37 protein-coding genes (1 of these 37 only partly in view) are annotated in these 57,671 nt (G+C 35.5%); 15 read left to right on the top strand and 22 right to left on the bottom strand.

What is annotated here, in order from left to right:
- The 3 genes from LV89_RS11395 to LV89_RS11385 all read right to left on the bottom strand — a co-directional run.
- Positions 1–36 carry the 5' portion of an NUDIX domain-containing protein gene (locus LV89_RS11395; RefSeq protein WP_109743024.1) on the bottom strand. 846 nt of this gene lie to the left of the window's left edge, so the window shows 36 of its 882 coding nt (coding positions 1–36); it begins with the start codon at positions 34–36; its stop codon lies off the left edge, out of view.
- A 175-nt stretch (positions 37–211) separates the two neighbouring features.
- Complete coding sequence (locus LV89_RS11390) at positions 212–913, bottom strand: NUDIX hydrolase (protein ID WP_109743023.1); 702 nt, start codon at positions 911–913, stop codon at positions 212–214.
- A gap of 194 nt (positions 914–1,107) precedes the next feature.
- Positions 1,108–1,686, bottom strand: coding sequence for a hypothetical protein (locus tag LV89_RS11385; protein WP_146199146.1), 579 nt, complete (start codon positions 1,684–1,686; stop codon positions 1,108–1,110).
- A gap of 282 nt (positions 1,687–1,968) precedes the next feature.
- Between LV89_RS11385 and LV89_RS11380 the strand changes: the two genes are divergently transcribed.
- Positions 1,969–2,616 carry a response regulator gene (locus tag LV89_RS11380; protein WP_109743021.1) on the top strand — a complete coding sequence of 216 codons (648 nt, stop codon included), beginning with the start codon at positions 1,969–1,971 and terminating at the stop codon, positions 2,614–2,616.
- Positions 2,617–2,730: 114 nt separating this feature from the next.
- Positions 2,731–3,174 (top strand): LytR/AlgR family response regulator transcription factor, encoded by a 444-nt coding sequence (locus tag LV89_RS11375; RefSeq protein WP_109743020.1) that lies wholly within the window; start codon positions 2,731–2,733, stop codon positions 3,172–3,174.
- A gap of 587 nt (positions 3,175–3,761) precedes the next feature.
- Here LV89_RS11375 and LV89_RS11370 read toward each other — a convergent pair.
- The gene (locus LV89_RS11370; RefSeq protein WP_109743019.1) at positions 3,762–5,147 is read right to left on the bottom strand and encodes a BamA/TamA family outer membrane protein; all 1,386 of its coding nucleotides are present in this window, start codon (positions 5,145–5,147) and stop codon (positions 3,762–3,764) included.
- Positions 5,148–5,525: 378 nt separating this feature from the next.
- Between LV89_RS11370 and LV89_RS11365 the strand changes: the two genes are divergently transcribed.
- On the top strand, positions 5,526–6,857 hold the full coding sequence (locus LV89_RS11365) for an MFS transporter (RefSeq protein WP_109743018.1): 1,332 nt from the start codon (positions 5,526–5,528) through the stop codon (positions 6,855–6,857).
- Positions 6,858–7,148: 291 nt separating this feature from the next.
- On the opposite strand, the gene LV89_RS11360 is transcribed toward LV89_RS11365, so the two are convergent.
- From LV89_RS11360 to LV89_RS11350, 3 genes are all read right to left on the bottom strand, one after another.
- Positions 7,149–8,297 (bottom strand): hypothetical protein, encoded by a 1,149-nt coding sequence (locus LV89_RS11360; protein ID WP_146199145.1) that lies wholly within the window; start codon positions 8,295–8,297, stop codon positions 7,149–7,151.
- Positions 8,298–8,368: 71 nt separating this feature from the next.
- Entirely contained in the window at positions 8,369–10,009 is a 1,641-nt protein-coding gene (locus LV89_RS11355; RefSeq protein ID WP_109743016.1) for a RagB/SusD family nutrient uptake outer membrane protein, read from the bottom strand.
- 32 nt (positions 10,010–10,041) lie between these two features.
- Positions 10,042–13,299 (bottom strand): SusC/RagA family TonB-linked outer membrane protein, encoded by a 3,258-nt coding sequence (locus tag LV89_RS11350; RefSeq protein ID WP_158279570.1) that lies wholly within the window; start codon positions 13,297–13,299, stop codon positions 10,042–10,044.
- A 1,020-nt stretch (positions 13,300–14,319) separates the two neighbouring features.
- On the opposite strand from LV89_RS11350, the gene LV89_RS11345 reads away from it, so the two are divergent.
- Entirely contained in the window at positions 14,320–17,919 is a 3,600-nt protein-coding gene (locus LV89_RS11345) for a VCBS repeat-containing protein (protein ID WP_109743014.1), read from the top strand.
- Between the two features lie 205 nt (positions 17,920–18,124).
- On the opposite strand, the gene LV89_RS11340 is transcribed toward LV89_RS11345, so the two are convergent.
- Entirely contained in the window at positions 18,125–19,789 is a 1,665-nt protein-coding gene (locus LV89_RS11340; RefSeq protein WP_109743013.1) for an AMP-binding protein, read from the bottom strand.
- Positions 19,790–20,310: 521 nt separating this feature from the next.
- Complete coding sequence (locus LV89_RS11335) at positions 20,311–21,078, bottom strand: biotin--[acetyl-CoA-carboxylase] ligase (RefSeq protein WP_109743012.1); 768 nt, start codon at positions 21,076–21,078, stop codon at positions 20,311–20,313.
- Positions 21,079–21,278: 200 nt separating this feature from the next.
- Between LV89_RS11335 and rsfS the strand changes: the two genes are divergently transcribed.
- From rsfS to LV89_RS11320, 3 genes are all read left to right on the top strand, one after another.
- A complete protein-coding gene (gene rsfS / locus LV89_RS11330; RefSeq protein ID WP_109743011.1) occupies positions 21,279–21,659 on the top strand; it encodes a ribosome silencing factor in 381 nt (126 codons plus the stop codon).
- Between the two features lie 263 nt (positions 21,660–21,922).
- Positions 21,923–23,959, top strand: coding sequence for an ATP-dependent zinc metalloprotease FtsH (gene ftsH / locus LV89_RS11325; RefSeq protein WP_109743010.1), 2,037 nt, complete (start codon positions 21,923–21,925; stop codon positions 23,957–23,959).
- A gap of 653 nt (positions 23,960–24,612) precedes the next feature.
- The gene (locus tag LV89_RS11320; RefSeq protein WP_158279569.1) at positions 24,613–29,895 is read left to right on the top strand and encodes an Ig-like domain-containing protein; all 5,283 of its coding nucleotides are present in this window, start codon (positions 24,613–24,615) and stop codon (positions 29,893–29,895) included.
- A 58-nt stretch (positions 29,896–29,953) separates the two neighbouring features.
- Here LV89_RS11320 and queG read toward each other — a convergent pair whose 3' ends face one another.
- Both queG and LV89_RS11310 read right to left on the bottom strand, forming a co-directional pair.
- On the bottom strand, positions 29,954–30,880 hold the full coding sequence (gene queG / locus LV89_RS11315) for a tRNA epoxyqueuosine(34) reductase QueG (RefSeq protein WP_109743008.1): 927 nt from the start codon (positions 30,878–30,880) through the stop codon (positions 29,954–29,956).
- Positions 30,881–31,087: 207 nt separating this feature from the next.
- Positions 31,088–31,546 (bottom strand): GyrI-like domain-containing protein, encoded by a 459-nt coding sequence (locus LV89_RS11310; protein WP_109743007.1) that lies wholly within the window; start codon positions 31,544–31,546, stop codon positions 31,088–31,090.
- Positions 31,547–32,402: 856 nt separating this feature from the next.
- On the opposite strand from LV89_RS11310, the gene LV89_RS11305 reads away from it, so the two are divergent.
- The 5 genes from LV89_RS11305 (at position 32,403) to LV89_RS11285 (ending at position 38,938) form a co-directional block, all read left to right on the top strand.
- Positions 32,403–33,833 carry a circularly permuted type 2 ATP-grasp protein gene (locus LV89_RS11305; protein ID WP_109743006.1) on the top strand — a complete coding sequence of 477 codons (1,431 nt, stop codon included), beginning with the start codon at positions 32,403–32,405 and terminating at the stop codon, positions 33,831–33,833.
- Between the two features lie 40 nt (positions 33,834–33,873).
- Positions 33,874–34,104 carry a hypothetical protein gene (locus LV89_RS11300; RefSeq protein ID WP_109743005.1) on the top strand — a complete coding sequence of 77 codons (231 nt, stop codon included), beginning with the start codon at positions 33,874–33,876 and terminating at the stop codon, positions 34,102–34,104.
- Complete coding sequence (locus LV89_RS11295; RefSeq protein WP_109743004.1) at positions 34,085–34,504, top strand: putative toxin-antitoxin system toxin component, PIN family; 420 nt, start codon at positions 34,085–34,087, stop codon at positions 34,502–34,504. Before LV89_RS11300 ends, LV89_RS11295 begins: the two co-directional genes overlap by 20 nt.
- 85 nt (positions 34,505–34,589) lie before the next feature.
- Positions 34,590–35,627, top strand: coding sequence for a phenylalanine--tRNA ligase subunit alpha (gene pheS, locus LV89_RS11290; protein WP_109743003.1), 1,038 nt, complete (start codon positions 34,590–34,592; stop codon positions 35,625–35,627).
- A gap of 341 nt (positions 35,628–35,968) precedes the next feature.
- Positions 35,969–38,938 (top strand): glycosyltransferase family 117 protein, encoded by a 2,970-nt coding sequence (locus LV89_RS11285; protein WP_109743002.1) that lies wholly within the window; start codon positions 35,969–35,971, stop codon positions 38,936–38,938.
- Between the two features lie 108 nt (positions 38,939–39,046).
- On the opposite strand, the gene LV89_RS11280 is transcribed toward LV89_RS11285, so the two are convergent.
- Positions 39,047–40,771 (bottom strand): VRR-NUC domain-containing protein, encoded by a 1,725-nt coding sequence (locus tag LV89_RS11280; protein WP_109743001.1) that lies wholly within the window; start codon positions 40,769–40,771, stop codon positions 39,047–39,049.
- Between the two features lie 190 nt (positions 40,772–40,961).
- Positions 40,962–41,132, bottom strand: a complete 171-nt coding sequence (locus LV89_RS25175; protein WP_158279568.1) for a hypothetical protein — start codon at positions 41,130–41,132, stop codon at positions 40,962–40,964.
- 199 nt (positions 41,133–41,331) lie between these two features.
- Between LV89_RS25175 and LV89_RS11275 the strand changes: the two genes are divergently transcribed.
- A complete protein-coding gene (locus LV89_RS11275; protein ID WP_109743000.1) occupies positions 41,332–42,300 on the top strand; it encodes a DUF2157 domain-containing protein in 969 nt (322 codons plus the stop codon).
- Between the two features lie 54 nt (positions 42,301–42,354).
- On the opposite strand, the gene LV89_RS11270 is transcribed toward LV89_RS11275, so the two are convergent.
- From LV89_RS11270 to LV89_RS11250, 5 genes are all read right to left on the bottom strand, one after another.
- A complete protein-coding gene (locus tag LV89_RS11270) occupies positions 42,355–44,877 on the bottom strand; it encodes a bifunctional UDP-N-acetylmuramoyl-tripeptide:D-alanyl-D-alanine ligase/alanine racemase (protein ID WP_109742999.1) in 2,523 nt (840 codons plus the stop codon).
- 525 nt (positions 44,878–45,402) lie between these two features.
- The gene (locus LV89_RS11265; RefSeq protein WP_109742998.1) at positions 45,403–46,590 is read right to left on the bottom strand and encodes a phosphoglycerate kinase; all 1,188 of its coding nucleotides are present in this window, start codon (positions 46,588–46,590) and stop codon (positions 45,403–45,405) included.
- Positions 46,591–46,855: 265 nt separating this feature from the next.
- A complete protein-coding gene (locus LV89_RS11260) occupies positions 46,856–48,055 on the bottom strand; it encodes a hypothetical protein (RefSeq protein ID WP_109742997.1) in 1,200 nt (399 codons plus the stop codon).
- Positions 48,056–48,172: 117 nt separating this feature from the next.
- Positions 48,173–49,570 (bottom strand): hypothetical protein, encoded by a 1,398-nt coding sequence (locus LV89_RS11255; RefSeq protein WP_109742996.1) that lies wholly within the window; start codon positions 49,568–49,570, stop codon positions 48,173–48,175.
- A 104-nt stretch (positions 49,571–49,674) separates the two neighbouring features.
- Positions 49,675–51,414, bottom strand: a complete 1,740-nt coding sequence (locus LV89_RS11250) for a hypothetical protein (protein WP_146199144.1) — start codon at positions 51,412–51,414, stop codon at positions 49,675–49,677.
- 215 nt (positions 51,415–51,629) lie between these two features.
- On the opposite strand from LV89_RS11250, the gene LV89_RS11245 reads away from it, so the two are divergent.
- The gene (locus LV89_RS11245; RefSeq protein ID WP_109742994.1) at positions 51,630–52,010 is read left to right on the top strand and encodes a ribosome-binding factor A; all 381 of its coding nucleotides are present in this window, start codon (positions 51,630–51,632) and stop codon (positions 52,008–52,010) included.
- Positions 52,011–52,159: 149 nt separating this feature from the next.
- On the opposite strand, the gene LV89_RS11240 is transcribed toward LV89_RS11245, so the two are convergent.
- From LV89_RS11240 to LV89_RS11225, 4 genes are read right to left on the bottom strand one after another with little or no spacing between them, the layout of a single operon-like run.
- Positions 52,160–52,885, bottom strand: coding sequence for a sugar phosphate nucleotidyltransferase (locus LV89_RS11240; protein ID WP_109742993.1), 726 nt, complete (start codon positions 52,883–52,885; stop codon positions 52,160–52,162).
- A gap of 13 nt (positions 52,886–52,898) precedes the next feature.
- Entirely contained in the window at positions 52,899–54,035 is a 1,137-nt protein-coding gene (locus LV89_RS11235) for a LegC family aminotransferase (RefSeq protein ID WP_109742992.1), read from the bottom strand.
- Positions 54,035–55,015 carry an NAD-dependent epimerase/dehydratase family protein gene (locus tag LV89_RS11230; RefSeq protein WP_109742991.1) on the bottom strand — a complete coding sequence of 327 codons (981 nt, stop codon included), beginning with the start codon at positions 55,013–55,015 and terminating at the stop codon, positions 54,035–54,037. The genes LV89_RS11235 and LV89_RS11230 overlap by 1 nt, the downstream gene beginning before the upstream one ends.
- Positions 55,016–55,019: 4 nt before the next feature.
- Positions 55,020–56,180, bottom strand: a complete 1,161-nt coding sequence (locus LV89_RS11225) for a glycosyltransferase (protein ID WP_109742990.1) — start codon at positions 56,178–56,180, stop codon at positions 55,020–55,022.
- A 224-nt stretch (positions 56,181–56,404) separates the two neighbouring features.
- Here LV89_RS11225 and LV89_RS11220 point away from each other — a divergent pair, with 224 nt between their 5' ends.
- On the top strand, positions 56,405–57,619 hold the full coding sequence (locus LV89_RS11220) for an ABC transporter permease (RefSeq protein WP_109742989.1): 1,215 nt from the start codon (positions 56,405–56,407) through the stop codon (positions 57,617–57,619).
- Positions 57,620–57,671: the final 52 nt, after the last annotated feature.

Raw genomic sequence — 57,671 nt, 5'->3', positions numbered from 1 at the left:
CCCAACAATAACGCCTATTTCTTGTATGTTTTTCATGATTTTTTCTCAGGTTTTAGTTTTTAGGTGTTTGGTTTTAGGGGGTCTATTTGTGACGAGACTACGAACCTCTAAAATCTACCTACATTATTTTTAAAGTTTTAGTTGATTGGTTTTGGAGAGATTAATTTGCAATTGTACACTAACCCCTAAATCCTGACCCCCAACACCTATTCTACACCAATTCCAAATAAATTCCTTCTTTCATCAAAACGTCATATCGTTCTCTATCGAATTCGTAATATGATGCGGCTTTGTGAGCTACGTTTTGTTGTTTTTCGGGTAATTGTTTTAGAATTTGCATGGATAATAATTTCTTTCTAAAATTCCGACGGTCGAGCGATTTTCCTAAAATAGCTTCGTACAATTGTTGCAATTGTGGAATGGTAAATTTGGCATTCATCAACTCAAAACCAATAGGCTGATACCTGATTTTTCCTCTGATTCTATCAATAGCCGTTGTTAAAATAAGATTATGGTCGAAGGCTAAATTTCCAACTTCCAAAATATCTTTCCACTCAATCTGCAATTCATCGTTCCCTGCAATCAATTCAAAATCTGCCGTTTTAACAAGTCCCATATACGCTACTGAAATTACTCGTTCACGTGGGTCACGGGAGGGCGAGCCAAACGTAAAAAGTTGCTCCAAGTACACACCCGAAATATTTCCTTCTTTCTGTAAAACACGTTCGGCACAACTTTCTAAAGATTCATTTTCATCAACAAAAGCCCCGGGCAATGCCCACATTTTAGCAAAAGGCTCACTTTTCCGTTGAATCAGCATCACTTTGAGGTTTTGTCCGTCAAAACCAAAAATAATACAGTCCACCGTAACGGCTGGGTGAGGGTATTGATATTTATAAAATTGCTCTTTCATTTTTTTGTTTCAAAGTGTAATTATTACGCAAAGATTAATAATTAAAATTTTACTTCCAAATTTTAAAGTGTAAATTTTACACAATGAAATTTTGGACATAAAAAAACTGTCATCGTGCAATGACAGTTTTTGAGGTAGGACAGGTTTCCAACCTGTCAAAAATAACATAAACAGATTAGAAATCTGTTATACATTTATTGCAACATTTTATCTCCGCTTTTAGCAAAAATAATCTTCAAACCCGGGTCTTTTGCAGTGCTTACGTTTTGAAGTAACAGTTCGTTTTGAGCATCTGGTAATTTCCACGTACTCATTTTAGAAATACCTTTTCCTTGTCCGTATTTTTTGTCAAAATAACCTTTAAATTCGTTCATAAGGCTATCAACTGCCGTTTGTCTTTCGATATAAACATCAATAGAAATAGCTCCAACCTTATTTTCAGCGTCTTTTATGTAAGCAATATCTGCAAAATTTAGGTCGGTATCATCAAAATATTCGGTAAAACCTTTTCCATTTTCTGGTTGGGTTTCGGCAGGAAGTGTTGTTTCTTGGATAGTTTCAATATTATCTCCAATACTTACGCCACGTGCCATGCCAGCGTCAGATTTTAGAATTGCCTGAAAGATTGGGCTATAATTTTCAAGAGAACTCACTTTTGCTGTTGTATCAGCAGTGGCTGTTGTGTCAGTTTCAGCGTTTTGCTTTTTATCCTGACAAGATATTTGGGCGAAAGTCAGTAAAATGAAACAGAAGTAAACGTAATATTTTTTCACGAATTGTTGAGTTAAGTTTAAAATTGGGAACAACAAGAGGTTGTCTAAGAGTCAATAAGTCTGTAAGGAATAGGTCGGAAGGAGAAATATAATTGGATAAAATTTCTTACGACTTATGAATGACGAATTTCGGACACACTCTTTGTGTTGACAAAGGTACAAAAAAATATACAACACCAATTCCTGCTAAAAATCATCAAATATCACCCAATCATGTGATACCGTTAGATAAATATTTATTGTAATATTGTAGGTGAATATTTAAAAGCCCTGTTTCAATCCATGACTTCTGAAGCAATAAGAATAGTAGTGTACGAAGATAATCCAGACTTACGGGAAAGCCTTTCCGTTTTATTAAGAGGTTCTATGGGATTTGAGTTGATAGGAGCTTTTGTAAACTGCGAAAAGGTAGCAGAACAAATGGAAGCGTTGCGACCAGATGTGGTGTTGATGGACATTGATATGCCCGTTGCTAATGGCATAAAAGGCTTGAAAATTATCAAAAAAATAGCTCCAGAAGTAAATGTTTTGATGTTTACGGTATTTGAAGATAATGAAAATATTTTTGAGGCAATATGTTCAGGTGCAGTTGGTTATCTCTTGAAAAGAACACCACCTGTTAGACTTTTAGAAGCCATTAATGATGCTTATAATGGAGGAGCTCCGATGACATCAAGCGTTGCACGAAAAGTTTTACAAATGTTGCCACCTCAGCAAAGAACAGCAGATAATGTTTCCTATAAATTGACAGAGCGAGAAACTGAAATATTGAACTTGTTAGTGAAGGGAAATAGTTATAAAATGATTGCCGACAAATGTGGAATTAGCATGGATACCGTGCGTACCCATATCAAAAAAATATATGATAAGTTGCACGTTCATTCTCAAACAGAGGCGGTAGCGAAGGCAATTCATGAGAATATAGTTTAGCAAATATCATATCATCATGTGATTGATTAGTAAAATTTTACCTGCCAACTTTGCATCACTTACTAACCACATGATAGAGACAATATTATTTATGGAACTAAACTTAAAACTATCATGGTAACAACATTAACAAACGCAACCTCTTTTGCAGTTGCAAATTTCAAAAGAGAATTTAATAATTTTGGGACTGAAACTCGTTTATTAAAAGAACCAAGTATTTCATTACCTATCTCTTGTAAAAAAACGATTTCAGTAGCTTGGAAAGATATTAGCCATCTTGAAGCAATTAGCAATTACACCATGTTTTATTTTAATAATGGAAAAAAATTGCTTGTTTCACGTACAATGAAAGATTTTTTAGCTAAATTAGATGCCGAATTATTCGTGAGAGTTCACAAATCTTTTGCAATTAATTTGAACTATTTAATACAATTCGACGTTAAAGAAGAAATGTTTGTGCAACTGAAAGATGGTAAAAAGATTTCGGTTTCACGAAGAAAGAAAAAAGCTTTTTTAGAAAAAACTAAGAATTACTTAGGAACTTCACAAGTTTTTTAATTAAATTGCGTTGTAAAAGAACAACAATAATAAACAAGAAATTAGTGGTTAGGTATTTAGGAAACGGGGGCAATCTCTATTGCCCCATGTTTTTAAGACCAACCAATCAAAATATTTAAGATAATAGGTGTAGAACTATTAATTTGCACAGGGGGATGTTTTTAACGTTCCCTTTTGTCTTTTATAAGGGTCAAGAAAAGTTTATGAGTTGAGGGTTTATGAGTTTATGAGTTGAGGGTTTATGAGTTTATGATTTGAGGGTTTATAAGTTTATGAATTGAGGGTTTATAAGTTTATGAGTTGAGGGTTTATGAGTTTATGAGTTGAGGGTTTATGAGTTTATGAGTTGAGGGTTTATGAGTTGAGGGTTTATGAGTTTATGAGTGTGAGGGTTTATGAGTGTGAGGGTTTATGAGTTTATGAGTGAAAGGTTTGATAAAAAGATATTTTTTATTGATTTTTGGGAACTTAATTTGCAGAAACCGCCTTTTTTACGACCTACGACCTACGACCTACGACCTACGACCTACGACCTACGACCTACGACCTACGACCTACGACCTACGACCTACGACCTACGACCCACTTTAAAATTCTCTTCCAATTCCAAATACAAAATTTCTTTCTTTTTTGTCGTTTAGTACGTAGCTAAAACGAATTACCATATTATAATAGGTTACGAAATCCAGTCCGAAGCCACCACCATAAATTAACCTATTGGCTAATTTGCTTTTATTTTCGGTAGCAAAGTTGTTTTGAACATAGCCATAATCCATAAAAATATTGGGGTAAATCCCAATAGGAATGGTGTTGAATTGTTTGATTTTAAGAAATTTGAGATGAATTTTACTATTGATTAATTGAAATTTTAAATTATTTCTTGCCAACAAAAAGGAACTGCCATCTACAACATATAACTCATAACCTCTTACTAAATCTCCAAAATAGCCTAAGCCCCGAGTATTGATAAAAGGTTGACGCTCAGGGAAGGACACTTTCCCTTTTAAATACAATCCATAGTAAATTTTCTTAGAAATAGGTTTGTACAAAGAATAAGCGGCAGTAAGTTCTAATTGGTTGATGTCATCATTTGGGAGAAGTCCAGATTTGTTTAAAAGTAATTCATAGCGATTGCCCCGAAGTGGATAAGCGACATTATCCCGAAAATCATAATTAAAGTAATAACTCAGTTGGAAATATCTTTGAGTTGTTCGATTATCTAAAAAATAATTTGGGTTCAAGTTACTGATAGTATCCGCAATGGAATTGTTATTATAGCGTAATTCTAAGGTATGAGTATCATAAAATCCGTATCTTTTGCGGAGGTAAATGGCGGCTGATAGGCGTTTCCGAAGGATTTCTTCAAAATTTTTAAAATAATAAAGTGTATCGTTTAAACTTTTGAAAGCTAAATTTTTATTGGCAATATAAGTAACACTAAAACCAGCTCCCGTTTTTTGAGCCTTATTTATATAGGGAATTCGATAACCCAATTCAAGACGTTGTGTAAAACCTGTTTCGAGTCGGAGGTTTATGCGTTCGGCTCTTCCTCTAAAATTTCCATGTAGCAGGTCAATACCATAAGTTGTTCGGCTCAAACTTGCTCCTCTTTGCCACCATTCGGCATAATTTCTATCAACAATTTGAAAAACAGGGTATCCCAAAATATACCATTGCTCCATGAGTTTGATGTCGATACTTATTTGATTTTTAGCAACTTCAACCGTTTTTAATTCTACGGAATTGAAGAGGTTTGTATTGTTAAGTTTTCGACGAGTCAGGTCTAACTTTTTATCAATTTCACTTTTGAGGATAGTATCGCCTGTTCCAAAATCCAATTCTCTCAGAATGATACTTTCTTTTGTTTTTTGATTGCCCGAAATATTTATTTGCTTGATAATAAGTACGCTATCAGCTTTTGGAAGCGGATTGTTATCTAATAAAAAAGAAAAGAGAAAGGCGAAAAGTAGCATACTTCAAAGATAATAATTTCGTCTTTAAGGTTTGATAGTTGGTTTTAGATAAATGTTTTTAAGAAGAAAAATTAAAGTTAATCTTCTTAAAAGACAATAAAATGAGTAATATTGTGTGATAGCTATTAAATTTAGAAGATAGGTGAAATCGTGAAAGATTAGCCATTTTCTTGAACCTGTTTAAACTTTTCGTTTTGAATGGGAATTGAATTGATTTTATGATTGTGTTTTAAAAATTTGTGACATATAGCATCGCTACATTGAATAAATTTTTAAAGCACAGGCTTCAAATGAAACGATTTACAACGAAAGGAATAAGTTTAAACAGGTTCTTTTATAGATTCTATCAATTTTAACCATTTTTATTATACAGAACTTATGTTAAAACCCCGCTTAACTTTTTCCCAAATTATTAATATGAATGTTGGCTTTTTCGGCATTCAATATAGTTTCGGACTCCAGCAAAGTGCAGTTAACCCCATTTATGATTTTTTAGGAGCTAACCCTGATGATATTCCATTCTTGAATTTGGCAGGTCCAATGACTGGACTTTTAGTACAACCAATAATTGGAGCATTGTCTGATAAAACGTGGTCGCCTCGCTTTGGACGTAGAAAACCCTTCTTTTTAGTAGGTGCTTTAATGTGTAGTTTGGCATTGTTTATTTACCCGTTTAGTAGTTCTTTGTGGATGGCTGCGGGTTTATTATGGATTTTGGACGTTGGTAATAATACTGCTATGGAGCCATATCGTGCTTTTATTGCGGATAAATTGGATGCTTCACAACAGCCAACGGGTTTTCAGGCTCAGAGTTTTTTTACGGGTTTAGGACAAACGCTTTCCAATCTTTCATTGTATATTTTCCCATTAATTTTTATTGGAAAAACAGGAGCTTTACCTACATGGGTGTATGCGTCGTTTTTCTTAGGGGCAGTTTGTTCGATTGGCTCAATTTGGTGGAGTACAAAAACTACCCCTGAGATACCACCAAGCGAAGAAGAGTTAGCCGAAATGAAAGCCTCTCCACTCAATGTATTTTCACCATTTACGGATATTTTTACTGCCATCAGAGATATGCCAAAAGTGATGTGGCAATTGGCTTTGGTATATTTATTTCAATGGTATGCGTTGTTTTGTTATTGGCAAAATTCCTCAAAAAGTATTGCTTTGACAGTTTTTCATGCTACCCCCAAAGATAATCCAGATTTATACAGTGAAGCCGTAAGTTGGACTGGTTTAGTAAATGGTTGGTACAATATTGTGATGTTTTTGGTTGCTTTTAGTTTGGTTTATTTTGCCAAAAAATATTCTCCAAAATTGGTACACGCTTTCTGTTTATTGTTGGCAGGTTTGGGTTTTGTAGCCTTTTCGATAATTGAGAATAAATATTTGCTTTTCCCTGCTATTACAGGGTTTGGGATTGGTTGGGCAAGTATGATGGGGATTCCTTATTTGATGGTAGTTTCTTCAATTCCAAAAGAAAGGTATGGCGTTTATATGGGAATTATCAATATGATGATTGTTGTGCCAATGTTGATTCAGACGTTAACATTTGGTTTTATTTTAAAGAATTTTTTAGGCAATGACCCAAGTAAGGCGGTAACATTTGCAGGAGTTTTATTATTAATTGCCGCAGGAGCAACTTTATTAATGAAATCTGGTAAAATTGCTGATGACCAAGAAGTTGTCATGAGTGGGGGAGGGCATTAGTGAGTTTTGGTGGGTATGAGTAAGTACAAGGACGATTTAAGAATTACGATTTACGATTATCATAAGCTTGATTATCAATGGTTTGTGGGATTTTAAAATAGTATTTTATTTTGTGCCATTACTTAGTTTTCGTTATGAAAAGAATATCGAAATAAGGCGTTTAAAAAATATCCCCTCATAAGTTTTTATCACTTATGAGGGGATATTTTTTAAAATACAGATAGGAAATACATCCTACCTGTATGAAGTGTATAAGGCAAATTATACACACTTGTTTGGCGGTTAGAGATTCTACTTTTTAATAAACATTACATCGTCAAAATATAACGTTTCTGTTTTGTCAGGTCCTTTAAGTCTCCACCCAAATTGTTTTAGGGTAGTACCTGGGTACCAAAAATCTAAGTCTGCTAAAGCAATTTTGTAGTAATTCCAAACTTTGGGAGCAACGTCAATTTTGTTTTTATCCAAATAGTTTCCAAAACCAACTTTTGAAGCATCAGACTGAATCCAGAATGAAATGGCGTTTTCACCACCTTTGATAGCGAATGTCAGATATTTATAGTCAGCCGAATATTCTACTGAAGGCCACCAGTTACTAAATGCCGCCATGTGCCAATTGCCCGCTGCAAAAGTTTTAACAAGTGATTTTTTCCCTGCATAAGCTTGGTCTGAATTAACAATGAGAGGGTCGCCCCAAGAGTTATTGCCAAAATCTTTCCCAAAATCTTCTGTGAATATTTGTAATGCAACATCAGCATTGACAAACTCCAATCCTCTCGTAGTTACAACACCACTCGAATTGGTAATATCTAAAGTAGTTTGGCTAATATTGGTCGAAGGAAATCTTAATACGATGGTTTCATTTCCGACTTTATCCTTCGTTTTTGAGATAATTTTTACAGCAGTAGTCGTTTTAGAAAAAACTACACTGGTAACGTCTGAAAAGTTTTTGCCTGTTAAAGTGATGTCACCTCTGTCACTACCGAAAGTTATTTTATCCGTAGAATATACCGCAGGTTTAGCAATCACTTTAAAGTTGAAAACCGCTTCACCATGAGAAGTAACCAATCTAAGTTTATTGTCAGCAGTTGAGTCTGTTGGAACTCCTCCAGGTAATGTAATAATCAAATGGGTATCGGTATTATAAGTCGGATTAAAAGCACTGTTGTATCCATTGAAATAGGCATTGACAACGCCACCGATATTCTGCCCATTGATAACCAATAATTTATAAGGTTCTGCCCCTACGATACTACTGTCTTTATATCGTGCGATGGTATCCAATAAATAAACTTTTGTGATACTTGGCGTACCCGTAGAAAATTTAGGAATACCTGTTTCGTCTTCAATACAAGATGAAAGCATAGTAACACTCACCAAAGTAACCAGAAGCATTAGGGCGGTAAGTTTACTAAATATAAAATCTATTGTTTTTTTCATTTTTGTAATTGTTTAATGAGTATGTGCCATTTCTGACACAACCTCATATCATTTTTTAAGATTCTTGATACTTAAAACTTATATGGAACGGGTGGTTTTAATAAGTTTGGAGCTTGTGCCGTTTCGGTATCAGGGATTGGTAAATAGAATGTTGATGGAATTAATTTGAACGTACTTGGCGTACGACTGATGAAGGTATATTCACGTTTTTTAGTGGCAGTACCTGTTCCCGCTTTAATTCTGATAGCATAATTACCTCTTATTTGTTTGCCGATAATGTCAATAACTTTTTGGGGATTGTAGTAATAAAGTCTTACCAAATCATACCAAGAGTCACCTTCAACGGCAAATTCGTAGCGTCTTTCGTGCAATAAATCATCAATATTAAATTTAGTTACCGATGCTAAACCTGCTCTTGTACGAATGGCATTATAATATTGTAATGCTTCAGGGTCAGACGTTGATGCGTTATTTCCTAAAATGGCTTCGGCATAAATCAAATAGACGTCTGCCAAACGTTGCATATAACTGTTGTTTGGAGCAGCTTGTTGTTGTCCGAGTCCGCCATTGTCGTCTGGAGTTCCTACAATGTATTTTTTGAAATGGGCAAAGTTCTCCCAACTGTCATCCGAAGGAATTGGCTCTCTCCATCCACCTTTTGCTTTAATTAATTCAGGATAATGATAACCTGGAAGCATAAAAGTAGCTTTTACACGAATAGAGTCAGACGGATTAGCGTTAACAAGATAGTCATAAGATGCACCGTTGCCACCTCCCCAACCATCAGAGAAACCCGTTAATTGGCTATTGGCTGCAAATTGAGATTGGAATTGATTACCAGAACCATATCCGCCATTGCTAACCCATTGTAAACCAAATAGTTGTTCTGGGTTATTGTTGTTTGCCGTTAGGAATAAGTCTGAATAATTTTGCATTAATTGGAAAGGTCCATTTTTGATAACGTCTCTTGCATAATATTTGGCACTATCTAAATACATTTGGCTTCTTTGTCCATTGCTTGACCCAAGTCCAGCACGTGTTAGATAAAACTTGGCTAACATTCCTTTGGCAGAATATGAATTTAAACGTCCAGACCCCGCAGAACTTGAAGTTGGAAGTAATCTAACTGCTGCCTGCATATCACGAATGGCAAATTCCCAAACGGTTTCAATGGTATTACGAGTTAAGGTTGTGTCTGAACCTTGTTTTAAATTATCTGTAATAATGGGTACTGCTCCCCAGTTTTGTACTAAATACGAATACGCCACACCACGCATATAACGAGCTTCACCGATTGCTCTTCTTTTTGCCACGTCCGAAACCCCTGCTTTTGAATACGTATTTACGTTATACATCAACACGTTTGACTGTGCGATAATGGTAAAAAACGAGTTCCAAGAATCTCTTAAATCACTGTTGGTATTGGAAACATTGAACTGATAAAACTGTTGCCAGTTACCATTGTACGGACTAATCATGTTACCCGCACGTCCATCTCCGAAAGACAATAATGCTTGTCCGTTTGAGCCAAACCAAACTTTATTGTAAAGTGCGGCAGTACCTGCTAATAATTCGGCATCAGTATTAAAGAAATTGGGTGCTGTTAAGCTTCCTCGTGGAGGCGTATCTAAGAATTCTTCAGAACAACTTGCCAATCCAACTAATGCAGTTAGGGTGACAAATAAGAATTTTATGAAGTTATATTTTTTCATTTTATAAATATTTTTAAATGGATTTTGTACTATTAAAAATCGAATGACGCTGAGAAAGTGTACATTCTTGATGATGGATAACGACCATTATCAAAGCCGGGAACGCCCGCTGAAGTACCAACTTCTGGGTCGTAACCGCTATATTTTGTAATAGTGAAAGCATTTTGCACACCGCCCGAAACTCTCAAACCGTTCAGTGGTAAATACTTGTTCAAAAACGCTTTTGGCACATTATAAGTCAATTGAATATTTTTTACTCGCAAATAAGAACCGTCTTCAACAAATTGGTCGGTAGCACGTCCATTGTTTCCGTAGCTTGAATAAGCAATTCTCGGAACGGTTGTTCCCGGATTTAAGAGCGTCAAGGTTTCCGTTAAAGTATTGCTACTTGGTACGGCAAAATTGATAGCTTCTTTGTATGCACCGTGAATGAAGTTTCTGAAAGCACTATTATCAAATCTCATTTGGTTGAAAATCTGATTCCCGTAAACTCCTTGCATAAAAATTGATAAGTCAAAACCTTTGTAAGAGAAATTATTAGTAATACCAAAAGTGAATTTTGGCCAAGGATTCCCGATAAATGTTCTGTCTTTATCATCAATTACTTGAACATTTTTACCTAAAACGGGGTCAAAATATTCTGTTTTATCAATATTTACATATTTCACGTCTCCAACCCAAGCTTGTCCCGGAGCTATTTGTACGTTTGTTGGCAAAGCCGCCGTAGTTAAATCTTTATAGTTTTGAATTAAACCATCTGCTTTATATCCGTAAAATTGGAAAAGAGGTTGCCCCACAATTGAACGAGAAATAACTCTACTAAACCAAGGGAAACGGTCAATAATTGCTCTGTCGGTATTTAATTTCAATAATTTATTTCTATCCAACGAAATATTGAATCCACTTTTCCAAGTTAAAGAACCTGCATTTTTACCTTGAATTGGCGTAGTATTGATTGAGAAACCAAACCCTCTGTTTTCCATATCGCCAATATTAACTACGGGAGCTCCAATACCACCTTGTCCAGACGTACCCGCATAAGCTGGTAAAGGAAGGTCTGTAATCAAGTCGGAAGTTCTTCTTAAATACGCATCAAATACAATTTGGATACGGTCTTTCAAAGCGTGTAAATCAAAACCGATGTTATAAGTCTGCGTGTTTTCCCATTTGATGTCAGGGTTCGGGAATTTACCTGCTAAAAATCCTTGTCCCGACTGTGTAGCGGCGGTGCTTAAAGGAGCATACGTGTTTTTGCCCCAATATTGATTACCAGTCGTTCCCATTTCAACTCTCAATTTTAAGTCATTGATAGCCGTAATATCCTGCATAAAAGGCTCTTTGGTAACTCTCCAAGCAGCAGAAACAGACGGAAAATAACCCCATTTATTATTAGGTCCAAAATATGACGAAGCATCGGCTCGGTAAGTAGCTTGGAAAATATATTTATCGTCATAAACATAACCTACACGTGTGAAATACGATTCTTGCGAGTTATCGTCTCTTGTACTTCCGCTCAATGACGTTTTAGGGTCGCCCAAACTTAATTCTGATAAAGCATTATTGGTAAAACCTGTAACTCTACCCGACAATTGCTCATAAAAACCATACTGAGCTTCATGCCCTACGGTAATATTTACATCATGTTTTTGTAAGAATTTCTTTGAGTAATTTAAGCGTTGGTTGGTACTCCAATAATAATTATTACCAGCGTATCTTTCAGAAGTAGAAATTGGATTTCTCGCTCCAGCCGTCAAAGCATTTGCTCCGAAAGTATAAGAAGGACGGAAAATTGCTCTTGTATCATTCCCAAAATTACCGTTAAATTCTCCATGAAATGTAAAATTTTTCAAGAACGTAAGGTCGGCGTAAATAGTACCGAATGAAGTTATACGTTTGAAATCATTGGTATTGGTGTAAGCCAATGCCACAGGGTTTGTAATTTGAGCAGAATAGTTGGTTGAGCCACTTCCAGGAAGTGGCACATCTTGTGGCCCTCCGAAAGAACCGTCTGGATTATATACTGGTGCATTTGGTGATTGTTGAATGGCGGTACTAATGATATTGTCTTCGTTGATTGAAAGCTTTTCTGCCGTTCCAGAAACAGAAAGATTTGTTCCGATTTTCAGATAATTACGTAGTTTACTTTCTACGTTTACTCTGAACGATTTTCTGTCAAATCCTGAATTGGGTGCAATTCCTTCCTGATTCATCAATTCAGCCGAGATATAATAAGTCGTTTTTTCATTACCACCACTAATTGAAAGTTGTTGCTTTTTCATGGCAGCCGTTTTGAATAATGCCGCTTGCCAATTTGTTCCTTCTCCCAAAATAGAAGGGTCTGCAAATTGTGCATTATAGCCCGAACCAACTGCTTTTGCCCACGCATTACTGTAAGTTGCGTATTCTCTCAAATTCATCATCGGTAACTGATTAGGCAAACCTTGTAAGTTATACATCGACGTGAAATTTACTTTGGCATCACCTGCTTTCCCTTTTTTGGTTGTTACTACAATTACGCCATTGGCTGCTTTTGAGCCATAAATTGACTGTGCCGAAGGACCACTCAAAACGTTCATCGACTCAATATCATCAGGGTTTATGCTTGAAAGTACGTTTGACTGTCCGTCAGAGCCAACTCCTTGTGTTGGAGCATCTTGCGGAACGATTTGTACCCCATCAATTACATACATCGGTTGTGTATTTCCGTTGATAGTTGAAAGTCCACGAATATAAATAGCGGCTGCACCACCGGGTTTTCCAGAATTGCTGGCTACATATACGTTAGGGGCTCTTCCTTGCAAGGCTTGGTCGAGTGTGGTATTGACCGTTCTTTTTAATTCGGTTTCGCCAATATTTGTTTGAGCTCCCGAAAGTAAACGTTTGCTTGAAGAACCGTATCCAACGACTACAACTTCATCTAATGACGACGCATTTTCTTGCAATAAAACATTTACCTTGTTTCGTCCTGCAACTTTTACTTCTTGTGAAACATATCCCACCGACGAAACCAATAAGGTAGCATTGCTTGAGGCTTCAATTGAATATTCTCCAGCCGAGTTAGCAGTTGTTCCGCTCGATGTTCCTTTAATCATAACGTTAGCTCCCGGAATAGGCTGATTGTCTTGCCCTGAAATGATTTTTCCAGCTATTTTCTGAGTTGCTCCTGCCGTTTTTTGAGCCGATGTTTCAATAATTTGAAACAGAAATAACAGGCAAATCAATGAAAATGTCATCCATTTGCTTGGTGCTACTTGGGGTGGCAAACCTTTTTTTAGAAGAAGTTTTTGCATAGTAATTGTTAAAATTGATTGTTGGGTTTTAACTAACATTTATTCAAAATGACAGTTTTAAATGTGGTCTATTCGGAAATGATTTGTGTGTTTAAAAAGGTTTAAAGGTTAAAATTGCAAAGTGTATTTGCCAATAAAATGATGAGTGTAATAATATAAGTTAAGTGTTTTGAGTATATTAATAAAGTTCAAAATTAAATGTAATTTATACCATTTGCATCAGCGTTTACCCTTGATTCAAAAACTCAGGGTTTACCCTTAGTTTTATTATTTTTTTATGAGTTAACATTGGCGTTTGGTATGAGGAATAGACTAAGCTGAGAATGTTTTTATTCTTTGAATAAGTGAATTTGAATCAGTAATAAAAATTAAACTGTGAGGGGAAACAGAGAGCTTATGGAGTAAGTATTCTCAATGAATTAAACAGAAAAACAGGTATTTAACCGTAAGAGTATGAAAATTAAATTTTGTTTTTTTGGTAGTAATAGGTGATGAAAATGATTTTTTTTGCATTTGAAATGGATATTTTAGAGAGTTTTTGTGGAAAATAAGTGAAAATTAAACTGGTTTATTTTGATTTTGCAAAAATGTACAAGACCGTGTTTCTTGAAAATGCTATGAAGATATTTTTTGAAAAATAAGTAACATTTTATCGTTTAAAGTGTTACTGTAATATAATTGAAAATGTAATTTTATCTTATTCCTGTCAAATAATTAAAGACAATTCTATGTAAGAAAATACTTTCAAACAGGTTAGTTCATCATAGAATTTGAGTTATTTTTTGAGAAAATTGAAATTTGTCGCCCCAACACACATTATTAACTAAGTTATATTTTCTGTTTTTGCCTCTTAATTGAAAATTTCATTTTTTAAATGAAAAAAAGCAGATAAATCAATGTTTTTTATCGCAAAATCACACCGAGATTAATCATAGTTTGTTCTAAAAGATATATTGCAAATTAGGCTATTATTTACTTTGACAATCACCCATAATAGTTTTCTTAAAATCTAAAAATCTGATGATTCATAAATTACTCATCGTGTTTTTTTTTGTCAGTTTTCTTTGTTCTTGTAGCAATAAAAACGACGAAACGCTTTTTACTAAACTTCCTGCTGATAGCACGGGTATAACCTTCGTAAACCGTATTGTTGAAACCAATGCACGTAACGTTTTTAATTTCGAATATGTGTATAATGGCGGAGGGGTTGCACTCGGAGATTTTAATAATGATAAATTGGTTGATGTTTATTTCACTGGAAATCAAGTAGAAAATAAATTGTATTTGAACAAAGGGGTAACCCCAAAATCATCATTAAGATTTGAAGACGTAACTCAAAAAAGTAAAGCAACAGGAGAGGGACGTTGGTGTGCTGGGGCAACTGTTGTGGATATTAACAATGATGATTTGTTAGATATTTATGTGTCAGCTACGGTGAATAATACGTCTGACCGCTTGGAAAATATGATGTATGTAAACCAAGGTGTAGATAAAAACGGTATTCCGATTTTTAAGGAGATGGCAAAAGAATATGGAATTGCTGATACCTCTCATACTACAAATGCTGCCTTTTTTGACTATGATAATGACGGAGATTTAGACCTTTTTTTATTGGTAAATGAAATGGAAAAAGTACGTTTTCCAAACAAATACGTAGATAAAATAGTAGATGGGAGTTCTAAACGGACTGACAGATTATATGAAAATGATGGAACAAATGCCAAACCACATTTTACCAATGTCTCAAAACAAGCAGGGATTTTAATTGAAGGCTATGGTTTGGGCGTAAATATTACGGATATTAACCGAGATGGCTGGAAGGATATTTATGTTACCAATGATTTTTTGTCGGATGACATTATGTACATTAATAATGGGAACGGAAACGGTTCGTCGCCACGATTTACTGACCACGCCGCCGAATATTTTAAACATACTTCCTATTCTGCCATGGGTAATGATGTGGAAGATTTGAATAATGATGGATTGATGGATATGGTGGCATTGGATATGGTTCCTGCGGACAATTATCGAAAAAAAATGATACTTCCTGCCAACAATTATTCTAATTATCAAAACAGTGAAAAATTCCATTATAATCATCAATATCCAAGAAATACACTTCAGGTAAATCAAGGAATTAATCCGAAAACGGGTCAACCCATATTTAGTGAAATGGGTTTGTTGGCAGGCATTGCCGAAACAGACTGGAGTTGGTGTCCGATGGTAACAGATTTTGACAATGATGGTTTGCGAGATATTATTATTTCAAATGGCTTTCCCAAAGACGTTACCGACCATGATTATTTGGCTTATGGGTTTCAACAAGCTGTACAAAGACGAGCTACTTTAGAACAGCTTTTGGGAATGTTGCCTTCGGTGAAAATACCAAACTATGCGTTTAAAAATATGACTACCAATACAGGAGCATCACCTCAATTTGAGGATGTTTCAAAATCATGGGGAATCAATACACCCAGTTTCTCGAATGGTTCAGCCTACGCAGATTTGGATAATGATGGCGACTTAGATTATGTCGTCAATAATATCAATGACTCTGCTTTTGTTTACCGCAATAATACCATTCAATTGAAACCCGAAGAAAGTCATTTTTTAAGAATAAAATGTAAAGGATTAGCCAATAATATCAACGGAATTGGGGCTTGGATTGATGTTTCGTACAATCATGGAGAGAAACAAGTTTATGAAAATACTCCGTACAGAGGGTATCTTTCAACGATAGAAAACGTGGCTCATTTTGGTTTAGGAAAAACTGCAATAATAGATGAAATAAAAGTGACTTGGCAAAGTGGGAAAGTAAGTATTTTGAAAAATGTGAAAGCTAATCAAACTCTGATTATTGATGAAAATACGGCAATTGATGCTCTTGAAATAGAAAAAAATAATCAGCAATTGGCTTTATTCCAAGATGTTACTGATGATTTAGGTTTTGAGTTTACACATCAAGAAAATGATGCGATTGATTTTAATATTCAAAAATTATTACCCCACAAACTCTCTCAGTATGGCCCTGCAATAGCCGTTGGCGATGTAAATAATGATGGTTTAGAGGACGTTTTTATTGGTGGAGCAACTAATCATAAAGGTACATTTTTAGTACAAAATAAAGCAGGGAAATTCACGAAAAAAGACTTGATTAAGGGAGAAACCGATGCCACGAAGTTTTCGGAAGATATGGGCGTTGTACTCTTTGATGCAGACCACGACAATGACCTCGATTTGTATGTTGTAAGTGGTAGTAACGAAGCCCCTGTTGGACTTTTTATGTATCAAGACCGTCTGTATGAAAATGACGGAAAAGGGAATTTTACCGAGAATATAAAAGCTTTACCACCTTTTCTAAAAAGCGGTTCTTGTGTAAAAGCTGTTGATTATGACCACGATGGTGACCTCGACCTTTTTGTGGGTGGACGTATGGAAGTGAACACCTATCCGAAGCCTGTGAGTAGTTATATTTTAAGGAATGATTCTAAAAATGGGGTCCATTTTACAGATGTTACGGCTCAATTTGCTCCAGAATTACAGAATATTGGCTTGGTTTGTGATGCTCTCTGGACGGATTATGACAATGACGGTTGGCAAGATTTAATGTTAGTAGGAGAGTGGATGCCTATTACAATCCTGAAAAATAATCAAGGTAAATCGCTGGAACGTATTGATAATAAGGAATTTGGTTCTCAAATTGGTTTTTGGAATAGCATTGCGTCTGGAGATTTTGATAATGACGGTGATACCGATTATGTAGCTGGCAATTTAGGTATCAATACAATGAACAAGGTTTCTGATGAATTTCCCTTATCTGTTTATGGAAAAGATTTTAATGCCGATGGTTTGTATGATGCCATTCCGACGGTATTTTTTCCTGATAAAGACAAAAATCGTTACGAAGTTCCCTTTCATACTCGTGATGATTTGATAAAACAAATGACCATTTTACGGGAAAATTTTGATAATTATGATAAATATGCCAAAGCCGATATTAAAGGAGTTGTATCAGAAAATGACTTGAAAGATGCTTTGATATTAAAAGCTAATGTTGTTAAAACCAGTTATATAGAGAATTTAGGAGAAGGCAAATTTAAAATAACACCTTTACCCATTCAAGCACAAATTGCTCCGATTTTTGGAATGTTAATGGAAGATTTTAATGCCGATGGAAATCTTGATATTTTAATGGTTGGCAATGATTTTGGCAATGAAGTTTCCGTCGGACGATTAGATGCTTTCAATGGTTTGTTGCTCATAGGAAATGGAAAAGGAAATTTTAAAGCCTTAACACTTTCTCAAACAGATTTTTTAGTCTCAGGAGATGCCAAAGGTTTGGTGCGAGTAAGCAATGCACAAGGGAATTCTGTCATTATGGCAACTCAAAATAAAGGAGCGTTGAAATCTTTTAGCTTGGGGAAATCTTTACAGACAAAAGCCCTAAAACCAAATGATACCGTAGTGATTGAAAACTTGAAAAATGGCAAAAAACGCAAAACGGAAATTAATTACGGAACTTCATTTTTATCGCAATCTTCAAGAAGTATTTTGATTTCTCCTAATGTGAAATCGGTAGAAGTGATTGATTATCAGGGTAGAAAGAGGAGGTTGTGATTGTCGTCTGAACTATGATTATTATGATTTAGAGATTATAGGATTATTCACGCAAATTAATCTTAAAGTCTTAATTAAGGTCGCCGTCGTTCTGAACGACGGCGACCTTTGAGACAATATTTTCTTATAAATGAATACTATAATCTTCAAATCCTACGATTCTCATAAATTAACCCTAAATCATACAAAATCGCAATTCTGAAAATCACTCAAAAACCACTTTTTCTTCCAATTCTTCCCAAAGCTCAACTTGGTTTTTGTAATAATTTTCAACCACATTTCGCTTGATTTTCATGGTTGGCGTAAGCATATTATTTTCCACCGTCCATAAATCCTTTACTACAACTGCTTTTCTGAGAGCTTCATAATTTTTAAAATTTGGATTCACTCTTTTGAGCGTTTCTTCCAAACTTTCCATCAAATTTTCTCTTGGCATATTTTTACCAATTTCCGATGGAACAATTAAGGCAATCGGTTGAGAAAGTCCCGTGCCAACCACACAAACTTGCTCAATAACAGGATTTACCAAAAGCATATTTTCGATAGGAGCGGGGACAATATATTCGCCCTTCGCAGATTTGAACATATCTTTTACCCGACCCGTAATTTTTAAATATCCTTCCGAATCAATTTCGCCCATATCGCCTGTACAAAGCCAACCATCTTTCAAGAGTGATTCCGTTAAAATAGGTTCTTTGTAATATCCAATCGTATTCCAAGGGGCTTTCATTTGAATTTCGCCAGTTTCTGGGTCAATTCTGGTTACAACTTTTGGATATGGTTTGCCAACTGTGCCACTTTTTATCGCATCGGCGGGCATCATGGAATGAGCTCCTACATTTTCAGACATTCCGTAGGCTTCTCTGATAGTTATGCCTAATTTTTTGTACCAATCCAACAGACTTGGAGGCATTGGTGCGGCACCTGTCAAAATTATTTTTGCATTAGAAAGCCCTAAACCTTTTTGGATTTTACCTTTAATGACTGCTTTGATAACGGGAATTTTCAGAAGCATATCCAAGCGACTTTGAGGCATTTTGGCAAGAATTCCTAATTGAAATTTCGTCCAAATCCGTGGAACTGCCAAAAAATGCGTTGGCATAGCCGTTTGGAGGTTTTTCTGGAAACTTTCGAGCGTATCTGCAAAGAAAACCGTTCCGCCCGTAGCCATACTTGCGGCTTCAACAATGTTTCTTTCGGCAATGTGGCAGAGTGGTAAATAGGAGAAAAAACGAGCGTTTGGCAAATCCAAAGCAACTTCGTCTTTTGTGTACGTAATTGCTTCAATAATTGCTCCATACGTGAGCATTACGCCTTTGGGTACGCCTGTTGTACCTGAGGTGTAAATAATGGTACAAATGTCTTCGTATTTGGGTTGGATATTCTCTTGGAGAGGTTCATGAGCATCAATAATGCTATCCCATTCGTCCATTTCTGTACTTGGACAACCGTCATAAAAACTTGGATAGGCAATACATTTTACGCTCTCTGGAATACCCGCTTTCATGGTTGCCCAACTGTCTAATTTGCCCACAAACAGGACTTTACATTCTGAATGTACTAAAACTTGATTGATTTGCTCGTCGATTAAAGTTGGGTAAAAAGGCACAGAAATATGTCCTGCCATAGCAATTGCTAAATCGGAGATAATCCAATGAGCACAATTTTTAGAAACAATTCCGATATGGCTTTTTTCGGGCAAATTCATCGCTTTCAAAGCAGTCGCCATTCTTCGAGCTTGATTTCCCGTTTCAGCAAAAGAATAATGTTTGTAATCATCTCCCAAAGGCTGGCTGAGATAAATATTTTCGGGCGTGTTAATTTCCCAATGATAGAAATTTTCTACCAAAGATTTATATTCTTGAAGCATGGTTAAGTGTTTTTAGAAAATGTACAATAAGTTATTAAATTTTGCGTAATTTAATTACATTTGTTCTTGAAAAATTTCAATTATTAAAACTTTTCAATCCTAACCATAAAACACATAATCATGAAATTACAAGCAGTATTTCGTACTCTACTTATTAGTGGTTTGTTACTAATACTTGGATATTTCTTCTTTCAAAGTTTCGATTCGTTTGGTTCGCTGTCTTTTAAAAAGCCATAATTTTTGTAAGTACGTTGTTTAATTTTACTTTGGCACTTTAAAAAAAGATGAAAATTTGGACATTTACCGTTCAACTTCCCGAAAGTTTTGAACTTTCGGGAAGTTCTCCAAAAGTCAAATTTGCCCCATTTATTTAAAGTGCCAAAGTAGAATTAATAAGTTATTTACCTACAATGGATATTGTTTCGAGAATTTCTTTCGGATAATTAAGTTTCCCCAAATAGCTTATTATACAGTGTCATAAGTCATAAAAAATCTGTCCTAAATAGAAGGACTTACAACTTCTAAATCACAAACTCTACTTCTTTAAAATCAAAATACAAAACGCCTCCTTCTGTTTCAATGCCTAATTTTCCTGTTTCATCAATGCCAATAATTTGCCCTGTGAATTGTTGTCCATCTCTTCTAAAATAATGATATTCTTGAAAACGATACATATTGGCTAAGTATCTGTCTTTCAGTGATTCATAATCTCCATTTTTAATTCTTAGATAGTTTTTTTCCAAGTTTTCTAAGAGTTTAGAAAGCATTTCAGCAAGGTCATATTTCAAAGGATTTTGACTTACTTTTCGTAGCGAAGTAGCCCTTGGATGTCCAAATTCCATTTGGTTAATATTCAGCCCAATTCCAACCACAGAATAACCAATATGATAGCCTTGTAAAGTGTTCTCAATCAAGATTCCACCCATTTTTTTGTCTTCACAATAAATATCGTTCGACCATTTTACGCTTAGATTTTCATCGATAAATTCAGATAAAAAATCAAAAACGCCAAGAGAAACAGCCACGTTTAGCTGAAACTGTTCACTTGCTTTTAGGAAAGTAGGTTTAAAAATGACTGAAAACGTAAGGTTTTCACCAATAATTGCCTCCCAAACGTTGCCTCTTTGCCCACGTCCAGCGGTTTGATTATCGGTAATTATGACTGTTCCTTCAAAAACGTTAATTCCAGACTGAATCATTTCAGCAGCAATATCGTTAGTTGAATGACACTTTGACAGATATTTCAGCGTTTTGCCAGTAAATAATGTATTGGGTTGAATTTTGTACAAGGTTATTTTGTAATTTTAAAGTCTAAAATGATTATTGAGTTTGACAACTAATTAATTGCCTATCTTGTGAAGTTATGGTGTGTGATTGGAATATCAAAACTCATAGATTACGAAAACTCAAAAACATTAAATAAATAAAGGTAAGAAATAGTCAGGTTCTCAATTTTTAAAACTAATGACTAAAAGATTACAGCTAAAAAATGACAGAAGTTAAAGTGAAAAAAGATATCAGTTCAGAAGAATTGAGCCAGATTGTGGTAAAAGGAATGCAAGAAAGAAAGGCATTGAATATTGTGGTGATGGATATGAGACAAGTAAAAAATGCTTTTACCGATTTCTTTGTGGTGTGTTCGGGTACTTCGGATACACAAATTGATGCCATTGCGGACTCAGTTGATAAAGAAGTTTGGGAAGCTACTCGTCAAAATCCACGTAGTATGGAAGGAAAATCTAATCGTGAATGGATTTTGGTAGATTATTATGACGTAATTGTTCACGTTTTCAAGAAAGACCGTCGTGAATTCTATAAATTAGAAGAACTTTGGGGCGATGCTGAATTTACTTACATCGAAGAAGAGTAATAGTGAATTGATAAAATTATTAGTTGTGAATAAATACAATTCATAACTAATAATCCATACCTCATAATCCTATCTTACCACTCCTCACGAAAAACAAGAGTAAGAAACAAAATTGTTAATCAGTACGTTTTTTAAAATACAGTTTGAGGCAAACACAAAATTTGAAGATTTAAAAATGCGATTGTTGAAAATAATTTAATTACCTCATTTTTAAATCAACATATTTAACTAACCTAACACCTCAAAATAATAATTATACAAAAATGGCAGAAAATAATAGTGAAGATAACAAACCACAGGGCTTTCCAAAGCGTCGTACCAATCCAACGGGTAATGGTTTTCAAGGCTGGTTAGTAATAGGATTGGTGATTGCTTTAATTAGTATTTACTTTCTAAGCAAAACTCGTATCTTAAAACAAGTTGACCAAGCTCAATATGAGCAAATGGTTTTGAATAAAGAAATTTCAAAACTTACCATTTTAAAAGGAAAAGAAGTAGTAGAAATTACACTCAAGAAAGATTTCTTAAATAAATATAAAAGTGAGTTGACCGAACAAGGAACGTCGGCGGCTGGCCCTCAATTTGAAAAAGAAATTACATCAAGTGATTCTTTTGTAGCAGAATTGAACGAATTGCAGAAAGACATTCCTCGTGCAGAACGTGTTCATGCTACGGCAGAAGAACGTTATGGTATTTTAGAATTTATCATGGGCCCGGGATTTTTCATTTTGTTCTTGGTGGCTATTTACTTCATGTTCTTCCGTATGGGTGGAGCAGGTGGCCCTGGTGGACAAATTTTCAATATTGGTCGTTCAAAAGCTACTTTGTTTGATGGTGATGCTAAAGTTAAAATTACCTTTAACGATGTGGCAGGTCTTGACGAAGCCAAAGAGGAAATTCAGGAAATTGTAGAGTTCTTGAAAAACCCTAAGAAATTTACAGATTTAGGAGGTAAAATTCCGAAAGGAGCTTTATTAGTAGGCCCTCCGGGTACAGGTAAAACCCTTTTGGCAAAAGCTGTTGCGGGTGAAGCAGGCGTACCGTTTTTCTCATTATCAGGTTCAGACTTTGTTGAAATGTTTGTGGGAGTTGGTGCAGCACGTGTTCGTGACTTATTTAAACAAGCAAAAGAAAAAGCTCCTTGTATCATCTTTATTGATGAAATTGATGCCGTTGGACGTTCTCGTGGACGTGGTGCTATGCCAGGTTCTAATGATGAAAGAGAAAATACATTGAACTCTTTATTAGTAGAAATGGACGGTTTTGCAACCGATTCTGGTATTATCATCATGGCAGCAACTAACCGTCCTGACGTTTTAGATTCGGCTTTATTACGCCCTGGTCGTTTCGACCGCCAGATTTCTGTTGATAAACCAGACATTATTGGTCGTGAGGCAATCTTTAAAGTACACTTGAAGCCTTTGAAATTAGCTGCTGATATTGACCCTAAAGAATTATCAGCTCAAACTCCGGGTTTTGCAGGTGCAGAAATTGCCAATGTTTGTAATGAAGCTGCATTGATTGCTGCTCGTAGAGGGAAATCTGCCGTTGATATGAAGGATTTTCAAGAAGCAATGGATAGAGTAATTGGTGGATTGGAAAAGAAAAACAAATTGATTTCTCCAGAAGAAAAGAAAATTGTTGCTTATCATGAAGCAGGTCACGCTATTGCAGGGTGGTTCTTAGAACACGCTAATCCATTAGTGAAAGTAACAATTGTACCACGTGGTATTGCAGCATTAGGATATGCTCAGTATTTACCAAAAGAACAATTCCTTTATCGTACAGAACAGTTGATAGATGAAATGTGCGTAACGCTTGGTGGACGTGTTGCGGAAGATATTATTTTTGGAAAAATATCAACTGGAGCTCAAAATGATTTAGAGCGTATCACTAAATTGGCATATAGTATGGTGACAGTTTATGGTATGAATGATAAGTTAGGAAATGTTTCTTTCTATGATTCTAAAGGTGGAAATGAATATAATTTTAACAAACCATATTCAGAACAAACTGCCCGTGAAATAGATGAAGAAGCTCGTAAAATCATAGCATTAGCTTATGAACGTACCAAAAATTTATTGACTGAAAAACAAGATAAATTAGAAATCTTAGCTCAAGAATTATTGGTAAAAGAAGTTTTATTCCAAAGTGACTTGGAGCGTTTGGTAGGGGCTCGTCCTTACGAACAATTAACTACTTATCAGGAGTTTACAAGAAACGAGGATAAAAAAGCGGCTGACCTTGAAAAAGCAAATACTACTAAAGAAGCAGAAGCTGAATTGCCCGCAGAAAGCTAAATAGATAGATAAATCATTAAAAGCCCTGTTCAATTTTATTGGACAGGGCTTTTTTTTATGGGTATTTTCTCTCAAATATCTCTAATCGAATAATTTATACTGAATTCCTTGAAATCTTGTATAGATGTCCATCAAAAATGAAATTTGGCATTGTTTATGCCATTAGATAGTCAAATGTAAATGATTTTAATGTTTTCCGCCTTTAAAAACGAATTATGTCAATTACATTTTATTGCCCGCCACAATTACTTTATAAATGATGTTTGCATAGTGTTAGAGATGTTTTTTATTGTTGCTTATTGTTTCAAAATTGACCCAATAATTACAAGATTTTAATTAACTACTAATCTTTAATAAGTGTTGAAACTACCACATCATTTTGATGGTACAATCCAAAACCGTATTAGTGTGTCCTTACTATAAGGAAGCGATTTCGTTCAATATTTGAGTTAAATCTGAAAGATTGATTATTGTTCACAGGAAGATATTTTAACCTGTGAAACAACACGTTTGTTCGTTTCATATTATTCCTATTTGAAATTCAGATAAGATGGATAATAATTATAGGATTCACATTATTTATCAGGTTAAAATTTTAGCAATTAACCTCTGGAATCAATATAAAAATCATTTTATCACTTACTACTATGCAGATGACTCGAATTTTATTCCCACAAAATAGGGTTTTAGGTATTGGTATATCTTTAATCTTACTAATATCTGTTTATGTAGGGCTATCCTTTGAATTATATGCAAATAATGACGGGAACTATATTCATAAACCATCACAAATATTTCCATTAAAAACTACCAATGTTGATGGAATATTTCGCTTCAATATGCTTGGTTCTAAATTGTCATTGAATGATGATTTGAAGAATTTTGAGCTTAAAAAATCATTGCCCAGTTGCGACAATGGTTCTTCTCCATTTAGTATTTATTCTGTTGATTTTAGCAATGGAACGCTAACCTTTATTTTCAATGCTTCAAATTTGAGTCAGGGCAAATGGAAGATATTTAAAGACACAACCGTTATTGCAAATGGTGTTTTCAGTCCGACTTCAAATACTATCAATTTATCGGTTGGTAGCTTGGCATCTAATACATATAATTTTGTGATAGAAGGAGTAAGTTGTACGGGTAGTGCTTCAAAAAGTTTTACAGTAAATAATACCACGCCGCCGCCACCACCTCCAACAGTGGGCATTAGTTGTAATAATGGTTCAACACCTTTCAGTGTTTTGTCAATAGCGTACAATCAAGGCAAAACAACTTTTGAAGTAAATGCCAATAACTTTTCGTCAGCGAAATGGTCACTTTATCAAGATACGACACTTATCAGAAATGCTAATTTTTCTGTGACTAATAATATAATGACCCTTAATACTGGGGCAATCACAGAAGGTAATTATACTTTTCAGTTAGATGGTGTTTCTTGTGATGGAAGAAGTCGTAAAAATTTTAGAGTTGCAACTCCTTTTATACCTGAGTCCACTATCACCGTAGCACCTTGTAATACAGATAATATATTGTTTGTTGTGACGGGTGAAAGTAATGCAGGTGGTCGTGCTTTGAATACCGAATTGAGTAGTTTGGAATTAACGCAGAGAGATTCCCTGAAAATTCTAAATAACGAAAATTTAAACTTTGAGAGCTTAAAAGTTGGAGAAAATAATCTTTTAGGACACTTTACGCTGATTAACGGAACAACTCACGGATTGGAAGTTGCTATTGCTAATAGAGTAAGACAACAAACGTTTTATAATAAAAAAGCATATTTACTAAAAGCTGGACAAGGCAAAAGTCTTGTTACTGATTGGGATACTTCTGGTGTTTATTTCAAATCTTTAGTGACTCGTATAAAAGCTGCCAAACAAAATTTAGTAAGCAGCAATGTTAGTTATAAAACCGTGATTTTGTATTCACAAGGTATTAACGATTTGCTATCGGGCGTGTCGAGTGTTACTTGGAAAGCAAATACTAAAATTCATTTTCAAAATTTGAGAAATGAATTAGGCGAAAATACGCCCATTATTATGACCAAATTTATGCCTCAATACAGTGGTTATAATGGTGTAATTGATGAAATATGTAGTGAATTAACCAATACTTATTCTGTGGATACTTGGGATGCAGGCTTGGCTGATGATAAACATTGGAATGCCAATGGTTTAAAACTCATAGGGGAAAGAATGTTGACCATTGTTGAACGGTTTAATTTTGCCAGTGCTAATAGAAGTGCCACCGCTTCTTCGTCGGCATTAGTAAATGTATCTCCAGCAAGTCTTTGCGAAGGAAGTAGTCAATTATTGACTGCTATTGCTAACAATGGCGGAAATGCTCCACTTTTTCAATGGTATAAAAATAATGAAGCTTTACCCTTTTTTACCAATAAATTTACAAGTGATGGTTTGGGTAATAATTTAGTCAATAGTGTAGCGGTTCTTAACGACAATCAAATTTATGTAGGAACTGCCAAAGGTTTGAGTATCTCGACTGACGGAGGAAATACTTTTACCAATAGAATCACCAATGGAAAACCAAGTAGTAATAGTATCAGAGGAGTAGCTGTTTCTTCTTCTGGTGTAATTTACGTAGCTACTGCCTTTGACGGTGTAAATATCTCAACTGATGGCGGAGTAACTTTTTCTTCTAAAAAAACGGCTCAAGGTTTAACTAATAATAATACTCGTGGAATTGCAGTGGATGCCAACGGAAAAATTTATGTGGCAACCATGACAGGTTTAAGTATTTCAACTGATGGTGGAAATAGTTTTTCAAGTAGAAATGCAAATCATGGCTTACCTTCTAATAGTATTCAATGTGTGTTTGTGGGTAGTGATGGAAAAATATATGCAGGTACAAGTTCGGGTGGAATAGGAATTTCAAGCGATGGAGGAAATCATTTTAATACTTATAACACAAATAATGGATTAGGTGATGATAACGTCTTCAATATTTATGTAAGTAATACAGGAAAAATATACGCTGCCACTGCTTTTGGTTTGAGTATTTCCAATGATGGAGGTAATCATTTTAGCAATATTACTACTTCTAATGGTTTAGGAGATGACTATGTGTATTGTGTTGCGGTAAGTCCAGACAATAGAATATTTGCAGGAACTTATGGTGGAGGTTTGAGTATTTCAAATGATGGTGGAGTAACCTTTAATAATTATACCATAGGAAATGGTTTGGGAGACGACCGTGTAAGAGCTATGGCTATAAATAGTACAGGAAAATTATTCGTTGGAACAACAGGAAGTTTAAGTATTGGTAATCAGAATATTTACAATGTTACCAATGCCAAAGCCAATGATAATTATTCTGTATCAATGTCCACCATTTGTCCAATTACGAAGGTGAGTACAGCTTCGTTTGTTATAAGTCCAGCTCCATCTTTGCCAACCGTAGCAGATAAAGCCATTTGTTCAGGTACAACTACAACACTTTCAGGTACTTGTAGTGTTGGTAGTTTGATTTGGTATAGCTCCGATACAAGTACAACACCTTTAGGAACAGATACTTATACTACTGATGTGATTGCAGCAAATACTGATTTTTATGCGACTTGTCAGTCAGGTTCGTGTACAAGTAACAGAGTGAAATTGACTGTTACTGCAAGCCAAGTACCAGCTAATCCTGTTGTCAATAATCAAAATATTTGTAGTGGAAACAACACAACTCTTTCAGCATATTGTGCTACGGGAGTTGTTACGTGGTATGCTTCGGCAACAGATACCATTCGTTTGGGTGTTAATAATTTTGGAACTCCTATTCTTACAGAAAGTGCAAACTATTATGTAAGTTGTAATTTGCCCAATTTATCGTGTAACAGTAGCAGATTATTAGTTGCAGTGAATGTATCCACAACGCCACCATCGCCAACAACTGCCAACACAACAATTTGTAAAGGAAGCACCACTCTTTTGACTGCAACGTGTTTGGCGGGAGTAGCAACTTGGTTCAATTCTACTAACAGCACTTCTGCTTTAGCAAGCGGAACTTATACGACACCTGCTTTAACGACCAATACTGACTATTATGTAGAATGTAAAGTAACGAATAACGTGCTTACTTGTAACAGTGTAAGAACAAAAATTACCGTTACCGTTAATGATATTCCAACGACTCCAACAGGCAATGGTATGTTAATCTGCTATAATACAACGGCATCATTAACCGCAACTTGTTTGACAGGAACACAAACTTGGTATAGTGGAGTTGCCAGTGAAACGGTTTTAGGTTCAGGCAGTTTTACAACGCCTGCATTGACTACAACAACTGATTATTATGTAAGTTGTGAGTCGGGCGGGACGACTAACTGCCGTAGTTCAAGATTAAAAGTAACTGTAACGGTAAATCCAATGATTACACCACCTGTTGGATTAACAAACCAGAGTGTTTATGCTGGAAATACAATAGCCCTACAAGCCACAGGTTGTACAGGCACAGGTTTTTCTGTAAAATGGTATGAATCAACAAATAACACTTTGGTTCAATTGCCCGTTGCTCCAACTGCAACGAAAAGTTATTACGCCAAATGCGAACAAGTCGTTAATTCATTAACTTGTGCATCGTTGAAAAGTACGGATATTTCTTTGACTGTTATCAGACGAGTATTTGTGGATAGTACAAAAGTATCAGCCACTACACAAGACGGAAATACATGGGCTACTGCTTATGGAAATTTAGTTACGGGATTAGCTTCGGCAAGTAGTGGAATAGAGGTTTGGGTAGCAAAGGGAACTTACAAGCCAACCACTACAAACACCAGAACAATCTCTTTTACTGTACCTTCGGGCGTGAAAGTTTATGGAGGTTTTGCAGGAACAGAAACGTTATTGACACAAAGAAATGCCAATAATTCTCCAAGCATATTAAGCGGTGAAATTGGCGATTTAGGCGTAAATACCGACAATTCGTATCACGTTGTTACTTTTGATGCTACTGATAATAACACCGTTTTAGATGGTTTTATCATCACAGGTGGAAATGCCAATTTTACAAGCATTACAGAATTAAGCGTTCCTTATACCGCCACGACCACAGCTACGGATAATACAGGCGGTGGAATTGTGGTTAAGAATACCGCAAATCCAACTATCTCAAATTGTACTATTAAATTAAACAGTGCCAAAGTTGGCGGAGGCATTTTTTGTGCAAACGGAAGTTTTGCCAAGATTTTAAGCTGTAAAGTAATAGGGAATATTGCCAGCATTGGCGGAGCTATTTATACCCAACAAAACAGTAATATTTGGGTGAAAAATGCTCAGATTTCTGGTAATAAAGGAAATGGAGAAGCTTTTTATAATAATTCAACAACGCCATTGGTTGTAAACTGTACTATTGTGGGTTCTGGAGGAAGTACGCAAGCGGTTTATAATGGAACAAGTAGTCCTTCGATATTTCAGAATTGTATTATTTGGGGATATACTAATTTGTTCAACGATACCCAATCGAGCGTAAGTTATAGTAATTTATCTGGTGATTATGCGGGTGTTGGCAATAGTAATACAGACCCTCTTTTTGTAAGTGCTTTGCCCGTAAGTGGGAGTGTTTCTGTGGCAGGAAATTTTCATTTGACCTCAGTATCACCTATGATTGATGGTGGAAGTAATACGTTTGTAAGCACAACAGATAAGGATATTGAACAAAATACTCGCATTTTTGGAAATGGAAGAGTGGATGTTGGAGCTTTTGAATTTCAGGGTTCAAGAACGGGTGGCACTATCACAAGTATTAAAACGGGAAATTGGGAAGATGGCTCAACGTGGGATGCAGGACGCAAACCTTACGCAGGTGATGTGGTAATCATTTCGACAAATCATATTATTTCAATCAACAGTATCGGCATTGCCAAAACCATTCAATACGGTGTAAATACAAGTTTGAAATTTATGTCGAGCAGTACAGGTTTGCAGATAGGAATTTAAGTGTTTTAAAAGAAAAAAAGGCAGGCATCGTTTTGAATGGTGCTTGCCTTTTTTTGTTTTACCCCAAAAACTCAACATTCCGTCTCAAACCATCAAATTTTGTCCGCTTCAAAGGAGATTTTTTGAATATTTCTTTGAAAACATCTTCCGTGATTTCTTGCCAATCGGCATTGGTAAAATGTTGTAAATCAGGATGTAAATTAAAGTGTGGTTCTTGATGAGGTTTTGAAAAACGATTCCACGGACAAACATCTTGGCAAACATCACAACCGAAAACCCAATTGTCAAACTTCCCTCTCATGTCTATCGGAATGGCTTCTTTTAGTTCAATCGTAAAATAACTGATACATTTTGAGCCGTCCACGACAAAAGGCTCAACGATTGCCCCCGTCGGACAAGCGTCTATACAACGGGTACACGTACCGCAATAATCTTTGATTTCATGGTCGTATTCCAATTCCAAATCAATGATTAATTCGGCAATGAAAAAGAAACTTCCTTGTTTTTTATTAATAAGATTTGAGTGCTTCCCAATCCAACCCAAACCACCTTTTTTCGCCCAAACCTTATCCATCACAGGGGCAGAATCCACAAAAGCACGCCCGCCCACTTCGCCAATTTCTTGATGAATAAAACTCAAAAAGTGTTTCAGCTTGTCTTTGATAACAAAGTGATAATCAGTTCCGTAAGCGTATTTCGAGAGTTTTATGTCGTCTTTCCCTTCGGGTAAACGTTGGTCGGGATAATAATTAAAAAGCAAAGAAACCACCGATTTTGCATCATCAACCAATAATCTTGGGTCGAGGCGTTTGTCAAAATGGTTTTCCATGTATTGCATTTTGCCATGCTGATTAGCTTTCAACCAATTTTCCAATCGTGGAGCTTCTTCTTCCAAAAATCCAGCCTTTGAAATACCACAGAAATCAAAACCTAATTCATGTGCCTTTTGCTTGATTTGTTGGGTGTATTTTGTTGGGTTTTGCATGGAGACTGTTTTGCCACGAAGGCATGAAGTTGTTGAGGTTTTTATTGCGAAGTTACTATTTTTTGACACCGCTTGCACTGATTTGCAATCAGTGCATAAATGGTCTGGCGACTGTGTCGCACTTTCTTTGTAGCGTTAAAAACGCAAAACCAGTCCACCCCCACTGGTTCAAGCGTCCTCGCTTGAACTCCTTCGTGGCAAAATTACTTAATCAACCGAAATAAAAATATCCACCTCTGCATTTTCTGGATTTTGGGCTTTTTCACCATAAATTTCAAAATCAGCCTTAAAACTTCTTGGTAAATCTGAATCCCAAATTTTTAGCCATTCATTAAAAACCATGCCTTGCAAGATATTTCCTTGAGCAGTGATTTTATGATAATTACCTTCAGCAAAACTTTTACCGACCATTCCGTTTGGAATATTATCTAAACTTTCGACTTTACAACCCAAAAGTGTGGTATAGGGTTTGGTATGGTCTTTTTCGTAATCGGTATAAATGCAATAAATCGAATGGTCAATTTTATTTGGGATTTTTTCCAAAATGCCTTCGTTCATAAATTTTTGCCATAATGTTGGAATATCAATGCCTGATTTTCCATTTTCATTAGTTGTTCTTATAGCAATGCCAATAATGCTAAATGTGTTGATTTTTTGATGATTCATGTCTGATTTTATTTGTTCAAACGCAAAAGTAAAATCAGCTTATGACAGCCCTATGTCAGAGGTTTATAAACTCCTCAATATTTTTACATTCTATTTCGGCTGTAATTGATGTATCTGTCATTTGTTCGTTATTTTTTAAACAAAATAAGAACATTTCAACGTTTCGGACAAGACTGATTGCAAATCGGGGCGAGCGTGGAGCTTTTATTTCAACCAAAACAAATACGAATATCTAATCAAAATAATAGAATATATTAATAAAATCATTCCATAAAATAACCTATCTTTTTTATTTATTAATACAGAATTATAAAAGATGATGCTAATTCCGATAAACCCTAAAAAAAATACTAAATATCTATATTCGTTCATGTTATGAATTACATTTAATCCTATTAGGAATCTGTAAACCACAGGCACAAACATAAAAATGAATCCATATAATTTTAAATTCTTCATTTATTTACAGTATTGACTGCATTTATCGTTAATATTATCATTATATTCTTCGTAGGCTTTAATTATTTGCTTTTGACCCCACTGGTTCAAGCGTCCCCCCACTGGTTCAAGCGTCCTCGCTTGAACTTTTATTTTAACAATTCTTGCCGCCCCACTGGTTCAAGCGTCCTCGCTTGAACTTTTATTTTAACAATTCTTCCCCAGTTCCAATGCTTACGCACGAGTGGTTCAAGCGAGGACGCTTGAACCAGTTCCTTCGTAGCAAAAGCCCATTATTCTAAGTAATTTCACTCAATTTCAATGAAATCAAGATTTTTTAAATGTTACTTCCAGATTAAATTTTGTAAAACACCATAAATCTACTAAATTACAAGAACAAGTAAAATTTATAAAGCCTATGAATTTCAGTTTTGAGAATTACCAAACCGAAGGTTTCTTCGATGAAATGTTTGATGCACAAGGCAATGTGCGAATGGGATACGAGGCTTTTAAAGAACGTGCAGAGCAATTGAAAATTGAAGAATTTGTGCGTCGCCACCAAGCTGCGGAGCGTTCTTTAATGGCAATGGGTATTACCTTTAATGTTTATGCCGAAAATGAAGGTACGGAGCGAATTATGCCCGTTGATATTATTCCGAGAGTGATTGAAGCAGAAGATTGGAAACGTACAGAAAAGGGCTTGATTCAGCGTATTACGGCTTTAAATATGTTTTTGGACGATATTTATCACGACCAAAAAATCCTAAAAGACGGTATCGTACCCCGTGAATTGATTGAAACTTCTAAAGATTTCTTGCGTCCGTGTATCGGTATTCGTCCGCCCAAAGGCATATATATACACATCACAGGAACAGATTTAATTCGTGGAGACGATGGTAAATTTATGGTTTTGGAAGACAATCTTCGTTGTCCGTCGGGCGTGTCATATATGCTCGAAAACCGTGAGTTATTGAAGCGTACTTTTCCCGAAGTTTTGGGTAAAACTCGTGTACAATCAATCTCCGATTATCCGAATAAATTACTCCAAATGTTACAGCATATCGGCGGAAGACCCAATCCAACAGTTTGTGTATTGACTCCCGGTATTTATAATTCTGCTTATTTTGAACATTCGTATTTAGCTCAACAAATGGGTGTTGAATTGGTTGATGCTCGTGATTTAGTGGTGCATGATGGTTACGTAAAAATGCGTACTACCAAAGGCTTCCAAATTGTGGATGTAATTTATCGTAGAATTGACGATACTTTCCTTGACCCTCACGTATTTAATCCACGTTCAATGATTGGTATTCCAGGAATTTTTGAAGCGTATAAAAAAGGAAGGATTGCTTTGGCAAATGCCCCAGGAACTGGCGTAGCTGACGACAAAGTAATTTATGCTTATGTGCCAAGAATTATTAAATACTACTTGGGCGAAGATGCCATCATTCCAAACGTAGAAACTTATATCTGCGGAGAAGAAGATGACTGTAAATATGTCTTAGAAAATATTGAAAAATTAGTAGTAAAAGAAGCCAACGAAGCGGGTGGTTACGGAATGTTGATTGGTCCAAAGTCAACCAAAGAAGAACAAAATATTTTCAAGGAAAGAATTAAGGCGAATCCGAGAAATTATATTGCACAGCCAACCATTTCATTATCAAGAGTTCCATGTTTGATAGATGACCACGCCGAAGGACGTCACGTAGATTTACGTCCGTACATTTTATATGGAGACGGGGTACAAGTTATCCCTGGAGGTTTAACTCGTGTAGCTTTACGTAAAGGTTCATTAGTCGTAAATTCATCACAAGGCGGAGGCTCAAAGGATACTTGGGTTTTGTATTGATAATTTTTGAGAAAATCATATCTTTGAAAAAAATAAAATTATGAGAACCTTAAATGTTTCTATTTCAGATATTGAATTTAATAAATTTGGTTTAAAGCAAGATAAACTAACTTTTTCAGATTTTGTTGAGCTTATTAGTAAAGAACTGACTCGGCAAAATTTGAATAAATGCTTAGAATTGGCTGATAGATATGGTCTTTCTCAATTGACAATGGATGAAATAACAAATGAAGTAAAAGCTGTTAGAAGAAATGCAAAAAATCGTAATTGATACAAACGTTATTGTGTCAGCACTTATTCAGAGAAGCTACCCTAACTTAATTATTGATACTCTTTTTATTGAAGGAGTATTTCAATTATGCGTTTCTGATGAATTAATGGCTGAATATTACGAAGTTTTAGCCCGACCAAAATTTACGAGATTTCATGATTTTTTCCTGCGTGCAGAATCATTAATGGCTGAAATTGAATCAAGAGCAGTGAAGTATTTTCCTACAATTACGCTTGAACTAATTTCGGATGATGATGATAATATGATTTTGGAACTTGCTGATGAATGTGAAGCGGATTTTATCATTACAGGTAACACTAATGATTTTACATTTCCAATTTATAAACGTACCAAAATTGTTTCACCCAGAGAATATTGGGAAAATTATCGACCTTCCTAAAATAATTGAAAAGGTAAGCCAAGAAATTAGCTTACCTTTTTCTTTTAATACAAAAAATCTAACGACTAATTACTAATTTTGCACCATGCAAGCAAAAATTACCGAGATACATCAGCAAATTGCTGATTTCCAGATTGAGAATAAAGAACAACTTGAAGCCTTCCGTATTGCTTATGTAGGTCGTAAAGGTGTTATTGGAGACCTTTTTGATGGGTTGAAAAATGTTCCACAAGAAGAACGCCGTGCAGTTGGGCAAGAATTAAATGCCTTGAAAGAAGCCGCTCAGAATAAATTTAATGAGTTTCAAGCTTTGATGGAATCTGCTTCGGACAAATCGGTGGCAATTGAATTTGACTTAACACTACCGAATATTCCTAATGAAAATGGAACAATTCATCCATTAACTTTGGTACGTGCCAGAATTATTGAAATCTTTGCTAAAATGGGTTTCAATGTTTCTGATGGTCCAGAAATAGAATCAGATTTTTATAACTTCACGGCTTTAAATTTTGCGGAAAATCACCCCGCACGTGAAATGCAAGATACTTTTTTCATCGAAAAGAAAGGTGGAAATGTAGCAGATGATATGCTTTTAAGAACGCATACGTCTAACGTGCAAATTCGTTTGATGCAAAATCAAAAGCCGCCATTACGTTCTATTATGCCGGGTCGAGTGTATCGTAACGAAGCGATTTCTGCGAGAGCTCACTGTCTTTTCCATCAAGTGGAAGGACTTTATGTGGACAAAAATGTAGGTTTCAAAGACCTGAAAGATACACTTTATTACTTTGCCAAAGAAATGTTCGGGCAAGATACCAAAGTGCGTTATCGTCCTTCGTATTTTCCATTTACTGAACCTTCAGCAGAGATTGACATCACTTGTTTAATCTGTAAAGGAAAAGGATGTAACGTTTGTAAATATACGGGTTGGGTAGAAATTGCAGGTTCTGGAATGGTTGACCCTAATGTTTTAGAACAATGCGGTATTGATTCTCAGGAATATACAGGTTTTGCCTTCGGGATGGGAATTGAACGTATAACGATGTTGAAATACCAAATTAAAGACTTACGATTATTTACTGAAAATGATGTGAGATTCTTACGTCAGTTTGAAGGTTTGTAGGTATGGCACGCAGATGACGCAGGTTTCCAAACACAGATTTACGTAGATTTATAATTTTTGTCCAAAATAAAAATCCTCTTAAATCTGTGTTGCCATAGGCATCAAGACGGACGGTCAGTCTCATCTGCGTACTATTTAATCGCAAAGCCAAATGTTAAAATCCTCCCTAATTAACACATTTTAACACCCCCATTCTTCACAAGCCAAAGCTATTTTGTATTTTTGGTAACATTATTGTCTGTTAGACTCTATATAACCAGTTTGAACATTTAAAATTGTGTGATAGAACAAATAAAATATTCTTGATACAATTTGAAATAATAACAGTTAACAAATCCTCGATGAATAATTTTAAAAGAATTAATGACCTCACAGGTTGGGTTGTTTTTGCCATTTCCTTATTTGTTTTTACAGCTACCGTCGAGCAGACAGCCTCTTTTTGGGACTGTGGCGAGTTTATCGCTTGTGCTTATAAATTGCAAGTACCGCACCCTCCAGGAGCTCCGCTTTTCTTATTGTTAGGACGAATGTTCTCTCTTTTGGCGGGTTCTGACGTTACAAAAGTAGCTTATTGGGTAAACATGATGTCGGTGCTTTCAAGTGCTTTTACTATTTTGTTTATGCACTGGACGATTGTAATGCTTGGACGTAAAATCTATAATAAACCATTCGCAGAGCTTTCAAAAGGACAGTCACTAACCCTTTTAGGTGCTGGTGTTATTGGTTCATTAGCTTATGCTTTCTCTGATACTTTTTGGTTTTCGGCAGTAGAAGCGGAGGTTTATGCCATGTCATCTTTCTTTACGGCTTTGGTTGTATGGGCGGCTTTCAAATGGGAATTGATTGAAGATGAAGCAGCAGCAAATCGTTGGTTAATTCTTATTGCTTATATCGTTGGACTTTCAATTGGTGTTCACTTATTGAACTTGGTAACTGTGCCTGCCTTGGCATTGATGTATTATTTCAAGAAAAATCCAGTACCTACTTACAAAGGCGGTTTTATAGCTCTTTTTGCAGGATTAGTAATTCTTGGAATTATTAACTCATTGATTATTCCGGGAATTCCATCAATCGCATTTCAGTTTGAATTAATCTTTACGAATGGACTTGGTTTACCTTATGGTGTTGGAGTTGCCGTGTTCTTGATTTTATTTGTAGGAGCTATCGTTTGGGGTGTTCGTTATTCAATCCAGAAGCAAAAAGTGAATTTGAATATCGCTTTACTTTCGTTAGTATTCGTTTTGATTGGTTATTTATCGTACAATTTGGCTTTGGTTCGTTCAACTTATAATACGCCAATTAATGAAAATGACCCAAGCAATATCTTGAATTACGTAAAATATTTGAAGCGTGAACAATACGGTGAGCGTTCATTATTGTATGGTCCAATTTATACAGGAACAGTGGAAAGTGTAGAGCAAGGAGCTCCTGTTTATAAAATGAAAGATGGTAAATACGAAGTGTATGACCACAAACAGAAATTAGTGTATTCTAAAGATGGACAAATGTTGTTGCCACGTGTGTATAGTAGTTCGCCTCAGCATATTCAGTTATATGAAGAAATGTTAGGCTTAGCGGCAGGCGAAAAACCAAGTTTTGGCGATAACCTTCGTTTTATGTTTACCCACCAAATGGGTCACATGTATATGCGTTATTTGCTTTGGAATTTTGTAGGTCGTGAAAGCGATATTCAAGATGCAGGCGTGATTGACTATACTCGCAAAGGTGAATTGCCAGAGTTATTAGCTGCTAATAAAGCACGTAACAATTATTATTATTTACCATTATTGTTGGGTTTATTAGGTTTCATTTTATTGGTTCGTAAGTCTGAACAAGATTTCTTGACAACCACTTTGATGTTCCTATTGACAGGTTTGGCGTTGGTTGTATTCTTAAACTCACCACCAACCGAACCACGTGAGCGTGATTATATCTATGTAGGTTCATTCTATTTCTTCGGAATTTGGATTGGTTTAGGAGTGATACAAATTGCAGAATTTTTAGGTAAGTTTTTAACAAACTCAGTAGTTGCAGGAACAGTTGCAACCGTTGCAACGGCTATTGTACCCGTGATTTTGATTCAGCAAAACTATGACGACCACGACCGTAGTAATCGTTTTCACCAAGTAGATTTTGCGAAAAACTTGTTGAATTCATGTGCTAAAAATGCCATTTTATTTACAGGAGGCGATAACGATACATTCCCATTGTGGTACGTGCAGGAAGTTGAAGGTTTCCGTACTGACGTGCGTGTTTGTAACCTTTCATTATTAGGAACGGATTGGTACATTGACCAAATGAAACGTAAAACGTATGAGTCGCAAGGTTTACCGTTGTCATTGCCGAAAGACCTTTTAAGAGAAGGTTTGAACGAGCAAATCATGTACTATGAAAATCCGAATGTTAAAAATGGAATTAACCTTCAAGAATATTTGAAATTGGTGAGAGACGGTAACGAAGCAATCAAAGTTCCTTTGCAAGATGGTTCGATGATTAATACCTTACCAACTGAAAATTTATTCTTGCCAATTAATGTTGAAGAAATCAAAAAGTCTGGTCTTATTTCTAAAGATTTAGAGCCATTCTTGACAGACCAAATGGCTTGGTCAGCAGGAAAAGGTGGAATTATGAAACCAGAATTAGCTCAATTAGATATGATTGCTCAGAATGCGGCAACAGGTTGGAAACGTCCAATTTACTTTGCAACTACTTTGCCTTCAGCATCTTATTTGAACTTGAAAGAATATATGCAATTAGAAGGATATGCGTATCGTTTGTTACCTGTGAAAATACCGGGAGCCAAAGATGGTTTCGTAAATTCATCTTTGATGTATGATAATTTAACGAAAAAGATGTTCTGGAGAGATTTAGATAATCCTAAAACGTATTATCACTCAGATTTTTATTTGCAAGTGCCAATTGTAACGGCTCGTTTGAGTTTCTTACGTTTAGTTGACCAATTAGTACGTGAAGGAAATATGGCGAAAGCAAAAGCTGCTTTAGATTATTGCAACAAAGTAATGCCTGATAACGTAATTCCTTACGACCAATTATCTGCCAACTTCGTAGCACTTTATTTGGCTGCGGGTGATAAGAAGACGGCTTTAAAAGTTGCGGATACCATTATGAATCGTAACAACAAGGCTTTGGATTACTACTTGAACGACCGTAGAAGTAGCGATAGTAGAGAAATCCAAACGGCACTTTATGAAATGAATATCATTGTGGACGGCTTGAAAAATGCCAAAGCACCAGAAGCCGTAAAATACGATGCGATGATGCAAAAGCAATTAGCGAGAGCGAATTCTTAATATTTGTTGTCAGTAAACAGTTAGCAGTTATCAGTAAACAGAAATTAACCATATTTTTGTTTATTGATAACTGCTTCTTTTTTATAGTACAGCCATAACTGTTTACTGCTAACTGTTTAACTGTTCACTGAAAACCACTCTTAAAACCTTAGCATTCACATTAATACTGGCAAAAAAGCGTTGCCAAAATAATTGCTGATTTGATAAACTATCCGTTGGCGATTTTACTTCTACGAAACTATATTCTCCGTCTCCCCACATAAAAAGGTCGGGGAAACCACGTACATTTTCACGGAGATTTCGAGCCATTTCTAAGGTTATTAAACTAATTTGTTCCGCAGAAAGTTTTTCTAATAGCTTCAAAATCAAAGGGAAAAGTCCACCGTACCAATCTACCAATGGGTTTGTAATGCCAAATTTTTCAAAGAAAATACGGTTCATATAGACCGTTGTAGCATCTTCATCTTCCAACATTTTAAGGCGTTCTTCCATTTTCTCTTTACGTTTTTCAAAGAAAGTTGGCTTAAATAAATCAGAAGGAGAGCGTTGTAATGGGTGATGGATTGCCAATGTATCGGTATCAAAAATAATATCCCAAAAGAGCAAACCGAATAAACTTCGCCACAGGTGATTTTCTGAAAACTCTGCTTTTAATCCTTTTTGTTCATAATAATCAATCACGCCAAATTCTACTTGTCGTTTCCACAAAGCATCAATTGTGATAGATTCTGAATTATGAAGTTGTTGCGTAACGGCTTTTTTAGTCTTCTTCTTTTGCAATTGAGCCTCCAAACGATTCAAAAAATCTTCCGCAAAAAACTGCTCATCGGCATTTTGAGGTTCGGTAAGCATCAATTCGCAAAGAGCTTTTGCTTCTTCACGATTTTTCTGTTTATCCAAAATTCTCACTTGTCGTTCCCGTGAAGGTGAATCCTCGGTAAGTCTAAAAATGGTCAAGGCTTCGTCCAAAGCCTTTTTCTTTTCTAAATAAAGGGCAACTCGTAGGGCAAATCGGTTATAAGTTGGAATAGCAATTTCGGATAGTTCTTTTCGGTGAGCTTCCGTCCAATCCATAAACCAATTGTAAATGTCAATTGTCTCAATTTCAGCTTGTTGTATTAAATAAAAATCCTCACGAGCGAGACTTACTTTTAATTTATCTTCTACTTCCTGTCGAGTTTGGAAGTACGCCACCATTTTGTCCTCATCAAATTTTTCATACGACTGAAATCCCAAATCTCGGGTGACAAATTCAGTCATATCACCGTGCCGAGAGCCAAAGAAAAGAAATTTCAGCATTTGAACCTCTGTCTCGTGTAATACCTTTACGAGTGAGTGCGGTAAGGCATGAATTTGGGCGTAATCTTCATCATTTAAGAGATAAACCATATCGTCCCAATTGCCAACCGCCAAGAGCCAATCTAATACTTCATCTTTCTTCAAAGATGCTTTTCCACGAGTTTCAAGATTGAGCATTTTCGCTAATTCTATCAATTCCGACTTACTGAAAATATCCAAAATATCGCCCGCTTGTAAAAGATGATTTTCAGAAAGAGGTTCGACAAAACCCTTTTCAATCAAAGCATTTAAAGATTCTGGAATATTCTCAATTTCAGCATATTTCAATTTCTCCGTTCTGAAAAAAGAGCCTGTACGGTTACAAAAACGTATAAAAAGGCATTTTTCATCCTCCGTCAAAGCCTCGAACTCCGCTAAAAATTGTTGTTCTGTTTTATTCAAAATATGCTGATATTTTTTCTGCACAAAATCAATGAGGTACTGAAAATACGTCAGATAATATTTAGGAGGAAGTTCTATTTTTTCGGGAGACATGGAATATTTTGTAACTGGTTATTAGAAATTGGTTAGTGGGTTCTTGAACGTGATTATTGTCGAGTAGGTTTAAAGATAGAGATAAATGAACAATGTTTAAATAGCTGAAATTAAGTTATTTAGCTACAAAAAAAAGAGGTCGTAAAACCTCTTAAAATGTGATGTATGTTTATGATTAGAGCTTTTGGAATTAATTGGAAGATGCTTTAATCTTTTGGATAATTTCTTCTACTTTTTGAATAGGAAGTTTGAAAACGGTGGCAATGTAGGCTGCTTTTTTACCATCTTCCCATAAACCTTTTATATAATTAAAGGTTGTGTTTTCAAATGTTTCTTCTCTTATTTGGTCTGCAATCGTCATGGCAATGTCGTTTACGTTGGTGGGAAACTTCTGTAAATATAGGTGTTAAATTATCTTGTGTCAAGTTGAGTGCGGTTTCAATGTATAGAAATACTGTTTTGATAATTATAGATGAACTCCCAAATTTACCACAGTTTTGTGATATTTGAAGGAGAATATTTTTTAGGTATCTTCACGTTATAATCCAATTTTTAAAACTATGCAAACCCAAACAATCCTCCATGACCTCCAACAAAAAGGCATTATTTCTTCTGAACAAAGTGCTGTTATTTTGGAGTATGAAAAGCAGAAACCCTTTTCGCTTCATTATGAATTGCGGACGGTCTTGTATTTGGGAATTACTTTGTTGACGGGTGGTTTGGGCGTGTTGATTTACCAAAATTTAGACACCATTGGTCACGGAGTAATTGTGGCTTTGATTGCGTTGATTACTTTGGCGTGTTTTGGTTTTGTGTTTTGGAAACGTCAGCCTTTTACTTGGAAGGAGGTTAAAAATGCCCATACTTTCGCTGATTTTGCTCTTTTATTAGGTTGTACTTCGTTCTTGATTTTGGAGGGTTATCTGCAATTTCAGTACGATTTATTTGGTACGAAATATGGCTTGGTGACAATTTTACCCGCTATTTTATTCTTTTTTAGTGCTTACCTTTTCGACCACCGTGGAGTACTTTCTATGGCAATTACGGCTTTTGCGTCGTGGGTGGGTGTGTCTATTGCTCCGCTTTCGGTATTGTCGCAAAATGATTTTTCGGCTCCGCATTTTATCAATACTGCTATCGTTTTGGGATTGGGATTATCGGCGACGGGCTTAATTTCTGAATACAAAAATCTGAAAAAACACTTTTCGTTTACCTACCTTTTATTGGGCAGTAATTTGACTTTAATCGCTGCTTTGACGGGTATGTTTAGCCAATCGCTTTGGTTTATTTATGCCTTCATTACGCTGATTTTGTGCGTTGGATTATTCTTGTACGCCCGCAAAACGCAATCCTACATTTTCCTTTTGATGGGAACAATTTACGGCTACATCGCCTTGACTTATATTTTATTCAAATTGGTCTTTTCAGTCGATAATGACCTCGTATATTCTCTTGCGATGTACTACTTTTTGCTTTCGGGCGTGGGAGTAATTATGTTTCTATTGAATATTAAAAAGATTTTAAAGTAGGGGCAAATAGCATTCGCCCGTCATCGAATAATATTGGGCGAATGCTATTTGCCCCTACATTTGATAAAAAACTCGTTTTACTCTTTGGCTAACACTCGTCAATATTTCGTAGGCAATTGTGCCGATTTTATTGGCTAATTCAATCATCGTCAGGTCATTGCCAAAAATAATTACTTCGTCGCCTTCTTGTACGTGTGGCACGTCCGTTACGTCCACCATCGTCATATCCATACACACATTTCCGACGACCTTGCAACGGTGTCCGTGAATCAATACTTCACCTACACCACGACTAAATCGACGGTCGAAACCATCGGCGTATCCAATGGCAATGGTAGCGGTTTTAGTATCTCTCGTTAATTCGCCTTTTCTGCCGTAACCAACTGTATCTGAGTTTTTTATATGTTTTATTTGAGAAATTACTGTTTTTAATGTTCCTACGGTCATTAGGTTTTCTTGGTCTTCGGGTTTTGCCGCCAAACCGTATAAACCAACGCCCAAACGCACCATATCCATGCGGGCTTCTGGGAAGCGAGCAATACCTGCGGAATTGGCTAAATGTCGAGACGGAACATAACCAATAGCCTCAGAAATTTGGTTCGACATTTTGGTAAATTCTTCTACTTGATGAAGCGTAAAATCATCAAATTTGTCTTCGTCTGCCGCCGCTAAATGGCTGAAAATAGTAGAAACCCAAAGATTAGGATTCGACTGTAAGGTTGCAATTAATTCGGGCAATTGTTCTTGTTCAAAACCCAAACGGTGCATTCCTGTATCTAATTTTAGATGAATTTTTGAGCTAATATTGCGATTATCAATGTATTCTGAAAACTGTTTTAATATTTTAGGATTATAAATTTCGGGTTCAAGAGAAAATTCTACCAATTGCTCAAAGTCATTTTCAGAAGGATTCATGACCATAATGGGCAAATAAATACCATTTTGACGAAGCGAAACGCCTTCATCGGTATAGGCAACCGCCAAATAATCAACGCCATGAAATTGGAGTAAATTGGCAACTTCTGTACTGCCCGAACCATACGCAAAAGCCTTGACCATGACCATGATTTTGGTTTTTTGACCAATTTTATCACGAAAATAATTGAGGTTGTTTGTCACGGCATCAAGATTGATTTCTAAAACCGTCCGATGCGTTTTTTGTACCAAACGGTTTACGATTGATTCAAAACCAAAACGTCTTGCACCTTTGACCAAAATAACACTTTCTTGAATATTTTTTAAGGCTTCACTTTCTAAAAACTCAACCGTTGTTTTGAAAAACTGTATCTGAGTTTCGGTATTATTTTTAATACTTTGGAAGAGCGATTTATTTCTAAAAATGACTTCACCGATACCGATAAATTGGTTGAGATGACGCTGTTTTATGAGGTGAGCAATCTGTAAATAAAGGTCTTTTTCTGGAATTCCTGTTTCTAATAAATCGCTTAAAATCAGCACTTTATTGTTTCTCTGTTTTTGCTGAGATAAGAAATTTAACGCAATGTTTAAACCTGCTAAATCATTGTTGTAAGTATCGTCAATGAGATAATTGTTTCTAATGCCTTGCTTCAATTCTAACCGCATAGAAACAGGACGAAGTATCTGCAAACGTGCCTGAATTTCAACCGAATTATAACCTAAATGCCAAAGCGTAACAATACAGTGAATGGCGTTTTCAATAGAGGCTTCGTCGGTAAATGGAACATCAAAAGTTTCTGTTTGTTGAGGAAAATTAAGTGTTACTTTGGTGTTTTGATATTCTGTAATCCAATTGGCTTGAATGTCAGTAGCACGGGAATCTTTCCCGTGTTGAGTCACAGGAAAGAGTCCTGTGGTACGTGCTATTCTCGACCAACTAATGAGTTCACAATCAGGATTTTGAATAGAAAACTCTTTCTTAATAATCTCATCAATTTCTACGTAATCGGCACAATAAATGAGTTGTTTTGCATTTTTGAAAAGTAAAAGTTTCTCTCTGATTTTCTGAGAATTCCCTTCAAAAAATTCATTGTGAGCATTGCCAATATTAGTAAAAATCCCGATTTGTGGTTGAACAACTTTTTCAAGATTTGTCATTTCCTCTGGACGAGAAATGCCAACTTCAAAGATGCCTAAATTATGCGTTTCGTTCATTTGCCAAACCGACAAAGGCACACCAATTTGAGAATTGTACGATTTTGGGCTTTTTACCACCTTGAAACGATTGCTCAATAATTGCGAAAGCCATTCTTTAACCACCGTCTTTCCGTTGCTACCTGTAATGGCAATAATCGGGAAATTATATTGTTCTCGATGACGCTTAGCAACTTCTTGCATCGCCAAAATGCTGTTTTCAACTTGCCAAATTTTAGCCTCAGGCATACGGTCGAGTTCCCGTAAAAGGGTAGGAGTGAGAGCATTACGTTCAACGACAAACTCTCTGATTCCTTTTCGGTAAAGGTCATCTAAAAATTGGTGTCCATCATGATGTAAACCCTTGATTGCAAAGAAGATAGAACGTTGTGGTGACGATAATTGTCGGCTATCATTCAGTAAATATTGAGCAGAGGTTTGTATTGGAAGTTGTTGGAAGTTCACTTTTATTTGCGATTAACTGATTGGTGATTGAGTGAGTAATAACGAAAGAATATACTCAACATTATTTCCTCAAAGATAATTATTTAGGGTTTATACTAATTTTAAAAAGATATTGCGTGTATGAGTTTCGACGGAAGTCTTCGTTTTGAATGCTACGGTTTATACACAAATTTATAGAATAAAAAAGCCGTAGGCTTGACCGATATTCAAACACTTGTGTATAAACCGTAGCCTTTTGAAGGAGGACTTCCGTAAAATACGCACCGAATATTTAAAACTGGTATTAGCTTTCAGTTTGTTTTTGGCGAATGGGGGTATTGTGTAGAAAAACTGCTCCTTTTGAATAAATCTACGTAGTAAATTTACCAAATGGTTATCAAGGGAATACTAAGAAATTGGATTTGAGAGGAGGAATAACGCAAGGCGTCGGGGCAGGAGTGAAAGTTGGTTATTAGTGATTGTTTACTGGTTATTAGTTGTTGGTTTTATTGATGTAACCAGTAACTAATAACCAGTAACTAATTGCTACATTAAAGCAGCTACACCTGGTAAAGTTTTACCTTCCATGTATTCCAACAAAGCACCACCGCCTGTTGATACATAAGAAACACGGTCGCCATAACCTGCATTGTTTACTGCTGAAGCTGAATCTCCACCACCAATCAATGAGAATGCACCATTTTCTTCAGTTGCTTTTACTACTGCATCAGCAATAGCATTTGTTCCGTTTGCGAAGTTAGGGAATTCAAAAACGCCCATTGGACCATTCCAAAGAATAGTTTTTGAAGATTCGATAACCGTTTTGAATAATTTTGCTGATTCTGGACCGATGTCTAAACCTTCCCATCCATCAGGAATTTCACCAGTTGCTACTACTTGACGATTGGCATCATTTGAGAATTTATCAGCACATAAATTATCAACTGGCATATAAATTTTTACGCCTTTTTCTTCCGCTTTTTTCAAAAGCTCTTTTGCTAATTCTACTTTATCTGGCTCAGAGATTGATTTACCAATTTTACCACCTTCCGCTAATGTGAAAGTATAAGTCATACCACCACCAATGATAAGGTTATCAACTTTATCCAATAATTTTTCAATCAATAAAATTTTATCAGAAACTTTTGACCCACCCATAATAGCCGTGAATGGTCTATCAGCGTGTTCTAAAACTCTTTGTGCATTGTCGATTTCAGCCTGCATTACAAAGCCTGAAACTCTGTCTTGGAAAAATTGACCAATAACTGCCGTAGAAGCGTGAGCTCTGTGAGCTGTACCGAAAGCATCATTTACCCAAACATCGCCTAATTTTGACAATTTCTCAGCAAATTCAACATTTCCTTTTTCTTCTTCTTTGTAAAAACGTAAGTTTTCTAATAATAAAATTTCACCTCCTTGTAAAGCAGAAGCTTGCTCAAGAGCAGATTCTCCGATGCAATCATCTGCAAATTTTACTGGACGACCAAATACCACTGAAAGCGGTGTAACAAGGTGTTTAAGTGAGTATTTGTCAGTTGGGCCATCTTTCGGACGACCTAAGTGCGACATCAAAATTACCGAACCTCCATCATTTAAAATCTTTGTGATTGTAGGAATAGTAGCTTTGATACGAGTGTCGTCTGTAATTTCAAAACGTTCGTTCAAAGGAACGTTAAAATCTACACGAACTAAGGCACGTTTGCCAGCAAAATTGTAAGAGTTGACAGTTTTCATTTGTTAGTTTATAATTGGGAATTGGTTATTGGTAGATTGGTTATCTGTTATCTGTTATTAGTGATTGGCTATTTTTGAAAAGCCAAGTTTGACTAATCTTTAATAGTTAAACAATCAATACGCTAATAACCAATTTACCAGTAACCAATAACTAAAGACCAAATATACATTTTTGAAAATAATTCACGAAATAAGTCAATAAAATGAGTGTTTTTCCTTAAAAAATTACAAAAATGTTCTATTTTTTATTTTAAAAATTATAAAATTAATAAGTCGTGCCTGCACCACCGCCGCCAGTATCACCACCACCGAAACGAAAAGTTTCACCTTGTTGTGGAATTTTCGACTGAACAACTTCTGACATCAATAAGGCTTCTAAATTCATGCCTTCTCGTTCATCATCTGGCTGATAAGTGAAACCATTTTTATTATTTTTAAGGTAATAAATCAATCCACCTGATAAAGCAATTAATAAAAATCCACTTATGGTTAGAGCCATTTCGGTAGGAAGAAATCCAAAATAATAGCGATAGGTAAATACGGAAAATCCAGCAGTAAGCATTCCAATGATGAGTATCAGACGGTCACGATTGCGTAATCCGAAGAAAATATAAGCGAAAGGAATTATTAAAGTGAAGGAATAAAATACAGGAGCAAAGGCAATTTGTGGGGAAGCAGCCCCCGATAAATCGTTAATGAGTGCATTGCCTTCTCTAACCACCCAATAATTTCCACCTAAATAAAAACATACTAAGGAAAGCGTTTTAGCAATACCCAGACATTGTTCGTAGTACAAATAATCGTCTCGTTTGCTGAGTCTTTTAATTAGAAAATAAATTCCAACGGAAAATATCATGACGATAAATGGCAAGAATGTTTTTCCCCAAGTAGAAGTTAGTGCCAAACTAATAAGTATGGATAACGTTAAAAAAAACGAAATACAACAAACGACTAAATCAGCGTAGCGAATAACGGAAATGATGAAAAATGGGAGAAAAATCAACAAAAAAAGCCAAGTAGCAGGGTGAGATTGTTCAAAAATAAAGAAAATAGCGGTACAAAATGCCCCTAAAGCCATGTAAAGCAAAGCATTGTCGATACCAGAATGATACAGTTTTCGGCTTTTAATAAGTGATTCAAGAACAAAAGTAAATACTATTCCGATAACAAAGGCTTCGATGATAATAGCCATTTTTTCATTGCTTTGAAAAGGAGCAATAAAAAATAATGTCATAATACTTGTAGAAAATGAAGCCGCTAAAATGGTGAAAATGAAGAGTCCAATTTTCAAGAAACCACTTGGATTATAGAAATCTAAGGGATAAGTTTTTTGAACTTCTAAGACTTGCTCCTGACGTAAAAAGCCGATTCTAAACCACTTCTGAGCAGTTTGTTGAGTTGATTCATTGGCTGACCATTGTGGATTATAGGCTTTCATGGGTTTTGTGGGTTTGAGTGTTGTCATTGCTTCGTACCTCGCAATGACAAAACAGATAAAACAAGTATGAATTTTTTTTCTCTCGTAAGCTAACAGATTGCTTCGTGCCTCGCAATGACAAAACAGAGAATAAAACAAAAAACCTTAAACTCGCTTATAAACACCTTTTTCTACCAATTTATAGCGTCTTTCTAAAGCAGGAATTCTTTTAAAAAGTTTGGGAGCAAGGTTTACTTTGTCAATAATAATTTCGGGAGAATCTTTCTCAAAATTGCGAAGAATACTGATTACATTATCGTAATTATCGAGATTTTCTAATTCATATTTGGCTAAATTCCAGTTCAAATAAGGTGTAGCGGCATAGTTGTTTTTGTATTCTTCCATGCCATCGCCCAATACTAAAACTCTTTTGTTTTGGATTTTTATATCCGTTTTTTGCCCTAATTTTAGGTTTTTCAACTGAACAAAACCTTCTGAACCTGTGGCATAAACAGCTTGATAATGAATCAATAAAATAGCTCCGAATGTACCCAGAAATATCAATTCTGCCAACCATTGCTTTTTGAATGTATTGAAAAAATTAATGGTGAAAAATGCCCAAGCAGGCACAAAAATGATGAATTGCATAGGTGCTAAAAATGGCATAAGACCAATGGAAACAATTCCTGCAATTGCCCAAAGCATCATTACTTGCTGACAACGGATTTGAAAGTTATTGAAACCGAAAGCATTTACTAATCTCAAAAAACCTAAAATTCCTAAGCCAAAAGGTAAAAGCAAGGTTGCTAAAAGCGTTTTGAAGTCGTTGAGGTTATATTGTCTGATTTGGAAAACCGATGAAATGAAATTTCTTGAAAATGCTTCAAATGTTCCGTCGAGATAGAAAAATAAAGCGGTTAGCAACAACGGAAACAAAAAACCAAAGATTGATAATGAATGTTGACGCAGTGTTGCCCCACTAAAGAATAGCATTGAAGCAACCGCCCAAAGAATGAAAATACAAGCAGGGGGATAAAACAAGGAAGCCACACCAATAAGAAACCCAATCTCAAAAACCTCATCTGTTGCTTGCAAACGACTAATTTGACGTACCATTGTTCCAAATGCCATTAATACAAAAGTCGTCGCCATCAAAACGGGCGAAAGCGTACAACAGTCGAAGGAAATATTGAGGAAAAGCAAATAAATTAAACCCGGAACATAATTACGTTTGGCAAAAATGTCACGATTATTAATTACCACATTGAAATAAATAACTTGAAATGATGCCACCGCCAAAGCAGCCAATTGATAAACCGTTTGCGAACGCCCAAAAATACCGTCAAGTCCAGCATAAACCAAAGCCGAAAGCGGGGCGGTGTTATCCCAAATCTCAGAATACATCACGAAGCCTTTATTGATTTGCTCGCCAACCAACATCCATTGCAATTCTGGAATTAGCTCGGGCAGACCCACCAAATACACAGGTACACGGATAAGTATAAGCAAAATCAATAAACTGAAAATTTGGTAAACTGCATTTACCTTAAAAAAACTGAGCATATTTTTATGTCGTTATTAGTGATTAGTTATTGGTTAGTAGTGGTAAAATTTGGACTTAGATTTTCTCCCCAATAACTAATTACCGATAACCAATAACTAACAGCTTATTTCATTTCAATTATATCAAAAATATAATCTTTACGGGCTTCGTTGGGGTAGCATGACTGCCAATCGGCTGCTGTAAAGGATTTTTCAATCGTTTTCCCGCCATTTGTACAAGCCACCGTAAGATTAAATTTAGTAGCAACATTATAAGGATTCAGTACGACAATTGCCAATTTATTACCTAAACGCATTGTTCTGACTAATAAATTATCGGTATTGTCTTTCAGTTTATAGCCTTCTTCCTGTCTAAAATTGCTCTCTCCTACAAATTTATACTTTGATTTCCACAAATGAAATTCAGCTTGAGCTGTTCTCATGTCCACCGCTGATATTTTTTCAGTTTCAGAGAATTGTTTTCTTGTTCCTAATAAATTCAAGGCAAACTGAAAACCGTTGTAACTATCAGCATTTAAGTTCGGAATGGGTCTGTTCCATTCATGAAAATGTAAACCCGAAAAGAAAACTGCCATGGTTGATTTGAAGGCTTGGTCACGAGTTAAATAATGCGATAAATCTACCTTACCACCGCCTCCTTGACGATTTCCATCTTTGTATTGCCAGCCATTTCCGCCTCTGTCACAAATAAGTTTCGCTTGGATAAAACATAAATCTTTTCCGAGACTATGAAGATAACTATAATTTTTTTCAGCCATGCTGGTAACTCTTGCTAAATAATGTTCAATATTAGAATTGTTGCCGTAAGCATTTAACATTCTTACGCCATCATTAAAACCGTGCATAGTGGTTTCTCCGTAGTGAGACATTTCTAAAAGTGGAGCAAAATTCTCAGAATCTGTTAGTCGATAATCAACTCCGTCCAACATTTCATGACTGGTATAAAGTGGATTAATATCCCCGTCTCTTATCTTTCCGTTGGCATCTGGGTATCCATTTTTAGTTAAATGACCATAATCTGAAACGATTGGATGAACGTACATAGCTTGAAAAATTCCTTGTAAATTATCACAAACGGATTTAATGAAACGAAGGGCTTTTCGAGGGTGAGAACCGTTTTCGTAGTCATTTTCCCAGTCAATATCTACTAAGCCAATGCGTTGTTTCCCGCCTACAAAATAATCTCCAAATTCGGTTGCACGGGCAAAGTTATGCCCCATAAGAGCCAATTCATCTTCTGATTTTTTATCCCAATTATTCAAATCAACGTCACCCGTTTGCAAACGTTTTTCAATGGGTAAAGCCGACGAAAATGTATTCATATTCACCGATTTACGGGTATTAAAATTATCTTTATAGGCTTGTCCGTTTTCTGGATTAATAAAGAAATTCCATTCAGTACCTTCTATATTGTGTTCTTTCCAATCTAATGAACCCCAAATTCCTCTACTTCTCAGCGGAATCCCTTTCTGCTTATAAACTTTTGAAAGAGAAGTATGTAAAGTTACAATCCAATTTGGGAGATAAAATCCTAAGTTTTTGTCAAGATGTGTTGGGTAAACAACATTTGCGAAGCGTTCAGGAGAAAATGTCTCTGCCTTTTTTTCAATGGGAACGGTGGCTAATGTGGCAGGAAATTTAGTGACCACTTCACCAATTCCTTCATTGGGAGATTCTGTCTTGAAATTAGCAATAGGTTCATTTTTTTGGGGAGAAGCAACAGACTTAGTATTTTGTTGTGCTGTGGTCTTTTCTGTGGCACATTGCAAACAAAGAAATGTTAGACTAAGCACAGAAACAGCCAATACTATTTTAAATTTAGAATATATCTGAAATGTTTTCATGTTAATTGAATATGTAGTGTCGAGATAAAATGTTAAGGTTTCAGAAAATATTTCCGAACTTTGTAAAGTTAAAATTATAAAACGAGACTGAAGACAGGTTTGATATAAAAGAAAACTTGGTCTTTCGTTTATTAAATTAATAGGATTGTTTTGCGAAAACTGTTTCAAATTTAGACGGTTGGAGTATTCACTTTTCGCTTACTAAAAAATTAAGAATGGAATCTAAAAGACAACAACAGTTCGCTAAATTGATACAGCAAGATTTAAGCGAAATTTTTCAGAAAGATATGCGAAGCACTTTCGGAAATGCCTTTGTAACGATAACTGACGTAAAAATGACACCCGATTTATCAATTGCACGTTCGTATTTGAGTTTTATGCTCACCAACGACAAGCAAGGGCTTTTACAAGATATTCGTGAAAAGACGAAAGTAATCAGAGGAATATTAGGCAATAAAATTAGAAATCAAGTGCGTATTGTACCCAATCTTGAATTTTTTATTGATGATACCGCCGAATACGCTGCTCACATGGACGCTGTTATTTCACAATTAGACATTCCGCCTTTGAAAGAAGGTGAGGAAATTGAAGATTAGCATTAATGGGCAGTATTTTATCTGAAATATTGCCCATTTTATTAGACTTCCTTCGAAAGTGTTTTATGATTGAAAAATGGTATATTTTCGTTATTTGTAGCCGAAAAGATGTTGTTTTACGACTTAAAACACTTTCGCAGGAAGTCTATTTATTCTACACATTCACGTTCTAATTTTTTAGCGGCTTCTTCTGCTCGTTCGTAACTCTCTTTCGAGCCAATATCAATCCACAAATCTTCTATCAAAAATACACTTAATTTATAAATTTTCTCATTGAGTAATTGATTGATAAATTGCCAAGCATTATAAGGTTTATCGTTTGGAATTAAATGTAAAAGCTCTTTTTTGAAAAGATATATTCCGCCATTCGCTTCCATTTCTAAAATAGGTTTTTCATCAATACGAATGACTTGATTGTTCTCTGAACTAATTAAACCATAGGGGATTACGGCTTTGTAAATAAATGTTGCAATAGCCATGTCTGAGCCGTTTTTTAGAAAATTATGATAAAAACTACTCAGATTGATATTGGTAAATAAATCAGCATTGATAACCAAAAGCGAATCATTTTCAAAGAAATTGGGGTTAGTAATTCCTAAAATGCCAATGTCATCAAGAGGGGTTGCTTCTGTAAGAATTTTGATAGAATCATACTGTTCGTCTTGTTGTAAAAATTCAACAATAGATTCTGCCAAATAGCTAACCGATACCGAAATGTCAGTAATTTGATGCTCCCAAAGTAATTCAATAATCCATGATAAAATGGGTTTTTGGTTGATTTTTAAGAGTGGTTTGGGTAAATTTTTGGTAAGAGGTAATAAGCGTGTACCTTTCCCTCCAGCCATAATAATTGCAGATACAGGTAAGTTTGACATATTGATTCATGGTTTAGGTTTGGTAAAAAGTCAATATTGATGCTATGACTTTTTCAATTTCATGGTCGGTAATGGAAGTTGAACACGGAAGCATAAGCCCCATTTGAGATACTTGCTGGGCATTGTTCAAATCACTTACATATAAATCTTTAGCAAAAATGGGCAATTCATTAATCGGAATCCATAACGGACGGATTTCGATTTTTTCGTTTTGGAGATGCTTTATCAATTCCAATTTATTGGGAAAGAGAGCTACATATTGCCAACAATTACTGAACACATTATCCTTAATTTCTTGGATTTTTACCCCTTCTATTTTTGTTAATTGCTCATTATATTTAGTGGCAATTGCTCGTTTACTTTCCACAAATTGAGGTAATTGTTCTACCTGAGCAACGCCCATTGCCGCCAAAATATTTACTAAACGGTAATTGTAACCCAAATCATCATGAAAATAGTCGAATGAAGAGGCTTTGGCTTGTGTTGTTAAATGTTTAGCTTTTTTGGCAAGTTTTTCATCATTGGTTAAAATCATTCCGCCACCTCCCGTCGTAATTATTTTATTGCCGTTGAAACTTAACGTTGCCATTTGTCCCCAATTACCAGCGTGTTTTTTGTGATAAAGCGAGCCTAAAGATTCTGCTGCATCTTCTACAATGGTTAAATTATATTTTTCGGCTAATGTTACAAGAGATTTCATATCAGCCATATTTCCTAAAACATGAACTGGCAAAATGGCTTTAATTCTCCTTTTAGACACTTTATGAAAACAGAAACCATCTATAAATTCACAATCTTTATCCAAAAATTGGGCTAATAAATTGGTGTCAATTTGCCATGTATCAGGACAAATATCCATCAAAATTGGGTCTGCTTTTAAATATTTAATGGCATTGGCAGTTGCTACAAAGGTCAGGTTGTTGGTAATGACTAAATCGTTTTGTTTAACTCCTGCCAACAACAAACTAATGTGCAAAGCCGTTGTGCCACTACTTACAGCTACGGCATATTTTGTTTGGGTGTACTCAGCAATAAGTTTTTCAAATTTATCTACATACGAACCCGTTGCCGAAACCCAATTGGTATCTAAACAATCTTTTATGTAGAGCCACTCATTGCCAGATAGGTTAGGGACTGATAATGGTATCATTATGATTGTAGGTTTTTGTATTTATTTGAAAATGAGTCCTCTATTAAACCTGATTGAATTAAACGGTGAATTTCTGCAATGCCATCAGGTACTTTTTTTGTGATGTTGAAGCCTAAATTTTGCTTGATTTTATCACAATTTACCCGATAATCACGGGGGTCTTCGTCTTTATGAACAAAACTGACTTTCATCTCAGGAATAACTTTTTTGATTTCGTTACAAAGCATTTCTTTGGTGTAATTTTCTTCGGTATTGCCAACATTGAAAACCTCATTTCTAACTAAAATTTCCTCTGATTTTAAGACTAAAGCAACGGCATTCGCTAAGTCATATACGTGACAATACGGTCGCCAGAACTTTTCTCCATAAATTTGTAAATCATTGCCAACGCTAACGTCTCTCGTAAATTCATTGACTGTTAAATCGAACCGTGTACGTGGCGATATTCCATAAACTGTTGAAAACCTAAGAATGGTAGAACAAATATTGGTGTTAGGTTGTGTTAATAAATACTGTTCAAAAGCCACTTTTGTTTCTGCATAATGCGATACAGGTCTTAAATCAGCAGTTTCGTCGAGGAATAAATTAGGGTCGGTCATTTTCCCATAATTGCTACAAGTAGAGGTAAATACGAACCGTTTGATGTTCATTTCTTGAGCAATTTTGTGTAACATTATAGACGCATTGACATTAACAATCGTTGCTTCTTCGGGAAAGGCTTTACAAGTTGGGTCGCTCACAATGGCTGCTAAGTGACAAACCGCATCCATATTTTTTAAAGCTGTCCGAATATCCTTTTCATCGCAAATATCACCTTTTATAAATTCAAATTGTGGATGATTAAATACATCAATTAAGGCATCTCCTCCAAATTTCAACGAATCAATCGTTCTTACAAAATAGCCTTCATGAAGTAAAATTCTTACTAATTGCGAGCCTATGTAGCCAGCTCCACCCGTTACGAGTATTTTTTTTATCATAGTTTTATGGTTTTAGGACGGTATCGAATGCGTTAATAATATCTTCACAAATGGCATCAGGATGAAATTTTTCTACTAATTTTTGTCCTTTTTGTCCCATTGTTTTTAGGTTGTCAGATTGATTCATCATGGTTTGCATTTTTTCCATGAGTTCAAATTTTAGGGTAGGTTCAAATACAAAACCATTTTCTCCATCTTTTACTAAATCATAAGCACTTCCACATCTATTTGACACAATAATGGGCATTCCGTAAACGAGTGCTTCATTCACTAAAAAGCCAAAAGGTTCAAACAAACTGGGCAAAACGGCAACATCTGCCAGTGCGTATCGTGCGGGAACTTCGTGCCATTCACAGGAGGGAAGAAAAAAGATATTAGCCAGTTTTTTCGATTGAACCAACGCTTTTAAATCTTCTTTTTCAGTACCATCTCCACTTAAAATCAATCCCCACTGTTTTGAAAAAGGATGTGTTTGTGAAATTTCTCCAAAGGCTTCAATGAGCATTTTTAGGTTTTTGATAGGATTAAATCTTCCTGCATAAATAAAATTAAATTGTGGAAGATTTAGGCGTTCTTTTGTGTGATTTCTTTGGGCATAAGCTGTTTTATATAAGGCTGAAACTTTATCATTGGCGATACCTATGTTTCTTGTACTTAGAATTTTCTCCTTTTTAATACCTAATTTTAGTAAGTATTCAGTTGCTTTTGTCCCTAAGCATAAATAACCGTCCAACTGTGTCAGAATTACTTTTTTGAGGCTTTCTTTCCACCAAATTCTTTCCCGACTCTGTTCATTGGATTCGCTATCAATAATGATTTTGATACCTTTTGTTTTGGCATAAACAATTACTGCCCAATAAGATACATCATAGTAGCCATTCAAATAAATTAATTGTGGACGATGATAAATGACTCTTTTGAGGAGGTGAGTTGTCTTGGATTTAGACGAAACTTTCTCTAAATCTGTATCAAATAATACTTCGTAAGGATATTGGTGTTCATTCAAATCTGCATTGCCCAAAACACTTCTTCCATGTTCGGTAGTGGCTAAATGAATTACACTAAAATCATATTGATTTGTTGCTTCGAGACGTTTGTATATACGAGAATACATATCGCCTTTGTAGTGAGTCCATAACGTATTGTGAATGGCTATAATTTTCATGGTTTAGCGTAATATCTATTAATCTTCTTCAAGAAAGAAATAAATATTTAATTCTGCAAAAAATAAGAGCAAAAGTTTAAATAGGGTCACTAAATATTTGTCTAATTTGAATCTTATAGACTTTAAATAATTGACAGGAAGGTTTTAAACGGAAAAAGGTTTTAATTTTGTTTTTAAGTAGAGAAATTAGCTTGATATTCTCATTTTCTCAATAATATTTTCTGATGAACTTCCCCCTTTACATAGCCAAAAGATATTTTTTTGCACGAAAGAAAACCTCGTTTATTTCGCTAATTTCCATGATTTCAATGTTGGGAGTTGGTGTCGGAACGATGGCTTTGGTCGTGGTTTTATCAGTTTTTAATGGTTTGGAAGACTTTCAGCGTGGACTTTTTAAAAGTTTTGATGCCGATTTAAAAATTACACCAATTAAAGGCAAACATTTTGATTGTCCGCCATTGCTTGTACAAAAGTTGAGTAAGATTGATGGTGTAAAAAATATCAATCAGGTCATCGAAGAAAACGTTTTGGTACGTTATCGTGATGCCCAAATGGTGGTTAATTTGAAAGGCGTAGATGATAATTTTTTGAAACAAGACCGTCTGAAAAAATCATTGATTGATGGTAAATTAAAACTGAAAGAAAACGGAATTAGTCATGGAATTGTAGGTTCGGGCGTTGCCATTACTTTAGGTGTTGATGTTGATGCTTTTTTTACGCCTTTAGAATTATGGTATCCAAGAAATACCAATTCTAAAACAATTGATTTTACTTCGAGTGATGCTTTTAATAAAATGAGTTTGATTCCGTCGGGTGTGTTCTCAATTGAACAACAATACGATGATAATTATATTTTTGCTCCACTGACTTTTGCTCAAAATCTATTCGATTATAACGACGAACGAACTTCTTTAGAAATACAAGTGGTTAATGCTGAGGAGATTAGTCAAGTGCAAAAAGCTGTAAAAGAAGCATTGGGTGGAGGTTTCACCGTTCAAAATCAAGATGAACAGCACGCCAGTCTGTTGAGAGCCATTAAGATTGAAAAATTATTTGTGTTCCTGACCTTAACTTTTATTATCGGCATTGCCAGTTTTAATATTTTCTTCTCCTTGTCAATGTTAGCAATTGAGAAAAAAGAAGACGTTAAAACGCTCTACGCAATGGGGGCAAACGCAGGAATGATTCAAAAAATATTTTTATCAGAAGGGGCAATTGTAGCTTTTTCGGGAGCAGTTGTAGGATTGGTTTTAGGCTTTGGATTGTGTTGGTTACAACAAACTTACGGATTAGTTTCGATGGGAATTGTTGGAGCGTTGATTGATGCTTATCCTGTAAAAATACAATTTTGGGACTTCTTCTTTACGGCTTTAGTAGTGGTAATTATCACGATGATTGCTTCATATTTTCCTGCCAAAAAAGCGGCAATGGGGAGTTAAGGTTTATGAGGGAAGAGTTTATGAGTTTAGGGTTTATTAGTTTATGAGTTTA

The sequence above is a fragment of the Arcicella aurantiaca genome, assembly GCF_003148625.1.
Taxonomy (GTDB): Bacteria; Bacteroidota; Bacteroidia; order Cytophagales; family Spirosomataceae; genus Arcicella; species Arcicella aurantiaca.
This window is presented reverse-complemented; position numbering and strand designations above follow the sequence as displayed.

Coding starts and splice junctions, on each gene's coding strand:
- LV89_RS11380 (WP_109743021.1), top strand. CDS start 1,969: ATGACTTCTGAAGCAATAAGAATAGTAGTGTACGAAGATAATCCAGAC.
- LV89_RS11225 (WP_109742990.1), bottom strand. CDS start 56,180: ATGAAAATTATAGCCATTCACAATACGTTATGGACTCACTACAAAGGC.
- LV89_RS11245 (WP_109742994.1), top strand. CDS start 51,630: ATGGAATCTAAAAGACAACAACAGTTCGCTAAATTGATACAGCAAGAT.
- LV89_RS11355 (WP_109743016.1), bottom strand. CDS start 10,009: ATGAAAAAATATAACTTCATAAAATTCTTATTTGTCACCCTAACTGCA.
- ftsH (WP_109743010.1), top strand. CDS start 21,923: ATGGCAGAAAATAATAGTGAAGATAACAAACCACAGGGCTTTCCAAAG.
- LV89_RS11280 (WP_109743001.1), bottom strand. CDS start 40,771: ATGTCTCCCGAAAAAATAGAACTTCCTCCTAAATATTATCTGACGTAT.
- LV89_RS11230 (WP_109742991.1), bottom strand. CDS start 55,015: ATGATAAAAAAAATACTCGTAACGGGTGGAGCTGGCTACATAGGCTCG.
- LV89_RS11260 (WP_109742997.1), bottom strand. CDS start 48,055: ATGACAACACTCAAACCCACAAAACCCATGAAAGCCTATAATCCACAA.
- LV89_RS11235 (WP_109742992.1), bottom strand. CDS start 54,035: ATGATACCATTATCAGTCCCTAACCTATCTGGCAATGAGTGGCTCTAC.
- LV89_RS11365 (WP_109743018.1), top strand. CDS start 5,526: ATGTTAAAACCCCGCTTAACTTTTTCCCAAATTATTAATATGAATGTT.
- LV89_RS11250 (WP_146199144.1), bottom strand. CDS start 51,414: ATGAAAACATTTCAGATATATTCTAAATTTAAAATAGTATTGGCTGTT.
- LV89_RS11390 (WP_109743023.1), bottom strand. CDS start 913: ATGAAAGAGCAATTTTATAAATATCAATACCCTCACCCAGCCGTTACG.
- LV89_RS11300 (WP_109743005.1), top strand. CDS start 33,874: ATGAGAACCTTAAATGTTTCTATTTCAGATATTGAATTTAATAAATTT.
- LV89_RS11350 (WP_158279570.1), bottom strand. CDS start 13,299: ATGCAAAAACTTCTTCTAAAAAAAGGTTTGCCACCCCAAGTAGCACCA.
- LV89_RS11320 (WP_158279569.1), top strand. CDS start 24,613: ATGACTCGAATTTTATTCCCACAAAATAGGGTTTTAGGTATTGGTATA.
- LV89_RS11370 (WP_109743019.1), bottom strand. CDS start 5,147: ATGCTACTTTTCGCCTTTCTCTTTTCTTTTTTATTAGATAACAATCCG.
- LV89_RS11240 (WP_109742993.1), bottom strand. CDS start 52,885: ATGTCAAACTTACCTGTATCTGCAATTATTATGGCTGGAGGGAAAGGT.
- queG (WP_109743008.1), bottom strand. CDS start 30,880: ATGCAAAACCCAACAAAATACACCCAACAAATCAAGCAAAAGGCACAT.
- LV89_RS11310 (WP_109743007.1), bottom strand. CDS start 31,546: ATGAATCATCAAAAAATCAACACATTTAGCATTATTGGCATTGCTATA.
- LV89_RS11305 (WP_109743006.1), top strand. CDS start 32,403: ATGAATTTCAGTTTTGAGAATTACCAAACCGAAGGTTTCTTCGATGAA.
- LV89_RS11275 (WP_109743000.1), top strand. CDS start 41,332: ATGCAAACCCAAACAATCCTCCATGACCTCCAACAAAAAGGCATTATT.
- LV89_RS11220 (WP_109742989.1), top strand. CDS start 56,405: ATGAACTTCCCCCTTTACATAGCCAAAAGATATTTTTTTGCACGAAAG.
- LV89_RS11375 (WP_109743020.1), top strand. CDS start 2,731: ATGGTAACAACATTAACAAACGCAACCTCTTTTGCAGTTGCAAATTTC.
- LV89_RS11255 (WP_109742996.1), bottom strand. CDS start 49,570: ATGCTCAGTTTTTTTAAGGTAAATGCAGTTTACCAAATTTTCAGTTTA.
- pheS (WP_109743003.1), top strand. CDS start 34,590: ATGCAAGCAAAAATTACCGAGATACATCAGCAAATTGCTGATTTCCAG.
- LV89_RS11360 (WP_146199145.1), bottom strand. CDS start 8,297: ATGAAAAAAACAATAGATTTTATATTTAGTAAACTTACCGCCCTAATG.
- rsfS (WP_109743011.1), top strand. CDS start 21,279: ATGACAGAAGTTAAAGTGAAAAAAGATATCAGTTCAGAAGAATTGAGC.
- LV89_RS11340 (WP_109743013.1), bottom strand. CDS start 19,789: ATGCTTCAAGAATATAAATCTTTGGTAGAAAATTTCTATCATTGGGAA.
- LV89_RS25175 (WP_158279568.1), bottom strand. CDS start 41,132: ATGACGATTGCAGACCAAATAAGAGAAGAAACATTTGAAAACACAACC.
- LV89_RS11285 (WP_109743002.1), top strand. CDS start 35,969: ATGAATAATTTTAAAAGAATTAATGACCTCACAGGTTGGGTTGTTTTT.
- LV89_RS11295 (WP_109743004.1), top strand. CDS start 34,085: ATGCAAAAAATCGTAATTGATACAAACGTTATTGTGTCAGCACTTATT.
- LV89_RS11345 (WP_109743014.1), top strand. CDS start 14,320: ATGATTCATAAATTACTCATCGTGTTTTTTTTTGTCAGTTTTCTTTGT.
- LV89_RS11265 (WP_109742998.1), bottom strand. CDS start 46,590: ATGAAAACTGTCAACTCTTACAATTTTGCTGGCAAACGTGCCTTAGTT.